At 43.3% G+C, this 48,319-nt stretch carries 44 protein-coding genes, 1 tRNA gene, 2 pseudogenes and 1 riboswitch (1 of these 48 only partly in view); of the genes and pseudogenes, 36 read left to right on the top strand and 11 right to left on the bottom strand.

What is annotated here, in order from left to right; genetic code table 11:
• The 24 genes and pseudogenes from RDW05_RS01890 to RDW05_RS01775 all read left to right on the top strand — a co-directional run.
• A partial coding sequence (locus RDW05_RS01890; RefSeq protein ID WP_307977640.1) for an RNA-guided endonuclease TnpB family protein occupies window positions 1-581 on the top strand: 581 nt, incomplete at its 5' end.
• A 166-nt stretch (window positions 582-747) separates the two neighbouring features.
• On the top strand, window positions 748-1,182 hold the full coding sequence (locus tag RDW05_RS01885; protein ID WP_307977639.1) for a WYL domain-containing protein: 435 nt from the start codon (window positions 748-750) through the stop codon (window positions 1,180-1,182).
• Between the two features lie 103 nt (window positions 1,183-1,285).
• Entirely contained in the window at window positions 1,286-1,477 is a 192-nt protein-coding gene (locus RDW05_RS01880; protein WP_307977638.1) for a hypothetical protein, read from the top strand.
• A 14-nt stretch (window positions 1,478-1,491) separates the two neighbouring features.
• A complete protein-coding gene (locus RDW05_RS01875) occupies window positions 1,492-2,040 on the top strand; it encodes an RNA 2'-phosphotransferase (protein WP_307977637.1) in 549 nt (182 codons plus the stop codon).
• 3 nt (window positions 2,041-2,043) lie between these two features.
• Window positions 2,044-2,808, top strand: a complete 765-nt coding sequence (locus tag RDW05_RS01870; RefSeq protein WP_307977636.1) for a tRNA(His) guanylyltransferase Thg1 family protein — start codon at window positions 2,044-2,046, stop codon at window positions 2,806-2,808.
• A gap of 18 nt (window positions 2,809-2,826) precedes the next feature.
• Entirely contained in the window at window positions 2,827-4,008 is a 1,182-nt protein-coding gene (locus RDW05_RS01865) for an AAA family ATPase (RefSeq protein WP_307977635.1), read from the top strand.
• Window positions 4,009-4,581: 573 nt separating this feature from the next.
• Window positions 4,582-6,699: a TonB-dependent receptor gene (locus tag RDW05_RS01860; protein WP_307977634.1), complete on the top strand. Its 2,118-nt coding sequence runs from the start codon at window positions 4,582-4,584 to the stop codon at window positions 6,697-6,699.
• A 27-nt stretch (window positions 6,700-6,726) separates the two neighbouring features.
• The gene (locus tag RDW05_RS01855; protein WP_307977633.1) at window positions 6,727-10,149 is read left to right on the top strand and encodes a cobaltochelatase subunit CobN; all 3,423 of its coding nucleotides are present in this window, start codon (window positions 6,727-6,729) and stop codon (window positions 10,147-10,149) included.
• A complete protein-coding gene (locus RDW05_RS01850) occupies window positions 10,142-11,137 on the top strand; it encodes an ABC transporter substrate-binding protein (RefSeq protein WP_307977632.1) in 996 nt (331 codons plus the stop codon). Before RDW05_RS01855 ends, RDW05_RS01850 begins: the two co-directional genes overlap by 8 nt.
• Before the next feature lie 11 nt (window positions 11,138-11,148).
• The gene (locus RDW05_RS01845; protein ID WP_307977631.1) at window positions 11,149-11,988 is read left to right on the top strand and encodes a MerR family transcriptional regulator; all 840 of its coding nucleotides are present in this window, start codon (window positions 11,149-11,151) and stop codon (window positions 11,986-11,988) included.
• A 501-nt stretch (window positions 11,989-12,489) separates the two neighbouring features.
• The gene (locus tag RDW05_RS01840; protein ID WP_307977630.1) at window positions 12,490-14,973 is read left to right on the top strand and encodes an excinuclease ABC subunit UvrA; all 2,484 of its coding nucleotides are present in this window, start codon (window positions 12,490-12,492) and stop codon (window positions 14,971-14,973) included.
• 245 nt (window positions 14,974-15,218) lie between these two features.
• A complete protein-coding gene (locus RDW05_RS01835) occupies window positions 15,219-16,304 on the top strand; it encodes a Coenzyme F420 hydrogenase/dehydrogenase, beta subunit C-terminal domain (protein WP_307977629.1) in 1,086 nt (361 codons plus the stop codon).
• Window positions 16,305-16,326: 22 nt separating this feature from the next.
• Complete coding sequence (locus RDW05_RS01830; RefSeq protein WP_307977628.1) at window positions 16,327-17,862, top strand: RNA-binding domain-containing protein; 1,536 nt, start codon at window positions 16,327-16,329, stop codon at window positions 17,860-17,862.
• Window positions 17,863-18,006: 144 nt separating this feature from the next.
• Entirely contained in the window at window positions 18,007-18,525 is a 519-nt protein-coding gene (locus RDW05_RS01825) for a DUF6125 family protein (protein WP_307977627.1), read from the top strand.
• A 103-nt stretch (window positions 18,526-18,628) separates the two neighbouring features.
• A complete protein-coding gene (locus RDW05_RS01820) occupies window positions 18,629-19,393 on the top strand; it encodes a DUF134 domain-containing protein (RefSeq protein WP_307977626.1) in 765 nt (254 codons plus the stop codon).
• Window positions 19,394-19,440: 47 nt separating this feature from the next.
• The gene (locus RDW05_RS01815) at window positions 19,441-20,703 is read left to right on the top strand and encodes an FAD-dependent oxidoreductase (RefSeq protein ID WP_307977625.1); all 1,263 of its coding nucleotides are present in this window, start codon (window positions 19,441-19,443) and stop codon (window positions 20,701-20,703) included.
• A gap of 15 nt (window positions 20,704-20,718) precedes the next feature.
• Window positions 20,719-20,910 carry a 4Fe-4S binding protein gene (locus RDW05_RS01810; RefSeq protein WP_293696053.1) on the top strand — a complete coding sequence of 64 codons (192 nt, stop codon included), beginning with the start codon at window positions 20,719-20,721 and terminating at the stop codon, window positions 20,908-20,910.
• On the top strand, window positions 20,903-21,478 hold the full coding sequence (locus RDW05_RS01805) for a 4Fe-4S binding protein (protein ID WP_307977624.1): 576 nt from the start codon (window positions 20,903-20,905) through the stop codon (window positions 21,476-21,478). The genes RDW05_RS01810 and RDW05_RS01805 overlap by 8 nt, the downstream gene beginning before the upstream one ends.
• Before the next feature lie 337 nt (window positions 21,479-21,815).
• A complete protein-coding gene (locus tag RDW05_RS01800; RefSeq protein ID WP_307977623.1) occupies window positions 21,816-22,604 on the top strand; it encodes a hypothetical protein in 789 nt (262 codons plus the stop codon).
• Between the two features lie 416 nt (window positions 22,605-23,020).
• The gene (locus RDW05_RS01795; RefSeq protein WP_307977622.1) at window positions 23,021-23,428 is read left to right on the top strand and encodes a hypothetical protein; all 408 of its coding nucleotides are present in this window, start codon (window positions 23,021-23,023) and stop codon (window positions 23,426-23,428) included.
• A 62-nt stretch (window positions 23,429-23,490) separates the two neighbouring features.
• Window positions 23,491-23,901, top strand: a complete 411-nt coding sequence (locus RDW05_RS01790; RefSeq protein ID WP_307977621.1) for a hypothetical protein — start codon at window positions 23,491-23,493, stop codon at window positions 23,899-23,901.
• Window positions 23,902-23,950: 49 nt separating this feature from the next.
• Window positions 23,951-24,061, top strand: a pseudogene (locus RDW05_RS01785) (4Fe-4S binding protein); the annotation flags it as partial.
• Window positions 24,062-24,347: 286 nt separating this feature from the next.
• Window positions 24,348-25,151: a hypothetical protein gene (locus tag RDW05_RS01780; protein WP_307977619.1), complete on the top strand. Its 804-nt coding sequence runs from the start codon at window positions 24,348-24,350 to the stop codon at window positions 25,149-25,151.
• Between the two features lie 144 nt (window positions 25,152-25,295).
• A complete protein-coding gene (locus RDW05_RS01775; RefSeq protein WP_304260323.1) occupies window positions 25,296-25,775 on the top strand; it encodes a hypothetical protein in 480 nt (159 codons plus the stop codon).
• Window positions 25,776-26,121: 346 nt separating this feature from the next.
• On the opposite strand, the gene RDW05_RS01770 is transcribed toward RDW05_RS01775, so the two are convergent.
• From RDW05_RS01770 to mscL, 5 genes are all read right to left on the bottom strand, one after another.
• The gene (locus RDW05_RS01770; protein ID WP_293725239.1) at window positions 26,122-26,601 is read right to left on the bottom strand and encodes a YbaK/EbsC family protein; all 480 of its coding nucleotides are present in this window, start codon (window positions 26,599-26,601) and stop codon (window positions 26,122-26,124) included.
• Window positions 26,602-26,625: 24 nt separating this feature from the next.
• Window positions 26,626-27,489 carry an Mrp/NBP35 family ATP-binding protein gene (locus RDW05_RS01765; RefSeq protein ID WP_307977618.1) on the bottom strand — a complete coding sequence of 288 codons (864 nt, stop codon included), beginning with the start codon at window positions 27,487-27,489 and terminating at the stop codon, window positions 26,626-26,628.
• 40 nt (window positions 27,490-27,529) lie between these two features.
• Window positions 27,530-28,855, bottom strand: coding sequence for a branched-chain amino acid transport system II carrier protein (gene brnQ, locus RDW05_RS01760; RefSeq protein ID WP_307977617.1), 1,326 nt, complete (start codon window positions 28,853-28,855; stop codon window positions 27,530-27,532).
• A gap of 105 nt (window positions 28,856-28,960) precedes the next feature.
• On the bottom strand, window positions 28,961-30,184 hold the full coding sequence (gene tyrS / locus RDW05_RS01755; protein ID WP_307977616.1) for a tyrosine--tRNA ligase: 1,224 nt from the start codon (window positions 30,182-30,184) through the stop codon (window positions 28,961-28,963).
• A 166-nt stretch (window positions 30,185-30,350) separates the two neighbouring features.
• The gene (gene mscL, locus RDW05_RS01750) at window positions 30,351-30,779 is read right to left on the bottom strand and encodes a large conductance mechanosensitive channel protein MscL (protein ID WP_040564500.1); all 429 of its coding nucleotides are present in this window, start codon (window positions 30,777-30,779) and stop codon (window positions 30,351-30,353) included.
• 165 nt (window positions 30,780-30,944) lie between these two features.
• On the opposite strand from mscL, the gene RDW05_RS01745 reads away from it, so the two are divergent.
• Entirely contained in the window at window positions 30,945-31,280 is a 336-nt protein-coding gene (locus tag RDW05_RS01745; RefSeq protein WP_021719333.1) for a hypothetical protein, read from the top strand.
• An 82-nt stretch (window positions 31,281-31,362) separates the two neighbouring features.
• Window positions 31,363-31,439 (top strand) — tRNA-Pro (locus tag RDW05_RS01740).
• Between the two features lie 182 nt (window positions 31,440-31,621).
• On the opposite strand, the pseudogene RDW05_RS11645 reads toward RDW05_RS01740, so the two are convergent.
• Window positions 31,622-31,705, bottom strand: a pseudogene (locus RDW05_RS11645) (virulence protein); the annotation flags it as partial.
• A gap of 299 nt (window positions 31,706-32,004) precedes the next feature.
• On the opposite strand from RDW05_RS11645, the gene RDW05_RS01735 reads away from it, so the two are divergent.
• On the top strand, window positions 32,005-32,274 hold the full coding sequence (locus tag RDW05_RS01735; protein ID WP_307977615.1) for a hypothetical protein: 270 nt from the start codon (window positions 32,005-32,007) through the stop codon (window positions 32,272-32,274).
• Window positions 32,275-32,731: 457 nt separating this feature from the next.
• Here the strand turns inward: RDW05_RS01735 and RDW05_RS01730 are convergent, their stop codons facing one another.
• The gene (locus RDW05_RS01730; protein ID WP_307977614.1) at window positions 32,732-33,664 is read right to left on the bottom strand and encodes a virulence protein RhuM/Fic/DOC family protein; all 933 of its coding nucleotides are present in this window, start codon (window positions 33,662-33,664) and stop codon (window positions 32,732-32,734) included.
• Between the two features lie 409 nt (window positions 33,665-34,073).
• On the opposite strand from RDW05_RS01730, the gene RDW05_RS01725 reads away from it, so the two are divergent.
• Window positions 34,074-35,681, top strand: coding sequence for an MBL fold metallo-hydrolase (locus RDW05_RS01725; RefSeq protein ID WP_307977613.1), 1,608 nt, complete (start codon window positions 34,074-34,076; stop codon window positions 35,679-35,681).
• Window positions 35,682-35,772: 91 nt separating this feature from the next.
• Here the strand turns inward: RDW05_RS01725 and fba are convergent, their stop codons facing one another.
• The 3 genes from fba to RDW05_RS01710 form a co-directional block, all read right to left on the bottom strand.
• Window positions 35,773-36,702 (bottom strand): class II fructose-1,6-bisphosphate aldolase, encoded by a 930-nt coding sequence (gene fba / locus RDW05_RS01720; RefSeq protein WP_021719683.1) that lies wholly within the window; start codon window positions 36,700-36,702, stop codon window positions 35,773-35,775.
• Window positions 36,703-36,787: 85 nt separating this feature from the next.
• Window positions 36,788-37,441: an RNA pseudouridine synthase gene (locus tag RDW05_RS01715; RefSeq protein WP_307977612.1), complete on the bottom strand. Its 654-nt coding sequence runs from the start codon at window positions 37,439-37,441 to the stop codon at window positions 36,788-36,790.
• A complete protein-coding gene (locus tag RDW05_RS01710; RefSeq protein WP_210684222.1) occupies window positions 37,441-37,638 on the bottom strand; it encodes a DUF896 domain-containing protein in 198 nt (65 codons plus the stop codon). The genes RDW05_RS01715 and RDW05_RS01710 overlap by 1 nt, the downstream gene beginning before the upstream one ends.
• 198 nt (window positions 37,639-37,836) lie before the next feature.
• Between RDW05_RS01710 and RDW05_RS01705 the strand changes: the two genes are divergently transcribed.
• The 6 genes from RDW05_RS01705 to RDW05_RS01680 all read left to right on the top strand — a co-directional run bounded on the left by RDW05_RS01705 (window position 37,837) and on the right by RDW05_RS01680 (window position 45,759).
• Complete coding sequence (locus RDW05_RS01705; protein ID WP_307977611.1) at window positions 37,837-38,787, top strand: ABC transporter substrate-binding protein; 951 nt, start codon at window positions 37,837-37,839, stop codon at window positions 38,785-38,787.
• Window positions 38,777-39,799 (top strand): iron ABC transporter permease, encoded by a 1,023-nt coding sequence (locus RDW05_RS01700; RefSeq protein ID WP_293725080.1) that lies wholly within the window; start codon window positions 38,777-38,779, stop codon window positions 39,797-39,799. Before RDW05_RS01705 ends, RDW05_RS01700 begins: the two co-directional genes overlap by 11 nt.
• Window positions 39,799-40,608 (top strand): ABC transporter ATP-binding protein, encoded by an 810-nt coding sequence (locus tag RDW05_RS01695; protein ID WP_021719679.1) that lies wholly within the window; start codon window positions 39,799-39,801, stop codon window positions 40,606-40,608. Before RDW05_RS01700 ends, RDW05_RS01695 begins: the two co-directional genes overlap by 1 nt.
• 211 nt (window positions 40,609-40,819) lie before the next feature.
• Window positions 40,820-40,992: riboswitch (cobalamin riboswitch) on the top strand.
• A 204-nt stretch (window positions 40,993-41,196) separates the two neighbouring features.
• Window positions 41,197-42,153, top strand: coding sequence for a TIM barrel protein (locus tag RDW05_RS01690; protein WP_307977610.1), 957 nt, complete (start codon window positions 41,197-41,199; stop codon window positions 42,151-42,153).
• A gap of 167 nt (window positions 42,154-42,320) precedes the next feature.
• Window positions 42,321-44,597, top strand: a complete 2,277-nt coding sequence (gene priA, locus RDW05_RS01685) for a primosomal protein N' (RefSeq protein WP_307977609.1) — start codon at window positions 42,321-42,323, stop codon at window positions 44,595-44,597.
• A gap of 127 nt (window positions 44,598-44,724) precedes the next feature.
• Window positions 44,725-45,759 carry a 3-deoxy-7-phosphoheptulonate synthase gene (locus RDW05_RS01680; protein ID WP_307977608.1) on the top strand — a complete coding sequence of 345 codons (1,035 nt, stop codon included), beginning with the start codon at window positions 44,725-44,727 and terminating at the stop codon, window positions 45,757-45,759.
• 99 nt (window positions 45,760-45,858) lie between these two features.
• Here RDW05_RS01680 and RDW05_RS01675 read toward each other — a convergent pair whose 3' ends face one another.
• A complete protein-coding gene (locus tag RDW05_RS01675) occupies window positions 45,859-46,269 on the bottom strand; it encodes an ACT domain protein (protein WP_021719676.1) in 411 nt (136 codons plus the stop codon).
• A 395-nt stretch (window positions 46,270-46,664) separates the two neighbouring features.
• Here RDW05_RS01675 and RDW05_RS01670 point away from each other — a divergent pair, with 395 nt between their 5' ends.
• On the top strand, window positions 46,665-47,696 hold the full coding sequence (locus tag RDW05_RS01670; protein ID WP_307977607.1) for a substrate-binding domain-containing protein: 1,032 nt from the start codon (window positions 46,665-46,667) through the stop codon (window positions 47,694-47,696).
• 169 nt (window positions 47,697-47,865) lie between these two features.
• Window positions 47,866-48,319: the 5' portion of a peptide deformylase gene (gene def / locus RDW05_RS01665; protein ID WP_021719674.1), read on the top strand. Its footprint extends 29 nt past the window's final position; the window shows 454 of its 483 coding nt (coding positions 1-454); the start codon lies at window positions 47,866-47,868; its stop codon lies off the right edge, out of view.

The raw sequence follows: 48,319 nt of genomic DNA, 5'->3' as shown, positions 1-48,319 counted from the left end.
GTATTAAAGATATGGCTATTCTTTCTACTGGAGAAAAAATTGAAAATCTTAAATTTAGAAAACAATTAGAAGATAAACTAAAAAGAGAACAGAGAAAATTATCTAAAAGATTTTTAGTTGCTAAAAAATCAAATAAGAACTTAAGTGAGTCTAAAAATTATCAAAAACAAAGAATTAAAGTAGCTAAGATACATGAAAAAATTATGAATATGAGAACAGATTTCTTAAATAAGTTAAGTATGGATATTATCAAAAACCACGATATTATCTGTATTGAAGACTTAAATACAAAAGGATTGCTTCATAATCATAAATTAGCAAAATCTATTGCAGATGTATCTTGGGCTAGTTTTATAAATAAACTTGAGTATAAAGCGAAATGGTATGGTAAAGAAATAATAAAAGTTGATAGATTATATCCATCAAGTCAAATATGCTCTGTATGTGGCTATAAAGATGGCAAGAAAACTCTTGATATAAGAGAGTGGACTTGTCCAATTTGTCATACTCATCACGATAGAGATATAAATGCAAGTAAAAATATATTGGCTGAAGGTCTAAGAATCAGACAAGCAGTCTAAAAATAAAAAGAACCGTAGGAACTACGGGGATAGCTTGGTAAATATAGTTGGCTAATAAAAGCAACTACTTCCCAAGAAAAAGCTCCCACTTCAAAAATTACAAAGTAATTTTAAGTGGGAGAGGTTCACTGAGTTAATAAAAAGCTTTGATAATATACGGCAGCTGATGCGTGATTTTTATGTCTTTGGCTTTAAGAGCAGAGCTGATTTTGCGGATAAAAGCGCTCGCAGTTATGACAACGAGCGCCGACGCATTGAAAGCTGGCTGGGGGAGTATATGTATTTCCACCATAATGCCGGCGGTAAGAACTGCTTTATTTCCGTGGACATCAGAAAAATCCGGCATAATCCTTTTTATAAAGCATTAAAAGCCAAGAGCTTTACGGCTAATGATATCATGTTGCATTTTTTCCTGCTGGATATTTTGCAGCCTGGTGAAAAAATGACTCTGACAGTGCAATATGATAAGGGCGATGAAACCGAAATGCTTTTCCGTGTGCTGAGCTTCGGACCGACGGTTAAGGTGCGTGAGCCGGAGAACTTTAAGGAGCTTATCAGGAAAAAGCTAAGAGAGCAAATGCAATGCAGCGCAGAATTTTAAGTGCGCATGTTTTTTTCCATGATTATAGCTTGCTGCTGTGTTAAGATTAACATAGCAACAAGCTATTTTTATAAAACAGAACAGATAATGGAGGAATAAGCATATGGAAAGATTTGTAAGCTATGAGAAAATGTCGAAAAAACAGCAAAAGATAGTCAACGCCTCCAAACGAGGCAACTGGGGAAATGTGAAGCCGATTACGAAGGTCAAGGCTTCGGCAAAAATTTATGATCGTAAGAAGAAGCAGAACTCCGGGGACTATGGCTATAGTTTCGGGAGTTCTGCTTTTTTATAAGGCGGGGAAATGCTATGAGCAAAAGCTTAAACGAATGGGGAAGATTTTTAGCGCTGGTGCTGCGACATAAACCGCAAGCAGTCGACATTGAGCTGGATGTGCATGGTTGGGCGCAGGTGGAAGCGCTGCTGGCTGCCTTTAACCGGATAGAAGCATTTAATATGCTTATGCTGGAGCATATTGTTGCTGAAGATGATAAGCAGCGTTTCACATTCAGCGAGGATAAGAAGAGAATCAGAGCAAATCAAGGGCATTCCGTGAAGGTTGATGTGGAGCTTCGGGAGGCTGTGCCGCCGGAGCTTTTATATCACGGGACTGGCGTTAAATATGTTGCGAGCATCAACAGACAGGGACTTATTGCCAAGCAAAGACTGTATGTGCATTTATCGTCAAATGTTAAAACAGCGCATAATGTAGGCAAAAGACATGGAGAGCCGTTTATCTACGAAGTCCTTGCAGGCGATATGGCGAGAGCGGGCTATAAGTTTTACCTTTCGATAAACGGTGTGTGGTTAACAGAATGCGTACCAAGAAAATTTTTACGCGAATGGAAGGAGCTTTAGATAATGAAATTTGATGATTTTGATAAACGGATGCGAGTGTATGAACAGAGCATTGATCAATATATAGTTCCGGGAATGTATATAGTAGCGAGGCTGGACGGACGCAGTTTTACTAAATTAACGCGTGAAATATGCAAATTTGAGGCACCCTTTGACTCACGCTTTCGTAATTTGATGGTTGATACAACTAAGCATATTATGAATTGCGGTTTCAAGGTTTTGTACGGTTATACAGAAAGTGATGAAATATCCTTGCTGTTTAGTCCCGATAATAGCGCTTTTGCTAACAAAGTACGCAAAATAAACACTATATTAGCAGGTGAGGCTAGCGGTTACTTTTCCTTGGCACTTGGTAAGGCAGTGTGCTTTGATTGCAGGGTTGTGCCTTTGCCTAACATTGAACTCGTGAAGGATTATTTTTTGTGGCGGCAAGAGGACGCAAATCGCAATGCGCTGAACTCCTGGTGTTATTGGACGTTGCGTAAGGAAGGCTTGTCGAAAAATGAGGCTACGCAGTATTTGCGGGCTAAAAGTACTGCCTTCAAAAATGAGCTTCTTTTTGCGAGGAATATAAACTACAACGACGTGCCGCAATGGCAGAAAAGAGGCGTTGGAATATACAGCAAGGAGTATGTTCGTCAAGGTTACAATCCAATTTCAAAAAAAGCAGTATCCGTAAAAAGAAAGAGCTTTGAGGCAGATTATGAATTGCCGATAGCTGAAAAATATTCTGCATTTATAGGCAGTTTTTTAGCTGCAAAGTATTAGTTAAGTAAGGTGATTGATATGAGAATTTTATTATTGATGCGTGGTGTGCCGGGCTCCGGCAAGAGCACGTTTATAAAGGAGCAGGGGCTGGAGCCTTATACATTGAGCGCGGATGCGTTACGTCTTCTATATGCTTCGCCGATGCTGGATAATGCAGGCAGATGGTGCATCAGCCAGCATTTTGACAAGCAGATGTGGCCATTTTTGCTGCAGACACTGGAGGAGCGCATGAAGCGTGGCTGCTTTACGGTTGTGGATGCTACCAACATCCGCGGCAGAGATATGACTGCGTATAAAAAGCTCGCCAATGAGTATAAATATCGCATTTATGTGGTTGATTTTACTGATATTACATTGGAAGAAGCAAAGAAAAGGAATATGCTGCGTGAGGAATACAAACAGGTTCCGGAAAATGTTATTGAAAGAATGTATGCTCAGCTGACGGATAATAAGGTTCCGTCCGGCATTACCGTAATTAAACCGGAGGAGCTTTCGCAAATTTGGTACAAGCCACGCGATTTATCTGCCTATAAAAAGGTAATTCATATCGGTGATATTCATGGCTGTTATAAGCCGCTGAAGGAATATCTTGAGGAAATAAATCCGCAGAACTACTATATTTTCCTTGGCGATTACATCGACAGAGGCAGCGAGAATGCCGAGGTTCTGCAATTACTGCTGCAGCTTGCCGCATTAGATAACGTTACGTTGCTGGAAGGTAACCATGAAGCTCATTTGCGTGATTACGGCTTGGTAGATGGCGTTGCTTCGAAGGAGTTCCGCATGCAGACGGCACCGGAGATGGCGCAAGCAGGCCTGAGCAGGAAGGCTGTATATAATTTTTACAGGAAATTATCGCAGTGCTTCTGCTATATATATCAGGGGAAAAAGGTTTTGGTCAGTCATGGCGGCTTGGCGCGGATGCCGGAGAATTTATCCTTGGTGGCAACAGCGGAGCTGATTTACGGCACTGGCGTGTATGAGGATGCTTTGGATGTTGATATGTCCTTTGCCAAGCACGCAGCTGCAAATGAGTATCAGGTTCACGGACACCGTAATTATGAGGGCGTGCCGGCGGAGGTTAACGAGCATTGCTTTAATCTGGACGGAGCGGTGGAAATGGGCGGTCAGCTGCGGGCGCTGGAGCTTAGCGAGGATGGCTTTGTGACGAAGATGATTGCTTCGAGCAAACTGCTATGAATATCAAAAGCTGAATTTGAAGCGAGCCTGGAAAATCAGATTTTTGGCATCACGAAGGCATGCGTGTTATTGAAGCTATGTATCACCCGGAAAAATGTGTGGCAGATTTTTTTGGCTTTAATATAGAGTAATATAAAAAAGGACCTAATAATATTAGTTGATAGCTAATTTTATCAGGTCTTTTTGATTGCGCACATTTTCTAAAGTAACGTTTAAGCAAATGCATTACATAGACAATGGCTTATATACTATACGCTTCCGTATTTATATTTCTATAGCAGAGTAAATGAGTATCTGATTTATAGTAATTACGCCAAAGTACATAGTAAGTAGTTGGTTTTAGTATGCGCCTTTTATAGTACATATCAAAATAAAATTTATTTTGATTAATAAGAACAATAGTTATTGAAACTGAATTTATTATAAAGCCTATTAAGACTGTAATTGCAGTAGATAAAAAAACAGTTGACTGCCATGCTGCTATTTGGTTTATAATACTGTCAACGATATAATATATCGTTAGTATTGTTACGAATAGAAAAGTAGTATTTGATATCAGAAAGGAGCTGTAGTATGAGTACTAAGCGAGTAAGTAGTACATTAATGATGTTAGTTGTTTTAGGCAGTTCTATGAATGCTTTTGCACAGAATAATGATGTACTTGATGAAAATTTTGTTTTAGATGAAATGGTGGTGTCGGCTACACGTAGTGAAAAGAAATTATTAGATACTGCTGCCAGTGTCAGTGTTATTACTGATAAAGATTTAAATAAGATGCATATCAATAATTTGGATGAAGCATTTGTCAAGATTCCGGGAGTGTATGTAGGTCGTTTAAGCGGGATTGGTTCAACTACTTCTCAGACAGTAATGAGAGGTGTTAATGCAGCGAATTCTGTAGCAGTATTGGTCGATGGTGTTCAGGTAAATGATTCTTATAATGGTTCTGTAACATGGTCTGCTATTCCTGTAGATATGGTAAAAAGGGTAGAAGTACTTCGTGGACCTGCATCTGTTCTTTATGGTGGTAACGCACTTGCCGGTGTAATTAATATTATCACTAAAGATGTGGATAAAACATCCGTCAATTTAAAATTGTCATATGGATCTAATAATACTCAAAATCATAGCTTATATGTTGCCGGAAAAGCCAGTGATAAATTAGATTTTAATGTTAATTACGAAAAGAAAAAAACAGACGGTTATATTACCGATCCGGTTTTGAGCTCTAAAGCTGTTATTGGAGCTGAAACTACTACTACTAACACCGGAGCGAAGAGATGGATAATCGGCAATAAGGGTAAAAGACAATGGGATGAAAACACTGTTGGAGTTGGGTTCAAATACCATTTCGATGAATCTAAATCTTTAGCTTTAGATTTTACTAAAAATGAATATGAGTATTCTTATTCTGCGCCCACAAGTTATTTTGGTGATGATATTATAAAGAAGGCAGGAACATATTTTTCTACTCCGGGTGAAAAAGCGTCTAATAAATATAACATGACCTATAATGATAGCGAAAATGGCTGGAAAGCTGTAGTAGGTTATAGTGATCAATACAAGCAGCATGATACAAGTATTTCTAAAGCAACTGATTCATCTAAACCAAATACCAGATTTTCTTTTGATTTACAAAAAAACCAAACAATTTCTGCTAATAACAATGCAGTATTTGGCTTAAACTACAGAAAAGATAAGATGGATGCTACTGTCTATAAGTTGGCAGATAAGTTTAACAGTGACAGTAAGATAGCAGTGGATTCTATGGCTAGCGGAACTAATAAATCTTTCTCTGCTTATGTTATGGATGAGCATAAATTTTCTGACAGATGGACAGCTACAGCAGGCTTACGCTATGATAAATGGTCTACAGACGGAAGAATTCTGTTACCTAATAAAACTGAAGCCATTAATTATGACGAGTCTACTTATGATAATTGGAGTCCTAGCTTAAGCGTTATGTATAAACCGGAAGCTGACAGCAGTGTATATTTGTCATGGGGTAAAGCTTTTGAAGCTCCGTCATTATATAGAATGTATTCTTCCAGTTATAGCTCCAATGTCTATAATATTGCAAATCCTAATCTTAAACCACAAAAGGCTGAGACTTTTGAATTGGGCTATAAGAAAGATTTAAACAATAAGTCTGCAATAGGTGTATCTGTTTATGATACAAAGTATAAAGGCTTGCTGTATAAAAACTCTTTAGGCGTGGTAGATGGTATGAATGCTACATGCTACCAAAACGCTGGTGAAGCAGAAGCGAAAGGCTTTGAACTGGAATTAAATCATAATTTTGATGATAAATGGAGTGCCTTTTTAAATTATACCTATCAAAATCCTGTAATAAAAAAAGCTTTAAAGGCGACTGAGAAGGATAAATATGTTACGGCTATTCCTAAAGAAGTATTTCGTGCAGGTGTTACCTATAGTGATGATAAATGGAGCGGCATGCTAACAGGAGAATACATCAGCAAACGATTCAGCAAAACAGATAACAGTGATACAGTTAATGGAGTTTATGGTTCATACGATCCATACTTTATTATGAATATGGATATTAGTTATTCATTTAACAAGAACTATACTTTAACTGCATCGGTAAATAATATTTTAGATAGAGATTTCTTTAATTATTATTATCAACCTGGACGTACATATTCTGTAGAACTTAATTACAGGTTCTAATTTAATTATTATGCGTATGGAGGACTTATGAATTATATTTTGTTCGTATCTAATAAAGAAAGTGTTAATCCGTATTATATTGCTGCCTGGAAAAATGTTGCTGCAAGCAATGAACTAAATGAAAGTAATATAAAATTTAAGTTATTTAGCGGGACAGAAAAAACATATATAGATAGCAATGATATAAACAAAGATTGTAAGGGTATACTTATCAATTGGATGGGACAAAACGATGACAAGAGAGTCCTCCATATGCTTAGAATTGCTCAAGAGAAAGGTATTCCGTTAGTAGCAAATTTTACTTATGGTAACAATAAGATAATAAATTTACTAAACAATGAGATAGCTAACCAAGTAGCTTCGTATATGAATAATGGTGGCATGTACAATATAAAAAATTTATACTTGTATTTGCTCAATAATCTTCTAAATATCAATGTGATTTACAAAAATCCTAAAGAATTGGCTTGGTCTGGAATTTACATACCGGAAGCGGATAATGTTTTGACGAAAGAAGCTTTTTATGAGAAGTATTATAATCCTTCTTTGCCCACTGTAGCGATTAACTTTCCTAGGGAACATTGGGCTTGGGGACATACTTCATACATAGATAGCTTGATTAATGAATTACGACAATTGGACTGTAATGTGTTGCCTATTTTTTCTCATTGGAATCGTGATAGAGAGAGAAATATACCAGGTTTTGAAAATAATTTTTTAGAATTAGCCTGTTTAAAAGGTGCATTTATACCACAAGTATTAATAAATTGCTTATGGTTTTCTCTGACAGTTGGCAGAGATATTGAAGATAAAGATTTATTGAAGAAACTAAATATACCGATACTTCAAGGTGAAATACTTTTGCAAGATGTAGAAAGCTGGGAAGCGTCTAGTTATGGTTTAAATGAAAACGAGCTTCAAGCAAATATTATTATGCCGGAATTCGATGGAGTTGTACATGGTGTACCATTAGCTGGACAAAAAAAAGATGGTACTCTGGTAACTATGGTGCCAATTTATGATAATATAAAACTAATGGCAAAAAGAGCTTATTGTTGGGCACAGTTGAAACTCAAGCAAAATAAAGATAAAAGGATAGCTCTTATTTTTCATAATTATCCTGCAGGAAATGCTACAATCGGAACTGCTATGGGTTTGGATTCTCTTCGCAGCGGAGAAGTGATTTTAGAAAACCTTCAAAAAGCTGGCTATAAAACTGATGAATTACCTAAGGAATCAGGATGGCTTGCCGAAAAACTGCTTTCTAGTTTTACTAATGAGGTTGAATTTTTTAAATCAGATCTTGAGCCATGTGGTAAATATCCTGTTGGTAGTTATAAACAATGGTATGAAAATTTAGGCGTGGACACTAGAAACCATATAAAAAATAATTGGGGTGAAATGCCCGGAAATTCGTTTCTTACTGATACAGAAGAAGAATTTAAAATTGCAGGGTTTAAACAAGGAAATATATTCATAGGAGTCCAACCGCCAAGAATTGCTTTTGGTGATATTCAAAAAAGTTTTCACAATGGAGATATACCGCCTACACATTACTATTTGGCTTTTTATAGATGGTTGGTGGAAGTATTTAAAGCTGATGCAGTAATACATCTTGGTACTCATGGTAGTCTTGAATGGTTACCTGGTAAAAGCACTGGCTTATGCAGAGCTAGTTATCCTTATTTGGCTATAGATAGTCTTCCTAATATATATCCGTATTTAATTTCTATTACATGCGAAGGACTGCAGGCGAAAAGGCGTGGCGCTGCAGTATTAGTTGATCATTTACCGGCTCCTTGTGAAGAAGCCGGATTATATGGTGAAATGCGGGAACTATATGATTTGGTAGAGCAGTATTTAGAAGCCTATAGATTACAAAGTTCTACAGTTTCGCAATTAGAGCAAGTAATATCTGAATTACTGCTTAAGGAAGATATGAAATGTTTTTGTAATAAGGAAAATGAAATTGATTTTTGTGAGCAGATGGAGAATTTACATGCTTATCTTGAGAAAATATCTTCAAATCAATGTAGAACAGGTTTGCATATATTAGGTGATTTAGGTTCTGAAGCGGATTTAAGAAATCTGATTAATAGTTTTACTCAGGGTAACAATGAACTTAAAGAAATTGTTCTGGATAAGTTGAGCCATACTGATGAAGAAATAACAAATATACTTAAAGGTTTAGATGGTTGCTATATTGAAAGTGGCTTATCCGGTGCCCCTTCAACAGGTATGCTGGATTGTCTTCCAAGTGGTAAAAATTTTTATGGTGTGGATCCAAGGTTACTACCTTCCAAGTCAGCATGGATTATTGGCCAGGAATTAGCAAATCAGGTTATACAACAGTATATTGAGGAAGAAGGAAGATATCCCGAACGTATTGCTATGATATTTTGGTCAGGCACCAATATGCGTACCAAAGGCTGCGATATAGCTCAGGCAATGGCGCTTTTAGGTGTTTCGCCAGAATGGAATACTAATGGGAGAATAAGTGGTTTTAAGGTTATCCCGTTAGACGTTTTGAAAAGACCACGTATAGATGTTATAGCGCGAATAAGCGGTATGTATAGAGATTCGTTGTATCCTACTGTAGAATACTTGGATGAATGTATTAAATGTATTATGAAATTAGATGAGGATGGTGATGTTAATTACCCGCGTAAGCATATAATGGAGGACTCAAATGAATTAGAAATGACAAACTACGATAATTTGCAATGCAGGATTTTTGGTAGTGCACCTGGAACTTATGGTGCTGGTGTTAATTTGGCAATAGAAAGCAGAAACTGGCAAAGTATTGATGATTTAAGAGAGATATATGTATCTTGGGGAAGTTATGCTTATGGTAAGAACATTAAAGGTCAATTTCTGCCGGAAGTTTTCTCTAAACAGCTCAGCAAAGTTGATTTAACGCTAAAAAATGAAGATCATTACGAGACAACAATGTTAGAATCAGATGATTATAATGCGTTTCATGGTGGCATGATTGCTGCAGTACGTAGTTTATCAGGAAAAGTTCCAAAGTCATTTTGTGGGAATTTGTCTAAAAAGGATGCTGTTAGTGTTCAAAGTTTATCAGAGGAAATGAAACAGTTATACTTATCTCAAGTACTGAATCCTAAATTTATTCAGGGAATGAAGAAACATGGATATAAGGGTGCAGCTGATTTATGTAATATTGTAAGTCATAGCTTTGCTTGGGATGCAACCAGCAATGTTATTGAGGATTGGATGTATAATGATTTGACTAAAATGTATGTCCTTTCAAAAGATGTCAATGCATGGTTAAAAAAAGTAAACCCATGGGCTTTAAGAAAAATGTGTACTGTTTTGTTAGAAGCAAAACAAAGAGGTTTATGGAATACGCCTAAAGAAATTGAGAGTGCTCTACTACAAGAGTTTTTAGAAATTGAGGGTGATTTAGAGGAATTGAGCGATGAATAGTGATAATAAAATATATAGAATATTTTTCGCCATTGTTATACTAGTTTTGAGTTGCTTAATCATTGTAAGTTTCGTAGGTATTAATCAGACGAACAGACAAGATAGTTATTTCGTTATTGATAATTTAGGATATAAAACTATTTTCGATGCTAAGCCTACGAGAGTTTTGTGTTATAATCTTACGTATGACACTATTCTTTTAGGAATTGCGCCTGCCGATTATTTAGTAGCTAAAAATTACCTTGACAAGGATTCAGCAATTTCGTATATTGCTGAGGAAACAAAGAATATAAAGACAGAATATAGGTTATTTAAGCAACTCGGTGAAGAGTCAATTATGGCGATGAATCCTCAGGTTATCTTTGTACCTGATACTTTAGATAAAAATGTTATTGAATCTTATAGAGCAATGGGTATAAAGACAGTTGTCTGTAGAGGTCCCAATAGCATTGATGATATCAGGTATAACATAAGACTAATGTCTCAGGCTATGGGTAAGGAAGAAAACGGTGATAAATTAATACGTGAAATGGATAGACAGCTAGCAGAAGTTCGTGATAAAATTCAATTAAAACAAGCTGAACAGCCGGTTGTTATGTTAGCATCCAGAATGAGACAGTATGGAGGAATAGGCTGTGTCTATGATGATATTTGTAAGCATGCCGGAATAAGAAATGCAATTAGCATGCAGGGAATACATTATGGCGAAACCGTAACCAAAGAATCTATCATAGCCTCAAATCCTGATGTTTTTCTTGTTTCTGCAGGTAGAGAATATGAAGAACCCAAAGATGTTCAGTTTAGAAAAGAATTTTTAGAAGATCCTGCTTTTCAACATCTGAAAGGAATGAAAAGAGTAATAGCGATACCTGATAGGTATATTTATTCAAATTCGCAGAACTGTGTTTATGCTATCAAGGGATTGTATAATAGTATTTATGGACCTACTTTTGATATGAAGGAAGAAAAATTGTTAAAGGGTTATTAAGAAGGGGTACCATGGTAAAATCAATTAGAAATACATTTACATCTGGCGAAATTGCAAAGCTTGCTAATATTTCTAAGCAAACATTGAGTTACTATGAAAAAGAAAAGCTGTTAAAGCCTGCTAAAAGAAACCAAGATAATAATTATGCGTATTATTCTTTAGCGGAACATCATGTGTTAGAAATGATTGTTTGCATGAGACGATTAGGTTTTTCTATAAAGGATATACGTGAGTTTTTGCATTACCGTGATGAAAACATCGTAAGTAATCTTTTGAGGAAAAAAGAAGAAGAATTAATCCTTGAACAGAAAGAACTTATGGCAAAAATGCTAAGTGTGCAAACTATTCTTAGGAAAACGGACCACATAAGAAATCTGATATTGGATAGAGTTTTATTGGAACAACTGCCTGAATATGAAATGTATGTTTCTCAAAATCTATCTTCGATGGATGGGGATAAAAATAACCTTATTATAAGGTTAAATTTCCTGAAAAATCTTTTTAGGCTTAATAACTGTGATTTGACTACAGGTTGGTTTTTGAGTCAGGATAACACCAAAAAGTTTCAATGTAGTCCTGTAAGCAGGTTCTTTGCTATGGATAATTATAATTGTATTGATGATTTTCGAAAACTGGTTAATCATAAGACAAAAAATCAATGCTATGTTTCGATATATGGAAAGGGTAACTATCATCATTGTTGTGAAGCATGGATAAAAAAGTGTTTTCAATTTATTGAACGTAATGAACTTGAGATAAATGGTGATACAATAGTTTCTTTTGAAAAGGACTATTGGATTACTAATGACAAGAATGAATATGTTTTTAAATTATCAATACCTGTAAAATGATTTGTGAACTAGCAAAATAATACAATATATAAATATTTCTAAGTGTATGAGTTGGTTTTATTTACGGTATCTATGAGATAAGCGGTTTCTCGGGCATAAGGGAGGCCGCTTTTAACTATGTGGTATTGTATTCGTAATTTTCGTAAGCGGTTAATACAGTCAGCTACGTATTTAGATACTGGTAATCTTTTTCTTGGTTCCGAAAAGCTATTTAAATATAAGTTCTATAAAATACTTAGGCTTTTGCACTTGACGAATTTTGGAAAATGATAAACAATTATATTTAAAGGATTTTGGGAATATAATAGGATATCGAATGATAGAATACTTTTTACAGGATTTGACGATGGGAATGACGGATGTAGTCCTAATGTTATGCAGAATCTTTTTTATGACTAATTCCGCATTGAAGCATACAAGGTTACGTGCCTTGCTTAAGTATGCAAAATGAATAAATTCTTTTTTCTTTAAAAGCGATTTAATTCATACAGGAGCAGAAAAATGATTGATAAAATGCTTATTCGTGGCGCTAAGGTCCACAATCTGAAAAATATTGATATAGATATTCCCTTGGGAAAAATCGTCGGCATTGCGGGTGTATCCGGATCCGGCAAATCATCCCTGGCGCTTGGCGTGCTGTACGCCGAAGGTTCACGCCGCTATCTGGAGGCGCTTTCGACATATACGCGCCGACGCATGACGCAGGCTGCCAAGGCTTCCGTAGATGAAGTGCTGTATGTTCCTGCGGCCTTGGCGCTGCACCAGCGCTCCGGTGTGCCGGGGATTCGCAGTACCTTCGGCACAGGCACGGAATTACTGAGCAGCTTGCGTCTTATGTATTCGCGTCTTGCCAGCCATCGCTGTCCCAACGGACATTATTTGGAGCCGACGCTTTTGGTTGCTGCAGGCAAGAAGCTGACCTGCCCGGAGTGCGGCGCGCAGTTTTATGCGCCGTCTGCCGAGGAACTGGCCTTCAATTCGCAGGGGGCCTGCAAAACCTGCGGCGGTACCGGCAGCGTCCGCACGGTAGATTTAAGCACGCTGGTGCCTGATGAATCGCTTACAATCGAACAAGGTGCAGTTGCGCCGTGGAACAGCCTGATGTGGTCGCTGATGACTGATGTCTGCAAGGAGATGGGCGTGCGCATAGATGTACCGTTTTGCGAGCTGACGGAGCAGGAGAAGGATATCGTTTATCACGGTCCTGCGGAAAAGAAGCATATTCTCTACCATCCCAAGAAAAGCAATTCCAACGATTTTGCCGAGCTTGATTTTACCTACTTCAACGCTGTTTATACAGTCGAAAATGCGTTGTCTAAGGTAAAAGATGAAAAGGGCATGAAGCGCGTAGAAAAGTTTTTGAAGGAAGATATCTGCCCCGACTGCCACGGTACGCGTCTTTCCGCAGCTGCGCGTGCGCCGAAGCTGTTGGGGATTTCGCTGGCTGAGGCCTGTCAAATGACACTGGTGCAGCTGGTATCATGGGTGCAGCGTGTTCCGCCAAGCTTGCCGGAGGCAATGCGCCCGATGGCGGAACGCATCTGTGAAGCATTTACCGGCACTGCAAAACGTCTGCTGGACTTGGGACTCGGTTATCTTACGCTTGACCGCTCCGCTGCTACGCTCTCCACCGGAGAGCGGCAGCGGATGCAGCTGGCGCGTGCTGTCCGCAACCGTACTACCGGAGTTCTTTATGTTTTGGATGAGCCGTCCATCGGTCTGCATCCGTCAAATATTGTGGGCCTTACCGGTGTGATGCATGACCTGGTGGTAGACGGCAACTCTGTAATCCTTGTGGACCATGATACGCAGATTTTGCAGGAGGCAGACTGGCTCGTGGAAATGGGACCGCAGGCAGGCTCCGGCGGCGGCCATGTAATTGCGCAGGGAACGATAGCGGAGATAGAAGCAAATCCTGCTTCGCAAATCGGTCCGTTCCTTGCCGGAAAGGCAGCGGCAAAACGGAAAAGCTGCGCTCAGAAGCAGGAGCTGTTTGCTGACGGCACCATTCATCTTGCTACCGCGCAAATTCATACCGTTAAACCATTGGAGATAGATATTCCGAAGGGCAGGCTGACGGTTGTTACCGGTGTATCGGGTTCCGGTAAAACCACAATGGTTTTGGAAAGCCTTGTTCCTGCGCTGGCTGCGGCGATTGACGGCAAGGCGCTGCCGGAGCATATCCGTGCCGTTAACGCTGAGGGGATTGAGCACGTTAAGCTAATTGATGCTACGCCTATCGGAATTAATGTTCGTTCTACTGTGGCTACCTATGCAGGCATTCATGATGATTTGCGTAAGCTCTACGCCAAATTGCCAGAAGCTAAAGCGCATGAATATAAGGCAGGTGCTTTTTCGTATAATACAGGCTCGCTTCGTTGCCCTGGCTGTGATGGAACAGGCATTGTCAGTTTAGACGTACAGTTTTTACCTGACGTGGATATACCCTGCCCGGACTGCCGCGGTTCGCGGTACGCGAAGGCGGCCTACGATATCAGGCTGACGAACGAGGCGGGGGAGAGTGCTTCGCTGCCGGAGCTGATGGCGATGGACGTAAACACTGCCATAGGTTTTTGCAAAAACATGAAAGGCATCAGTCAAAAGCTGAACGTTCTGCGTCAGCTGGGCCTTGGTTATTTAACGCTGGGCGAGGAAACTCCGGGATTGTCGGGCGGTGAGGCGCAGCGCTTAAAGCTGGCCAGCGAAATCGGCAGGACGCAGCATGATTCCGTCTTTGTCTTTGATGAGCCTTCGATTGGTCTGCATCCTCTGGATGTGCAGGTGCTGCTGGAGGTTTTTCAGGCACTTTTGGATAATGGGGCAACGGTTATCGTCATTGAGCATGATCTGGACGTTATCCGTAACGCTGACTATATTATTGACATGGGACCCGGCGGCGGTGATGCAGGCGGACGCATTGTGGCCTGCGGAACGCCGGCGGAGATTAAGGCAAACGCAAACAGCATTACCGGCAGATTTTTGTGATTGCGCTTGTAGTGACAAGAGAATAGTAAAAAATAAGAGCTGACTTTGGCGAATTGCAAAAGTCAGCTCTGTTTTTGTGCGCTAGAAATTGCGCTGTCAAGCAGTGTCGGCGCCTGCTGATAAACTCGCAGATAGTGTAAGCAAGAAAGCCTATTTGTGATATAATAAAAGAAAAATCACTTAAGCAGAGTATTATACTGAAATATAAGCTGCAACAAGGCTATGGCAACAGGGAGGTTAAACACATGATTGAGCTGAGCAGTAAACAAAACTGTACAGGCTGCAGTGCCTGCGCTAATATTTGCCCGCGTGGCTGTATAAAAATGACTGCGGACGAGGAAGGCTTTTTGTATCCCAAAATCAACGAAGAAATGTGCATGGATTGCGGTTTATGTGAAAATGTCTGCCCTATGCTGCACAAACCTCAGCAGCATGAGCTGCTTGCTGTGTATGGCGCAAAGAATAACGATGATGCAGTGCGCTTTACCAGCTCCAGCGGAGGAATGTTTACGCTTTTTGCCGAAGAAATCCTGCAGCAGGGAGGCGTTGTGGTCGGCGCGGCGCTGGATGAGCAGCTGAATGTGCAGCATGTGCTGGTGGATAACCTTGCCGAGTTGCCTAAGCTGCGCGGCTCGAAGTATGTGCAGAGCAAAATTGGCAGGATTTACAGCGAGGTACGGCAAATTTTGCGTGCAGGCAGAAAAGTTCTGTTCAGCGGTACGCCTTGCCAGATTGCCGGTTTGAAGCGGTATCTGGTGAAGCCGTCTGTAAATCTCTTTACGGTTGATGTTATCTGTCATGGTGTGCCGAGTCCCAAGGTTTACCAAAAGCATTTGCAGGAGCTGGCGCAGGAGGCAGGCGAGCCTGTTGTGCAGGTAAAGTTTCGCGATAAGGCGAAGGGATGGAAGCAGGGAGAGACCTTGTTCTTTACCGAGCATCAGCGCTTCGGGGCGAGCAAGAGGCAGGAAACTTATATGCGCCTGTTCCTGAATAATATCAGCATACGTCCGTCCTGCGGTGAGTGCGCGTTTAATAACAAGCGCAGTCTGGCAGATATCACGATTGCCGATTATTGGGGAATAGATAAGCAGTACCCGGAATTTGATGATGATAAGGGCGTTACGCTGGTGCTGGTGAACAGTGAAGCCGGAGCGGAATTGCTGGCGCAGGTTAAGGACAAGGCGGAGCTTTTGGCAACGGACTTTGCCAAAGGCGCAGAGTATAATGTGGCGGTGAGCCAGTCGCTGCCTTTGCATCCTAAGCGGGCATTCTTCTTTGAGCATCTTGATGAGTATACGCTGAAAGAGATGGTGGAGAGGTGCTTGGAGTGAGTGGGGTTAGGATGGTGAGAGAATGAAAATAGATGAAATTCTTGCAGGTGAATCTAAAAACGTAGAGTTTAAAGAAAGTCTGCCGGTTAAAAGCAGTAAATACATGAAAACAATAGTTGCTTTTGCGAATGGTCAGGGTGGCAAGCTTATTATCGGTGTTGAAGATGATACGAGAAAAATTGTCGGCATTGACAAGAACGAGGCGTTCCAAATTATGGATGCCGTAGCTAACGCTATTTCGGATAGCTGCAAGCCTGCGATTATTCCTGATATTTATATGCAGACAATTGATGGCGCAACTATTATTATTGTGGATATTGAAGCTGGTCGCCAAAGACCGTATTATATTGCTGCTGAAGGGTTACAGCATGGTGTTTATGTGCGTGTTGCAGGAACTACCAGATTAGCGGATGAAGCAATGGTAAAGGAATTGCTGTTTGAAGGAAATAATCGCTTTTTTGATAAAACTGTTTGTCTTGGTTTGCAGACAAGCGATGCTGATATAGAAAAGCTTTGCCGACAAATGAAACAGGTAGCTTTGCGCAATTGCCACAGCGATGAGGAAAAGGCTTTGGTGAAGGACGTTACAGCAAAGCAGCTTGTGTCTTGGGGTATTTTGGTTGAGCATGAAGGAAAGCTTGTGCCGACAAATGCTTACGCTATACTTACCGGTGCAGATATTTTGCATTGTACTTTCCAATGTGCTGTGTTTAAAGATAATAGGCGTATTGTTTTTGTAGATAGGCGTGAATTTACAGGACCGGTGCAGGATATTATTGAAGATACTTATCATTTTGTACTGCGTAACATTCATCTTGGCGCTGTAATTGAAGGCTTGTATAGACAGGATGTTTATGAAATTCCTCCTGCTGCTATACGAGAGCTTATTATCAACGCAGCAGTGCATCGCAGCTATCTTGATAATGGAAATATTCAGGTGGCGATTTTTGATAATCGTTTAGAGATTACTTCACCGGGTAAGCTGCCTGTTGGTCAGACCATCGAAAAGATGCGAGAAGGTTATTCCAAAGTGCGTAATGAGGCATTGGCAATGGCGTTTAGCTATATGCATTTGATTGAGCGTTGGGGTACGGGAATGCTGCGCATTGCAGAGATGATTCGAGAAGCAGGCTTGGGTGACTTGGAAATTATTGATGGCGGAACAGAGCTGCGCTTTAATATTTACAGGAAGCATAATGCGGGACAAACTACTAAAGCAGAGCAAGTGTCGGGACAAAGTGCGGGACAAACTCCTGGAACAGAACAGATATCGGGACAAAACGCGGGACAAACTCCTGAAGCAGAGCAAGTGTCGGGACAAAGTGCGGGACAAACTCCTGAAGAAAATATGCAGGAAGAACTTTTAAAGTTGTCATTGGATGAAAAAACTGTATTAAAAGTTTTGCAAACCAGTCCTCAAATTATTGTTAGAGATATAGCACAGCAACTTGATTTTAGTCGATCTGCTGTATCTAGATTAATGCGAAAACTAAAGGATAAGGGCATTATAGAAAGAATTGGCTCTAATCGTAAAGGTTATTGGAAAATTAATCTTTAAGAAAATGGAGTGTGAATAGAAGAAAAAACATTGATTAGAATATAATCAAAAGAATTTACTGTCTTTGAAGCTTGGTGTTGATGGCAGTAAGTTTTGTGCATTTCTTTTATCATCAATTCCCCCCCACAAAGGAGGTTATGCATCATGTACAACAAATATCTTGCGGAGCTGAGCAAAGAACAGCTTTTGGAGCTGATAGAGCTTTATGCGAAAAACTGGCTGGCGCATGACGGCGTCTGGTTTCAGTCGATTGAAGGCAAATTCGGCATGGCGGAGGCCATGTACCATGATGAGGAGGCGTGGAAGCGCTTTACCGTTATCGAAGCCAAGCGCATCAAGGAGTTTTTGCAGCTGCCGGAAAATCCTGGACTTGAGGGATTAGAGCAGGCGCTGCATTATCGCTTTTATGGTAATCTGAATGAGCATGAATGTATTCACGACGGCAACAGGCTCGTTTATCGCAATCATGATTGCCGTGTGCAGACGGCACGCATCCGCAAGGGAATGCCGTATCACCCTTGCAAGTCGGTAGGCATTTATGAGTACAGCGGTTTTGCAGCTACGATTGACGCGCGCATTAAATGCCGTTGCCTGAGCTGCTTCCCTGATTGTACGGAAAGTCCTGACGGCTGTGCGTGGGAATTTTATCTGGAAGAAAAATAGAATATTTGCTGGTGTAAAATTTAAATGGGCATATGTCAAAAAAATATATAATTGACATATGCCCGTTTCACTTATATAATGGATTTAGAGAGGGGGAAATCAGATGCCTAGGAAAGTGAAATGCAGAAAGGTTTGCCATTATCCGCAAATGCTGGAGTTTTTGCCGCAAAATAATAATGCGCAAGAGCAGGAACCGATTGTTCTGACTGTTGACGAATACGAAGCGATACGCCTGATTGACAGGCGCGGTATGAGTCAGGAGCAGTGTGCGGCCTTTATGCAGATTGCGCGGACTACGGTGCAGCGCATTTACGAAACAGCGCGCAAGAAGCTGGCAGATTTTGTTGTGGAAGGACGGCCGCTGCGTATCGAAGGCGGCGATTTCCGTCTCTGTAACGGCAGCACTACAGGCTGTGGCTGCGTGGATTGCTTTAAGCAAAAATTATATGAAAAATACAAGGAAAAGGGAGAAGATATTATGAGAATTGCAGTAACCTACGCTAACGGAGAGATTTTTCAACATTTCGGACATACTGAGGAGTTTAAGGTTTATGACGTGCAGGACGGCAAAGTTGTTGCGTCCGAGGTTGTGGATACCAACGGCCAAGGTCATGGTGCTTTGGCAGGTGTTTTGACCGCGCTGAATGCAGACGTTCTGATTTGCGGCGGTATCGGCGGCGGTGCGCAGATGGCTTTGGCTGCTGCAGGCATTAAGCTGTATGGTGGCGTAAGCGGCAGCGCAGACGCAGCGGTAGAGGCTTTGCTGGCAGGCAATTTGGACTACAACCCCGCTGTTAAATGCAATCACCACGGTGAGCACGGCGAAGGTCACACCTGTGGCGAGCATGGCTGCGGCGGACATCACTGATATAAGATTAACTACAAATACTTCATTGCAAAGGAGGCCTGATGTAAATGGCGATTATTGTAAACCCGACGGCTGCAGAGTTCAAGCAGATGCTGGCCGAAAAGAAAACCTTTCTGGCAGATTTTTATGCGACCTGGTGCGGTCCTTGTAAGATGCTCAGCTATGTGCTGGAGGATATTGACAAGGAGATGGGCGAGCGCATAGACATCGTCAAGATTGATATAGACAAGGAGCCTGAGCTGACGGAGGAGATGGATATAACCATTATTCCCGGTCTGTTCTTTATCAAAAACGGCGAGGTTGCTTCGCGCTATGCCGGCTTTCTGCCGAAGGAGCGCCTGCAGGCAAGACTGGAAAAGCTGTTGGGCAACGAGCCGCCGGTGGAGCAGGCTCCCGATAAAAGCTATGACCTGATTATTATCGGCGGCGGTGCTGCCGGTCTGACGGCAGCCGTTTATGCGCGTCGTGCTGGCTTGAAGACTTTGGTGCTGGAATCCTTTGCTCCCGGCGGTAAGCTGATAAAAACCTTTGAGATTGAAAACTGGCCCGGCATCAAGAACGTCAACGGCTCCCAGCTGGCCTACGATATTTATGAGCAGGCGATGGCCTTAGGCACGTCCTATCTTTATGAGAAGGTTGCAGCGCTGGAGGTTGACGGTGTGGAGCGACGTGTGCGCTGCGAAAGCGGGGCGGAGTTTACGGCGCCTGCTGTGATTATCGCCACCGGTACTGTAGAGCGCTTGCTGAATATTCCGGGCGAGCAGGAGATGATCGGCCGCGGCATCAGCTTCTGTGCTGTCTGCGATGCGGCGTTCTACCGCAATAAGCCGGTAATTATTGTGGGTGCAGGCAATGCTGCCTTTGAGGAATCGCTGTATCTTGCGGAATTTGCGTCGAAGGTTACGATTCTGGCGCGTCGTGATGTTATCAGCGCTGAGCAGATTACGCAGGAAAAGGTGGCTGCTAATCCGAAGATTGAGGTGCTGACATGGCGTGTACCGCAGGAGGTTATTATCGAAAATAATCGCGTTGCGGGCCTCATGGTGCTCAACAAACAAACGGGAGCAACGGAAATGATGCTCGCAAAAGGCGTATTCCCGTATATCGGTGCGGACCCTGTTACAGAGTTCTGCCGTGATTTGGGTATTACCAATGACAAGGGTTATCTTGTTGTGAAAAGTGATATGTCGACTGCGGTTGCTGGTGTGTATGGCGCCGGTGACGTGTGCGACAAGGTGCTGCGTCAGGTTGTGACGGCTACTAATGACGGCGCTATTGCGGCTCAGAGCGCGCTTGCGTATTTGCGTTAAAGGACTTGTGGCGTTATGAAAAGATTTGCGGTGGTAAACGAGGACAGATGCGTTTCCTGCGGTGCCTGCACGCATGTGTGCCCGCGTCAGGCAATCAGTGTATATAAGGGGTGCTTTGCAAGAGTGGATAGGGAACGCTGCGTCGGCTGCGGTCTCTGCGCCAAGACCTGTCCTGCAGGCAGCATCAGGGTGGCAACAGATGGCTAAGAAAGTGCAGCATTGGTATGATTATCTTTGGCTATGGCCGATAATTTATTTTGTCCTGGGCTTTTTCAATATCCTTTTTGCCTGGCTGGGAATGATTGATTTTATGGTGCCTGCTTTGTTGGCACTGTTTGGCGGCAACAAGCTGTTCTGCAACCGTTACTGCGGACGCGGTTTGCTTTTGGCAAAGCTGGGCGGCGAGTGGAAGTGGTCGCGTAACCGTGTTACTCCGGAGCTTTTAGTTGCCAAATACTTCCGCTTCGGCTTTTTGGCCTTCTTTATGGCGATGTTCGGTAACATGCTGTGGCAGACATATCTTGTAGCAACGCAGGCGCAGTCCCTGCGTGAGGTTGTGACGCTGCTTTGGACGTTTAAGCTTCCCTGGGCGTGGGCCTATACCGCAGGCAGCTCTCCGGCGTGGGTTGCGCAGTATGCCTTTGGCTTTTACAGCGTAATGCTCACCTCTATGCTGCTTGGCTTGGTGGTAATGGCGCTGTTCAAGCCGAGAACCTGGTGTACCTTTTGCCCGATGGGGACTATGACGCAGATGATTTGCAAAATGAAGCAGTAGAGGGTTGGGCACAAGGCCTACGAAAAATTTTTATAGTGTGTGTATAAATGAACCTCCTGTATGCAGAAGAAAAGCTGCTTGCAGGAGGTCTTTTTAGATTTAAAATGTAATTGGAATTATAGCAGGAAAAAAGTTTGCAGAAGCGAATTTAATAAAGTAAAAGTGCAGATTTTGCGGTACCGGAAAGCAGGAGCTTAGTGTATGAATAACGTAGGTTGGTGAAATTTTGGTGGTGGTGAAAAGGTCTGCATGGAGGTATAAGATACGTTAATGTTAAAAACTTGGCTTAAAATTTTACCATGTTTTGGAGAAAGGCTAATTGAGTGGTGACTTTAAAATGAGCAGATTATATATTGGCGATGTTTTAGAAGTTGTTATAGACAAGTATCAGAATAAGGGGTATTTAATTTATTTGGCGAAGCATATACCCATAGGATTTAAAATGTTTGGACTTTATGCTATACATCCAACTATATATGGATGTAATATTAACGAAATAAAGAATAAAAAGATAATATCTACTATAATGATATTTGAGGATGAAAATTGGCAAAAAATTGGCAAACTGAAGTTGGAGAATTTTATTTGGCCAGATCAATATGAAAGAGATTTAAATGATAATAATAAATACATTATTTATCATTGGGGGGATGGCGAAGAAAAAAGAGTAATTAATGTGGTAACAAAAGAGTCGGATTTGGGCTTAGCACAGAAAGGTTCTACTTTTTTCCCCGCTGGAGCATTAAGATTCTATAGAAATAAATTAAGAGAATTAGGATTGTATAATCTTCCTGAAGAATGCATGGAAGTTATTGATAAAGTGGAAGATATTAATGGATTGTATGGTGATGTATATTATAGTACCAAAAATAAGCTAATTAAAACAAAAACGAATATTTTAATCAGTATGAAGAATGAATATCAATCAGAATTACTCTTCCCGGACACAGCTTTACAGTTTTATATGGGAGTACTGAAAGCGCAACTAGAGGAGCACTGTGTTGATAACGAAGTAGTTAGAAGTTATCAGCAGCTTGTAAATCAAGAGAAGGACTATTTGAACAAAGAAGAGTGGCTGAGTGAGCAAGTACAAAAGCTTAACAACGAGCTGAAGAAAATCAAATGAAGGATTGCGATAAAATGAAGATTTTGGCTTTTGTAATTATTGGTATGTTTTTTAAAGCGGTTTTAAGTGTAAACAGAACAAGAAAACTATCTTTACAAGAAAAAGTAAGCTGCTCAATTCTTTTATCATCATGCCGATTGTTGCAGCAAGTATCTTTAATGAAGATATAAGAGTTCTGTTGAAAAGCAATATAAAATTATGGCATTCTTATATTGTTGTACTACTCATAGTATTGTATGTATTGGTTTAAAAAAAGCTCAAACTTTAGAGTACGGAAAAAAGAAATGATGTGTATAAAGGGATGCTCATATTTACTGTTGGATTACTTATATTTTGTTTGAGTAAACCTTGAAAAGGATCAAAGCGTGACTTTTTTGTAAAAATAGTATACAAGATTAAAATTTGGAGTTGATAGGATGATTGCTTGCGGAAGGAACGTTAGAACAGGTATTTTTGTAGGTAGCTTTTTTAGCATAACTATATTTTGTATAGTAGTTTGGAAAATTATTTTCGGATGCAATATTACAAATAACGCTGATTTAAGTATATATAAGACATTTTTGTGCATACGGGATCCTGAAAATAGTGAATGGATAGATTTTTACATAAAAAAAGAAGTCTTGGGAAAGCGTACTGTAGTGCTAAAGAAAAATTTAAGGATTGAAGGAATGAATAATGATGAGATAATTGATTATTATCATAAAGAATTTCCTGAGAGCTTGTCGACTCAAAATAGCAATACTATTAGCTATAAAGACGGAAGCAACCACTGCATAATAAGTAACAAAGATAATAGTTTGGAAGTATCTGTAATCAGAAGATAGGAGAAAGCGTGTTTAGGTCTTTTTTTACTAAGGAAACGATAATTATAACATTAGCAATGATAATGATAACTATAATTTCTATAGGAATGTTTTTTGCACCTTTGCTTCGTTATAGATGTTTAGGTGATAATAAAAGATATACTAAAGATTTATATTATACATGGCATAATATTTATGTAAATGAACCGTGTGAATTGGTGATGTTTTCAGAACCTAGTTTAGCTAATTGGTCGGTTACGGCGATTTACAAATATGGTAGTGATAATTTAGATGTAAAACAGAAATACATTAAGCTTTTACAAGATAATGATTGGAAATTGGAGAGGGTTGAAAGTAGTAAACAAATATTTTCAAAAAATAACTTACTATATTACTTGGAAGAAGAGGGAAACGGAGTGATAAAAATAAGTGTAAAACTTAAAGGGTATGATGATACTAGCTTATTAAACAAAATAATATATGGAGTGAATTAAAATGATTAGTGTGGATGTTTGCTAAAAGTTTTTACATAATAAAAGCCAATCCTCTATGCTGCTTGGCTTGGTGGTAATGGCGCTGTTCAAGCCGAGAACCTGGTGTACCTTTTGCCCGATGGGGACTATGACGCAGATGATTTGCAAAATGAAGCAGTAGAGGGTTGGGCACAAGGCCTACGAAAAATTTTTATAGTGTGTGTATAAATGAACCTCCTGTATGCAGAAGAAAAGCTGCTTGCAGGAGGTCTTTTTAGATTTAAAATGTAATTGGAATTATAGCAGGAAAAAAGTTTGCAGAAGCGAATTTAATAAAGTAAAAGTGCAGATTTTGCGGTACCGAAAAGCAGGAGCTTGGTGGATTAAATCGTGATGTGTTTAATAGCAACATAAAAAGAAAGGAAAGTATGAGTTTAGCTTATATGAATATCATACAAGGAAGTAAGATGGCTAGATTGAAACAAGGGGATGTACTAGAGGTTTTGTTAGATAATAATCAAAATAAGGGATATATAGTATATTTAGCAAAATCGAATCCCTTTAATTATAAACTATTTGGATTATGTGCTGTTATTCCGAGTGTTGCAGGATATGGTGTAGAAGAAATAGCTAAGAAAATATGGTTGTCAACAATCATGATTTTTGAAGATAACAAATGGAAAAAAATAGGAAACATTAAGATTGATTCTAATTTTAAGTGGCCAGATTTTTATGAGAGCGTAATAGATACTGAAAATAAATTTAGAATATATCATTGGGGCGATGGAAATAAGGAGAAAGTAATAAGAATCGTTGAAGGTAAAGATGAATTAGGCAATGCTCAACCAGGAAGTGTTTTTTATCCTGAAGCTGCGTTAATATACTATAGAGAAAAACTCAGGGAAGCTTCTTTATATAAGATGCATGAGAATGCTTCTGATATAACAAAAGAAATGGCAAAAGAAATGGGCTTTTCTGGGCTATATGGAGAAGTTTACTCGTACACAAAAGATTTGATAAAAGTGAATAAAGATGAAATTGTTAAAAAAGTTAAATGTGTTTATCAATCAGAATTACTTTTCCCGGACACAGCTTTACAGTTTTATATGGGAGTGCTGAAAGCGCAACTAGAGGAGCACTGTGTTGATAACGAAGTAGTTAGAAGTTATCAGCAGCTTGTAAATCAAGAGAAGGACTATTTGAACAAAGAAGAGTGGCTGAGTGAGCAAGTACAAAAGCTTAACAACGAGCTTAAGAAATTCAACAGATAAATTTTAATGAGGTTTTTATACAATAGTAGCAGTAATAAGCAGAAAGCTATCTGCTGAGAATGTGTCTATGAAAAGCCACTAATAAAACTATGCGTGACTTTGTTGAATTTTAAATTAACATAAACTATATGGGAGATGTATGAGGTGAAATTAAAGACAATAGTTTCAATTTATGATTATCTGCTTAGCTTACCTATGGATTATAAGCATGATCATCCGATATATGAATTATTAGCGCCTTTAGAGGATGAATTACATATGAAAGTAAATGTTGCTACAGAAGTATCAATTGACGATTTGGCAATTCTAATCTCAAAAAATTGGCTACTTAATTTTGAGGATGAAAAATTTGCTTGGAGCATTTATATGTTATATATAAAAAAGTACTCTAAAGATATAGACGCATATAGAAAAATATCTTATTTTTTGATGCTGTATGGTTGGAAATTGGAACATGAGATTTTAGAAATGTTCATTGATGAAGATTATGATTTCAATACAATGTATATCTATTGCATTAATTTACAGCTGTATAATCAAAATGGAATTCATGAAATGGGAGAGAAAGAAATGTCTGAGTATCTTGGCAGAATATGTAAGTCTAAAATTTGTCACAACGAGTAGATAAATAGGATAATACAGATGTATTGTTCGAAGTTATCAGAAGTAAACTATTTTATAAAAACGTATTTAGTGAAAGTAGTATAGAAGATTAAAAATTGGAGTTGATAGAATGATTGCGTGCGGAAGGGAAGTTAAAACAGGTATTTTGCCAGGTAGCTTCTTTAGCATAATTATATTTTGCAAAATGAAAAAATAGCTTGTGAAAAATTTACAAGCATATGAAAAATGACCTCCTGTAATCAGTTGAAAAAATCTGCTTACGGGAGGTCTTTTTATGCGTAAAAAAACACAGCAGACACTGAATCTGCTGCGTATTAAAGATTGAATTTGATGTTGTTACAGAAGCTTATTCCTGCCAGCCCTTGCACAAATCTACCCAGCCTTGGCAGTTGGCGCTGTACTGCTCCAATTCGTTCGGAGTAAGCTCAATAGCGCTGTTGTGGCTGCCGCAGGCAGGGAAGAAGGTTACAAAGCGTTTGAGGGAAACGTCAAGATAAACCTTAACGCCGTCGTTGATGCCGAAGGGGCAGACACCGCCGATAGCGTGGCCGATATCAGGCTCTACTTCGTCAGCAGTCAGCATCTTGGCTTTGCAGCCGAAGAAATGCTTGTACTTGGCGTTATCTACCTTGGCATCGCCTGCTGTGACGATGAGGATAACGCTGTCATCATGCAGCTTAAAGGAAAGGGTTTTGGCAATGCGCGCAGGCTCACAGCCTGCTGCCTGTGCTGCCAGCTCTACAGTAGCGCTGGAGGTTGCAAACTCTATGATACGATTATCTGCATTAAATTGTTTCAAATATGTACGAACCTTTTCTATAGACATGACAAAAGCCTCCCTTAAAAATGCTTACTGAAAATTATCAGCTAAAAAATCACAGCAATCGTCCAGCTCTGCTACATGGCAGTCCGCCAGCTTGCCTGCGTCGCAGGCTGCTGCCAGGGACGGGTTAATAGGCAGGCGGGCGAGTACCTTCAAGCCGTAGGCATCGGCAGTTTCTGCCAGATGGCTGGGGCCGAAGATTTCGTAATCTTTGTCGTTATCGGGACAATGGAAGTAAGCGTAGTTTTCAATTAGACCGAGAATCGGAATGTTCATCATACGCGCCATTTTTACTGCCTTGGCAACAATCATGGACACAAGCTCCTGCGGAGAGGTTACGATGATGATGCCGTCAACAGGCAGGGATTGGAAGACGGTCAGTGGTACGTCACCGGTTCCCGGCGGCATATCAACAAACATAAAGTCTATATCTGTCCAGATGGCATCTCTCCAAAATTGCTTTACCATACCGGCGAGCAGAGGCCCGCGCCAAACAACAGGGTCAGAATCATTCTTTAAAAACATATTGGCAGAAAGCACCTCCAGACCGCAGGGAGCAGTCAGAGGCAGAATACCGATTTCGTTGGCTTTGGCCTTGCCGTTTACGCCCAGGTTATGTCCCATGGACGGACCGGTGATATCAGCATCCAAAACAGCACAGCGCTTACCGCGGCGCTGCATACTGCTTGCTAAAAGACCGGTGATGAGGGACTTGCCTACACCGCCCTTGCCGCTGACTACGGCGATAACCTTTTTGACGCTGCTCATCGGATTGAGCTGCGCACGGAAATCAGTTGCCTGTGTTTTTTCAGCAGCTGCTGCGGAAGGACAGCCTTCACAGCTGCTGCGGCCGCAGGAAGATGCCTTGCTGCATTGTTGTTCGTTAGACATAAATTACACCTTACTCTCTAATTGATTATGAATAAAATTATTAGTTAGCTTTTCTTACAGCCTTCAGCAGCAGGCCTACAGCGATACCGCCGAAGCAGGGAACAACCCAGCCGAAGCCGATGTAAAACAGCGGCAGATTCTGCGCCAAGAAGTTATCCAAGGCCATGAAGCGGATGTTGGCAACGCGCAGACCGTCGAAAACAGCGAAAATAGTTGTCAGTATCAGGCAGATGCGGAAGGTCAGCTGATCATCATGGATAATTGCACGACCGATGTTGAGAATTACCAGAGCGATAATAATCGGATAGAGCATGCAGATAACAGGAATGGAGAACTTGATGATGTTTTCCAGACCGAAGTTTGCTACTACCAGGCTGAAAGCAGAGATGAAGAATACCAGTCGCTCGTATTGTATACGATTATTGCTAAGCTCGGAGAAATAACCGGAGATAGCAGTTGTCAGACCGATGCTGGTGGTGAGGCAGGCGAAGAAGATAATCAAGGCCAATACAACCTGACCGCCGAAGCCCATGTAGTAGGTGCAGATTTTGCTGAGCAGAGTAGCGCCGTTAGGAATAACACCGAAAACATTGATGCTCAGTGCGCCGGTGTAAGCCAGTGCTGCATAGATGATAGCGAGGAAGAAGGCTGCAATCAGGCCGGCGTAGGAGCAGAGCTTGGTCAGAACCTTTTTATCGGTAATGCCCTGAGCCTCAATAGCCTTGATGGTAATGGAGCCGAACAGGATTGCTGCCAGAAGGTCCATGGTGTTGTAGCCTTCCTGGAAGCCGCGGAAGAACGGAGATGCAGCAAAATCCGGATTAGGCATTTTCAGGCTGCCAGTAGGATTTACGAAAACGCAGACCACGAGAACTGCCAGACAAATCAAAAGCATGGGGGACAAAAATTTACCGATATGACCGATAATTTTTGACGGATTAATAGAAAAGAAATAGGTCAGAACGAAAAAGAACACGGTGTATACCGGCAGGCCGATAGCTTCGCAGGAAGCAGGCAGCAGGCTGTGAATACCGGTGTCAAAGGAAACGGCAGCGGTACGCGGAATAGCGAACAGCGGGCCGATAGCCAACGCGCAGAGAATGGTAACAGCGCGGGCATACAGGGGATGCATAGGCATAGCAATGGAGTCCGGGTTATCGCTTTGCTTCATAGCCATAGCGAGTACGCCCAAAAGCGGGAAGCCAACGCCGCTCAGGCAGAAGCCGAGCATGCCCCAGCCAATGGTGTCGCCTGCCATTTGTCCCAGAACAGGCGGGAAAATTAAGTTACCGGCACCGAAGAAAAAGGAAAATAGCATCAGGCCGATGGGGATGATTAATGAAAGATTGATTTTATTGTTTTGCATTAAGTGCTCCTTTTTTTTACTACCTTAATTAAAAGAGTAGTCTGTATTTTGTAATCATAGAAAAAGCCACCTAGTCCGTCAGGAGCATAGATGGCTTTAAAAGGCTTATTTTACCAGCAGACGGAAATATTTCTTTTTACCCTTACGGATTAACAGGCTCTTATCTGCATCAAACATGTCTGCGCTCAAGCATGCTTCTGCATCCTGCAGGACGGTGTCTGCTACAGTCAGGCCGCCTTGGGCGATTAACTGACGAGCTTCGCGTTTGCTGCTGAAAACCTTAGCGGCAGTCAGTACATCGATAATCTTGGCAGTCATATCCTCCGGGGTAATTTCGATTGCAGGTACGTTGCTCATGTCTTTGGCATTGCCGCCGAAGAGTGCTTCGGTAGCCTCCTGCGCCTGACGCGCTGCTTCTTCGCCATGAACAAGCTTGGTAACCTCATAGGCCAGTACTTTTTTAGCTTCGTTGATAGCTGCATCCTTCAGTGCGCTCAGACGGCGAACCTCATCCATCGGCAGGAATGTCAGCAGGCACAGGCAGTTTTCTACGTCGCTGTCTGCAACATTGCGCCAGTATTGATAGAAATCATACGGAGAAGTTTTTTCCGGGTCAAGCCACAGAGCACCCTTTTCGGTTTTGCCCATTTTGCGGCCATCGCTGGTGGTCAAAAGCTTGCAGGTCATGCAGTATGCAGGCTTTTGATCCTTGCGACGGATTAATTCTACGCCGGCAAGCATGTTGGACCATTGGTCGTCGCCACCCAGCTCCATAATGCAGTTATGGTCATGGTGCAGCTTCCAGAAGTCGTAGCCCTGCATAATCATATAGTTGAACTCAAAGAAGGTCAGGCCTTTTTCCCAACGTTTTTTGAAGCATTCGGCAGCCAGCATACGGTTAACGGTAAAGTGTACGCCAACCTCGCGCAGCAGCTGAACATAGTTAAGGTCTAACAGCCAATCGGCATTGTTTACAATGATAGCCTTGTCTTCACCGAAATCAATGAAACGGCTCATCTGCTTTTTGAAGCAGGCGATGTTGTGGGCAATGAATTCCGGAGTGAGCATTTTGCGCATCTCGTCCTTGCCGCTCGGGTCGCCGACCATGCCGGTGCCGCCGCCCAAAAGTACGATAGGACGATGGCCTGCGCGTTGCATATGGCTCATCATCATCAGGGCGATGAAATGGCCTACATGCAGGCTGTCCGCGGTGGGGTCAAAACCGATATAAAAGGTGATTTTTTCCTTCTCTAATAATTCTTTAATCTCGTCTTCATGGGACATTTGCTTAATAAAGCCACGTTCCATAAGCACGTCATAAACAGACATCAGATAACCTCCTTAAAATTTAAGCTGTGAAAAACAGCCTAGGCGATATATATAATCTACATTATACAATATAAGCTTGTTTTTAGCAAATGAAAAAGACTTTATAAAAGTGAAAATGGCTGATATGCAGGAAAAAATCCCGAATGTCAGCCGAAAGTGTAAACTATTATTCCAAATGAGATGTGCAGTGCGGGCAACGTGTTGCGTCGTCGGCAATCTCGGATTTGCAGTAAGGGCACAGACGTGGTTCTGGTGCAGGCTCCGGTTCCGGAGTGAGCTTGTTGATCTGGCGAATCATCATAAAGATGACAAAAGCGAGAATCAGAAAATCCAGTACGGAATTAATGAAGCTGCCGTAAGCGAGCACCGGTGCACCAGCCTTTTTTGCTGCCTCCAGTGTAGCATATTCCTTGCCGTTGAGGCTGATAAACAGATTGGAAAAATCCATCTTGCCAAGCGCCATACCTAAAGGCGGCATAACGACATCGTTTACCAGCGAGCTGACGATTTTGCCGAAAGCACCGCCGATAATAACGCCGACGGCCATATCCATAACATTACCGCGCATAGCAAATTTTTTAAAATCTTCTTTCATAGACATATATGAACACCCCTCGTCAAATGTATTGTTTATAGTATTCTCGTTTAATGCTAAATTTCCTGCTGCTTGACGAAAAAGTGCTTGTGACATATAATAAAAGGGAATAAATTCTGCGTTATGCAGGTTCATTTAGTTAGATATAGAGATGGAGGAAGAATTATGCGTGACGATTTAGTAGTACCTGGCGAAGGCGAGGAGAATTATGTCCTGGCCCGTGATGCCAGAGTTGTGACTGTACCGTTCTCTCCCTTGGAAGAACGTATGCAGAAGGAAAAACCGGAGGTTTTTGCACGTCTGCAAAAGCTGAAGGAGATTATCGGTGAGGAAACCTTCAAGCGCCTGGTAAGCAAGGTGCACAACATCAACTATGCTGATACCCGTATCATGCTTGTTGCTGAAAACGAGCTGCACCGTACCAACATTGAAAGAGAGATTTTGCCGGCTATTGCTGAGGCTTTTGAGGTTACCAGCATCCGCGTTGTTACCCAAGGATAAAATTTTTCAAAAAAAGTGTTGACAAAAGCTTAAAGATGCTTTATAATTACATTCGTTGCTGATGAACAGCAACAACAAATGTCGGGGCGTGGCGCAGTTTGGTAGCGCGCTTGTTTCGGGTACAAGAGGCCGTGAGTTCGAATCTCGCCGCCCCGACCAAATTTAAAACTTAGGAACCGCATGAGAATGCGGTTCTTTTTGTTTTTGCGATTAAAGTGCGACGATTTTTACCGTTTTGAGTTGGCATTGCTGCATAGGGACAATTTGTCCCTATGTAAGTCCCAAGCTCGGTATCAGTTTTGCGTATTTTTTTAGGAAGTTTGTTGGTAGGTGATACTAAAGGTATTCTTAGCCCCATGACGGAACTGTGTGTCGCGAGATGAACGGACGCGGAAACCAACAGCAAGAATAACTCCAAGGCTATAAAGACTATAGGGTTGTTTGAATTTAATTATCCAGTGTAGATAAATTGATTACAAGCAGGTATAATAATAGATGAAATTGGCAGGAGGGATAATAAATGCATATAAAAATGACTCCTAGAATTCGTGAATTAGTAGATATTTTATCTCATTATGAAAAGGAACATGGGGAAATAGATGAAAATGCACCAAAATGCGTTTAGATTTAAAGCATTGTGATTTTGCTTTATCAATTATATTCATAGATGTGTTCCCTAATACTGGGGGCGGAAAATATAAGTAAATTTATAGGAGAATATCGAATGATTACAAAAGAGGATAGGGAAAGGCAAAAGGCTGAGGATGCTGCATATGTAGCTAAGTTGGCGGATGCGGAAGCTAGACAGCTAGTCGCAGAACATCTTCGCAGACGAATGGAGATTTTCGAAAAATACGACCCATACCGAGACACTTTTCCTACGGGTTTAGATGGAGGCTCGCCGGACGAAAATAGGGAGTTGCGAGAAGAAGCAAAACGATTTACCAAGGCATGCAAACCTTACTTTGAAAGAAGAAAGGGAAAAGGAAAGTGACCTTATAAAAATTACATGATTTATTAAGCAGATTTTGAATTCTTAACTCAAAGTCTGGCTTTTAGTGATTGCAAAGTTAGAAATCATATATTACATTAATTTTTAACATCATTAATCAAGCACGTATAACGGTGTGCTTTTTGGTAATGGCTAAAGGGGGGATGGGCGAAAGAAAAATGGGTGAAATACTGCTTTGTCTAATATTTGCTCAAACTGCCTATTTAGTGTTATTTAGAATGAATTAGAAAAAGCCTGCAATTTCGTTTGATGAAATTGCAGGCTTTGCTTTTTTCGCATAAGCTTACAAAAGAATATTTTTAATATATACACGGAAGATGTGAAGAATATCGTATTTTAAGTTGACTTCAGGCTGTGCGGTCAGCCTTCCGGTAGTATCTTTTTTATTATCTTTAGCTCTCCGTGTATTCTTCCGCTTTGCGTTGTGTTTTAGTCAGCTTCATTGCCAATGCAGGAAATTTATAATAACCTGAATCATAATTTCTTTTTCTTCTGGGCGAGATTCTGCAATCATAAGGGTGATGGCAACAAGAGCACTGTCGCTGATAATTTTATTACCATCGTTATATAGTGCGTTATTTTGGTTGAGGAAATATAAGAACAGAGCTGCTGCGATACGCTTGCAGCCATCATTAAATGGATGATCCTTAACTAAGAAGTAGAGCAGATTGGCTGCTTTTTCTTCTAGTGATGGATATGCATCTTGACCAAAGGCACTTTGATAGATAGCGGATAAAATACCTTCTAATTTGCCAGGTTCTTTTTCCACGCCAAACACATCAGATGTCTGGCTAAATTCCATATTTTTTATAAGCTTTATGCATTCGTCATGCTTAAGCATATAAGAGCATTTAGAACCTTCCGGTATAGCAACACATTGATGATCATAGGCATCAAGCAGTTCTAAAGAACGTGAATACTCCTGAACCACTTTCAAAACATCTTCTGCATCAATACCAACAAGTCCACCTATAATATTAGACTGTATTTGCACTGTTTTATTCAACACAGCTAATCGTTTTTCATTAATTGCAAATCCTGCTGTTAAATATTGCTTAAGGATATTGGTTGCCCACTTGCGGAAAAGAACGCCGCGAGGAGATTTTACACGGTAGCCAACGGAGATAATGACATCTAAAGAATACATTTTTACAGGTTTGTCTGAATTTGCAATATGCAAAAAATGCATATTGCTTTTTTCGTCTAATTCTCTTTCTTTAAAAATATTTCTAATATGTCTTGCGATAACAGATTGGTCACGAGAAAATAAATCAACCATCTGCGCTTGTGTTAACCATACGGTATCTTCTTCAGGTGAAATATTAACTTCCAGTTCTAATTTGTCATCTTTAAAAGTAACTATATTAGTCATTAGTAAAACTCCTTTCCTAATTTCAACTTGTGACAATTTATCATGGTTTCACCGCCGTCAGCCTTGCGCTGGCGGTATTTTTCTTCAGCAATTCCATACCCATCGTCAGACTTCCTTTAAAAAATATATCAATCTACATGTTTTGAATTGCGAAAAAATGTTTATATATTATAGTACCATTATAACTCTGTGTATTGCGTCGTGTCAATGTTAGCATGAAAATATATTTGAGTTTTAAAATTTGTAATAATATAAGATTAGGAACTACGTACTTCACAGATGATACGCTTAATATGCAAGTTCCAGATATCTCATCCCACTAATTTCCGCCATAAAAAGGATTTTCCCTTCGTTTTGTAGAATTATAAAATATAACTGAAAATACTACTTGCAGAATGGAGGCTTTGCGATGAAAATAACTTTTTTAGGTGCAACGCGCACCGTTACCGGTTCCTGCTATCTGCTGGAGGTAGGCGGACACAAGTTTTTGGTAGACTGCGGCATGTTCCAAGGCTCCAAGCTGATAAAAGCGCTGAATGAAAAGGAATTTTTGTTTCATCCGGGAGAGATTGAGGCTGTTGTATTGACGCACGCCCATGTTGACCACAGCGGTCTGTTGCCGAAGCTGGTCAAGGAAGGCTTCCGCGGCCCCATCTATTGCACTAAATCGACAGAGGAGCTGTGCTCGATTCTGCTGCCGGACAGCGCGCACATTCAGGAGGGTGAGGCGGAATACGCCAACCGCAAAGGCATGCGTGCCGGCAAAAAGATTGTTGAGCCGCTGTTTACGGTTGATGATGCTGCCAGAGCCTTGCATTTGTTCAAGCTGCGCAGCTTTGGCGAAGCGTTTAATGTTGTTCCCGGCGTTACCGTAACCTTCCGCGTTGCGGGACACATTCTTGGTTCTGCTTTCGTAGAAATGTCTGTTAACGAAGGCGATAAAAAGACGCGCTTGATTTTTACCGGCGATATCGGTCAGCCAAATCAGCCGATTATTGAAGACCCGGCGGCAGCAGGCGGTGCGGATTTTATTATTACAGAATCCACCTATGGCAACCGCATCCATGAAGCCTACGATAAGGAGGGCGAGCTGGCGAATATTATCAACGATACTGTCGAGCGTGGCGGTAACGTTATTATTCCTGCGTTTGCTGTAGGGCGTACGCAGGTACTGCTGTACTATTTCCAAAAGCTGCAGGCGGAAGGCAAAATTCCGGAGATTCCGATTTATGTAGATAGTCCTATGGCCAACAGAGCTACGCAGATTACTATGACGAATCCCGAGGAATATGATGAGGAAGCGCGGGCGCTTTACGCAATGCAGGGACGCAGGCTGGTGTCTATGCATAATTTGCGCTTTACTGCCACGGTGCAGGAATCCATGGCGATTAACGAAATTCCGGGCAGCAAGATTGTTATTTCGGCCAGTGGCATGGCAGACGCCGGTCGTATTCTGCATCACCTGAAGCATAATCTGTGGCGTGAGGACAGCAGTGTAGTTTTTGCCGGCTATCAGGCGGAGGGTACTATCGGACGCAGGCTGATAGAAGGTATTAAACGCATTAAGATTATGGGCGAGGACATCAGAGTCAACGCCAAAATTTACAATATGAAGGGCTTTTCTGCCCATGCGGATAAGCAGCAGCTTTTAGCCTGGTACAGCAGCATGAAGGAGGTGCCTAAGGCCTTTTTCGTTACGCATGGCGAGCTTGATGCAGCTATGGAGCTGGCAGATTCTTTGGGACGCAATCTGGGAACGGCAACCTACATCCCGCACTTTGGTGACTGCGCCGAAATCCATGGTACCGAGTGGCAGATGCATGAATCCGAAATGGTTCAGGTTGAGCCTGCTGCTATCGACCTGCGTGCTTACATGCGTGGCATGGAACACGATTATCTGCTGCAGCGCAGCAAAATTGAGCAGATTGTGGCGCGTAACCCGGACAAGGCGGTTATGGTACGCAAGAAGCTGGAAAAGCTGCATAAGTACATGGATGATATCCTGAAGGATTTGTAAGAAAAAATGATATACGCTTTGCATAAATAAAAAAATGCACCATTCCTTGACAGTAGAGAATGGTGCATTTTAGTTTTTAAATCGTTATAGCTTACAGTCTGTTGCTGCTGTTGAGTACGTCACGCATTTTGTGAGCTACCATGTCCTGGATAGCCTGACGTGCGGGTTTCAGGTATTGGCGAGGATCGAAGTCGCCGGGGTTTTCTACCAGGTGCTTACGGATGGAAGCGGTCATTGCCAGGCGCAGGTCGGTATCGATGTTGATTTTGCAAACGCCGAATTTGCCTGCTTGCAGCAGCATGTCTTCAGGTACGCCTTGAGCGCCGTCCAACTTGCCGCCGTATTTGTTGCATTCTTCAACAAAGGACGGGATAACGGTGGAAGCACCATGCAGAACCAGCGGATAACCAGGCAGCAAGTTGGTGATTTTTTCCAGACGTGCGAAGTCCAGTTCCGGTTTGCCTTTGAATTTGTAAGCGCCGTGGCTGGTGCCGATAGCGATAGCCAAGCTGTCGCAGCCGGTGCGTTCAACGAATTCTACAGCCTGATCGGGATCGGTGTAGGTAGCGTCCTTGGTGTTAACCTTAACAGCGTCTTCAACGCCTGCCAGTCGGCCAAGCTCTGCCTCAACTACAACGCCTCTTTCGTGTGCATATTCAACAACACGACGAGTCATTTCGATGTTTTCTTCAAAAGGATGCTTGCTGCCGTCAATCATAACGGAGGTGAAGCCGCCGTCGACGCAGGCTTTGCAGATGTCAAAATCTTCGCCGTGGTCCAGATGCAGGCAGATAGGCAGACCGGTGTCTTCGATTGCTGCTTCAACCAGCTTCATCAGGTAGATGTGGTTAGCGTATTTGCGGGCGCCGGCACTTACCTGCAGAATCAGCGGGGATTTTTCCTGTTGTGCTGCAGCAACGATACCTTGGATGATTTCCATGTTGTTGACGTTGAAGGCACCAACAGCATAGTGACCTTCGTAAGCTTTTTTGAACATTTCAGTAGATGTAACTAAGGGCATTTGTCTATTCCTCCTTATTCAGGGTAGCCTTACAGCTACTCTGTCTTTACATTAGTATACACTAATTATATCATGGTCTGCTTATTTAGTACAGAAGTTTCTGTAAATCCTCCGGCAAAGCGCGGGTAATTTCTAAAAATACATCGCTTACCGGATGCTTGAAGGCCAGACGGTAGGCATGCAGCGCATGGCGCGCTTGGGGGCCGGGAGTGCCGTAAAGATTGTCGTTTACGAGCGGATGCCCGATGGAAGCAAGGTGAACACGTATCTGGTGCGTGCGTCCGGTAAAAAGACGAACCTTGAGCAGCGTGCAGCTGCTGTAGGCTGCTAAAACCTCATAGGCTGTTTTGGCGTATTTGCCGCGTTCGTAATCAACGCAGCGTTCGATGATACTGCCGTCCTTGCGGGCAATAGGTGCTTCGATAATACCTTCGCTGCAGTCAAAGCGTCCGCAGGCCAGTGCCAGATATTCTTTTTCAACCTGCTGCTGGCTCAGCCAGTGCTGTACAACAGGCTCCTTGGCGAAAATAACCAGGCCGGAGGTGTTGCGGTCTAAGCGTGATACTGGATGAATACCGGCGGTAATACCGTTGGCTTCATAATATGCCTTTACATAATCGTAGAGCGTTGTGCCTCGCTCGCTGACGGTGGGGTGTACCAGCATGCCTGCAGGCTTATCGATAATCAGCAGAAAATCGTCCTCGTAGGCCAGCATGGATGGCGACAGGATAGCAGCCATCAGTGCAGCTGTTTTTTATCCGGCAGCTCGTCGACTACCTCGATGTTATCGAGCTGTGCCTTCAGCTGGCTGCGGATGTTGGACAGATATTCCTTGTACAGCTCCTTTTGCTCTGCCAGTTCCTCCGGGGTCAGGCCGGAGGTTTTTTTCTTTTTGGCTAATGCATTTATGCGGTTAATCATTGCATTGATTTCCATAATATTTCTACTCCTTTGTTATAACAAGCTTATTATTTTATTATACTATTATGAGCGCTTCTTAGCAACTTTCATTGACTACACTTCTGATTTGTGCTATTATGAGGGCGATATTATTAAGCTTTTTTTATCAGAGAGTTATATATATTGCCAAAGCCTTGGGCTTGGGTAATGTAAGATGAGTATGAGGTGATTAACATGATCTTGAAAAAAATTGCTTGTGGTCTATTATGTGCGGCTATGCTGCTTGCTGCCGGTTGCGGCGGTGTAGGAACGCAGACTGGCGGTGACAAGGCTTATCTGCAGCTTACCGATGCTGCAGGCAGACAGGTTTCGCTTGCCAAAAAGCCTGAAAGAGTGGTAAGCCTCAGCCCTTCATATTTGAGTATGATTGAGGCTGTCGGCGGCACCGTAGTCGGTCGCGCCAGCTCCAAGGTAGGCAAAATTCCGGAATCTATGAAGTCTGTGCCGGAGGTGGGCATGGTCTACAATATTAATATGGAAGCGCTTGTCGGCCTGAAGCCTGATCTGGTTCTGGCCAGCAAAAATCAGCATGATAAATTTATTCCCATGCTGCAATCCAACAAAATCAACGTAGTGGAGTTTGATACCCAAACCTTTGAGGATGTAAAGGGTACAATCAAAACCTTGGGCGATATTTATGGTACGCAGGATAAGGCCCAAAAGGAAAATGATCTGCTTGATAAACAGGTTGCCGCCGTTACCAGTAAGATTCCTAAGGAAAAGAAACGCATCGTTATTATGCATGCAACAGCCAGCGCCGTTACGGTAGAAGGCTCGCACAGCATTGCCGGCTGTGTAAGCGATATCCTGGACTTTGAAAACGTTGCTGCTGCAGCGCTCAAGGGAAAATCCAATAAAACTCCTTACAGCATGGAAACACTGGTTGAGCAGAACCCGGAAATTATCTTTATTACCTCTATGGGTAAGCCTGAGGAAATTGAAAACCGTCTGCGCACCGACTTTAAAAATAACCCCGCATGGAACAGTCTGCCGGCTGTAAAAGCAGGCAGAGTATATGTGCTGCCGGAAAAGCTGTTTTTGATTAACCCCGGCCTGCGCTATCCTGAGGCTGTAAAGTTTATGGCACAGCAGGTTTATCCGGAGGTCTTTACTAATGGAAAATAAGCAGTCTGCAGAGCAGACGGAGCATTTTGGTATCGGCCGTACTAAATGGCGTATTACTATTCTTGTGATATTTTTGTTCTTGGCACTATTGGGCAGCTTTTTGAGCTTAACAAAAGGCTCCAGCATTATCAGCATTAAGGAGATTACCGATATTCTGCTTAATCCCGGTGATGATCCGCGCAGTCAGATTATTTGGAACATCCGTATGCCGCGCACCATCGTCGGTGCCTTGGTCGGCATCAACCTGTCGCTTTCCGGTGCGATTCTGCAGGCGATTATGCGTAATCCGTTGGCAGACCCGCATATTATCGGCATCAGCTCCGGCGCAGGACTGGCAGGTGTTGTGATTATGATTTTGTTCCCGGCGATGGAATATCTGATTACGCCTGTTGCCTTCATCGGTGCGATGCTGGCTGCTGTCTGCATTTATATTCTGGCGTGGAAAAACGGCATCAAGCCGGTGCGTATTATTTTGGCCGGTGTTGCGGTATCTGCCTTTTTGGGTGCAGGCATCAGCGGCCTGATGATTTTTTACAGTGACAGAGTGCATGGCGCTTTAATGTGGATGGTAGGCGGTCTTGCCGCACGCAGCTGGCCGCATGTAAATATTATTTTGCCGTATGCTGTTATCGGCCTGATTCTGGCGCTTGCCAGTGCCGCTTATTTGAATATCCTGCAGCTGGGTGATGAGATGGCGCGCGGTCTTGGTGTCAATGTTGAGGTAACGCGCATTATCCTTACGGCTATTGCAGCTTTGCTCGCAGCCAGCGCTGTCAGCGTTGTTGGCCTGCTGGGCTTTGTCGGCCTTGTGGTGCCGCATGCGGCGCGACTGCTGATAGGCAGCGACTACCGCTTTCTGCTGCCTGCCTCCGCACTTTTGGGCATTGCCATTGTTACGCTCAGTGATACCTTTGCGCGTGTAATTTTTGCGCCGATTGAACTGCCTGTTGGTATTATTATGGCCTTTTTGGGCGCGCCCTTCTTCTTATTCCTGTTAAGGAGGGAAATCTGATGACACAAAATAATGCAGCGCCCTTTAAAGCTGTTTTAGAGGCAACGCATATTGATATAGCAATTAACAAAAAAACAATCATCCATGATTTGTCGCTGGCAATTCCTGAGGGTAAGATTACCGCTATTATCGGCCCCAACGGCTGCGGCAAAAGCACAACGCTGAAGGCGATTGCCCGCATTCTGCCGTGCGCCAAGGGCAGCATTAGCTTTTTGGGCAAGGATATTCATAGCCTGTCGCACCGTGAATTTGCCCGCTGCCTGGCGATTTTGACGCAGTCACCGGTTGCGCCTACGGATTTGACGGTGCAGGATTTGGTTGAAATGGGACGCTTCCCGCATCGTAGCTTCTTAGGGCGCGGTGATAAGGATGATGCACAGCACGTTGCCTGGGCACTGGAGCAGACCAATATGACGTCGATGAGCCACCGCCTTCTGCACACGTTGAGCGGCGGCGAGCGTCAGCGCGCATGGATAGCAATGGCGCTGGCACAAAGACCGCAGGTGCTGCTGCTCGATGAGCCCACGACATATCTTGATATCTGTCACCAGCTGGAGGTTATGCAGCTGCTTGATAAGCTCAACAAGGAGCTGGGACTTACTGTTGTTATGGTTATCCATGATTTGAACCATGCCATTCAGTACGCCGATTACGTTGCCGTTATCAAGGCGGGACGCTTAGTAGTCAGCGGTGAGCCTAAGGAAATTGTTACGTCCAAGCTGCTGGCGGACGTGTTCCGCGTGCAGGCAGATGAGTTTGCGTGCAGTAATGGGCTTCCCGCCCTTGTACCAATTACAGTCTGTCGCTAAAGTCCTGTTTTATTAAAACTGTCGCTAAACCATTGTCTGCGTTATGGTGCATATTCAAATGCAAACTCCCGAAAGCATCGTGCTTGCGGGAGTTTATTATTCTGCAGTATGGATACGGAAAAATTTTCATATCTCTCTTGCCAAAATTTTTGATTGATGATATACTAATTATACTATAAATAGTAGATATTACTATTACACAGCTTTCGTCAGATAAAGAAAGCAAGACAATAAAAACTTAATATGTTTTGAGCAGAAGGGAAACCAGTGTGAACCTGGTACTGTACCGCAACTGTAATGTGAGCTTGGCAGCGCATATCCTCACAAGATGCTGCCCTGGCGATGAGCTTAGTCAGAGTGCCTATGCCCAAAAGTTTTTTCCGCAAGCTTGCGATGTACAGGTGAAAGGAAGGATGGTAAAACCATCTTTAGTATTCGAGTAGTGCTGCTTGTGTGAGCTAAATTATGACTGCAGCGTTACCGCCGCAGTTTTTTTATGAACCAAGGATTCCAAGCTATTTGCCGGTAGCACAGGTGAAGCAAGGTTTACGTTAAGAGCGTGCAGTATGTAGCAAAGAAGGGTGAGAAATGACTAAGCATCTTATTAACTATTGTCCGATTGATTGGTATGAAGATGAGCTGAAGCGTAAGGGGATGACCTTGGCTGATTTAGTGCAGCAGCTGGGGGTCGACGGTATTGAACAGTTTGTTTACAGAGAGCCGGGAGCTTTCCCTGATTACAAGGATTTAACCTTTGGCGCACATTTGAATTATTGGCCGTACTGGATGGACTTCTGGCTGCGAAAGGCTAAACGCCTGCAGCAGCAGTTCCGCAGTATTCACGAACGCCAGACATATTTTAAGACAGCCATGAGCTGTGATGAATGGCTGGCGGTTATCCGCCGCAATATCTGCGCTGCTATTTCGCAGAAGCCGGAGTATTTGGTATGGCATGTAGCAGAGGCTGATACAGAAACAATCTTTACCTTTGATTTCCATTATGATGACCGTGAGGTATTGGCTGCTTCGGCAGATGTTTTCAATGCAGTGGCGGATGAGATTCCTGCCAATGTAACGGTGCTGTTTGAGAATTTGTGGTGGCCCGGTCTGCGCCTGACGGATGCGCGCAAGGTGAAGTTTTTCTTTGAGCGCATTGAGCGCAAAAACGTCGGCATTATGCTTGATACCGGTCATCTGATGAATACGAATCCGCGTCTGCGCACAGAGGCGGAGGCAGCGGATTTTGTCTGCCGCACGGTGGACAAGCTCGGTCCGTATGCTGAGCTGATTAAGGGCGTGCATCTTTCCTGCTCGCTTTCCGGCAAGTATTTGCGCAGCTTTGAACGCAAGGTGCCGGCTGATTCAAGTGCGGAAGTTATTTGGCGTCATATTGCGGCGATTGACCAGCATAAGCCTTTTACTACCACGGCAGCTAAGCAGATTCTGCAGTGCGTTCAGCCGCAGTATGTAAATCATGAGCTGGCATATGAAACTATCGAGGAAATGATTCCGCTGATGCAGCAGCAGCTTTCTGTTGCCAGATAAATAAATATGAATTTTTCGCAGCGTCCCGATGGCTATCGGGGCGCTGTTTTGCGCTTTTGAGTATGGTTTGAATTTGCTTATGCTTGCGCTTGTGGAGGCTTTGACGTTTTATCTTCTCTTTGATTTATGTTATAATAAGCTACAAGTATGTTTGCAGGAGGTTGGCCATGTTTGCTGTTAATGTTGCGATAAATTTACCGGTAAAAAATCTATTTCGTCAGTTTACCTACAGTGTGCCGGAAGCGCTGCAGTTTATAGACAGCGGCTGGCGTGTAGTTGTTCCCTTCAGTGGCCAGAAGGTGGAGGGCTTTGTGGTGGAGCGTGTGCCATTGCCTGCTGACCTGAAGCTACGCGGTAAGCTGAAGCCTGTGGAGGCAGCCTTGGGCGATACTCCCTGGTTTGATAAGGAAATGCTTGCTACTGCCAAATGGATGGCAGATTATTATATGTGCTCGCTGGCAGAGGCGATGCGCCTTTTTGTGCCGGGAAAATCGAGCATTAAGCGGCGTGCCGTGCGTGATGCGCAGGGACGTTTGCTTTATTATGTTTATAATGAGCGCTTGCAGGAAAAAACTGTGTTGGCTTACCGCATCAATGTAGCAGGAAGGCAGGCGTTGGTTGATGGAACATTAGCAAGGCGTGCCAAAGGCCAGCATGCTGCCCTAGGCGTGCTGGCGCAGGCTGCGGGAGCGCTGAGCGTAAGCGAGCTGGCGCAGCAGGGAGTGAGCGCTGCGGTGGCGCGCGCATTAGCGCAGAACGGTTTGGCAGATGCTGTGCAGAAGCGTGTGCTGCGCAACAGCTACAATACGGTGCAGGAGCGTGGTGAAAGCCTGCAGCTGACGGCGGAGCAGCAGGATGCTGCGGCAAAGATTAATCAGGCGATAGATGCACAGCGTGCGCAGTCGTTCTTGTTGCAGGGAATTACCGGCAGCGGCAAGACGGAGGTTTATCTGCGCGCGGCGGCTCATGCTGTGGATGCAGGCTGGCAGGTGCTGATGCTGGTGCCGGAAATTGCGCTCACAGCACAGCTGGTGAAGCGCTTTCAGGCGTGGTTCGGCAGCGAAATTGCTGTAGCGCACAGTAAGCTTTCACAAAACGAAAGAGGCGACGTGTGGTACCGCATGCGCACAGGCAAGGCAAGGGTGCTGATTGGCGTGCGCAGTGCCGTGTTCGCTCCGTTTGAAAAGCTGGGCCTGGTGATTGTCGACGAGGAGCACGAGGGCAGCTATAAGGAGGAGGACCACCGCCCGCATTACAATGCGCGTGATGTTGCCCGCACCCGCTGCCGCCTGACCGGCGCAGCTTTGGTGCTTGGCAGTGCTACGCCTGATTTATGCACGTATTATAAGGCACTGCAGGGCGAATGTACACATTTGCATCTTACGTCACGTCCTAATGGTGCTGCTTTGCCAAAGGTTGAGATCGTGGATATGCGTAAGGAGCTGGAGGCACGAAATTTCAGCGTGCTGTCGCGCGCGCTGCAGCAGGCGCTGGTGATGACGGCGGCGGCGGGGGAGCAGGCGATTGTCCTCTTGAACCGCCGTGGCTATTCTACCTTTGTGATGTGCCGTGACTGCGGCCAGACGATTACCTGTCCGCATTGCGCCGTAGCAATGGTTTACCATAAGAAAAACGAGGATTTGCGCTGCCATTACTGCGGTAACACGATGCCGCTGCCGCAGGAATGCCCAAACTGCCACAGCCGTCGCATCAAATATTTCGGCAGCGGTACGCAGAAGGCGGAAGAACAGCTGCAGCAGCTGCCGGAGGTGCGTGTGCTGCGCATGGATCAGGATTCGACTGTGGCGAAGTTTGCGCATGCCGATATTTTGCGGCGTTTTGCAGGTGGCGCGGCCAATGTTTTGATAGGTACGCAGATGGTGGCGAAGGGGCATGATATTCCAACTGTAACGCTGGTGGGAGTACTGGCGGCGGACAGCACACTGCATCTACCGGATTACAGAGCGTCGGAACGCGCCTTTTCGTTGCTGACGCAGGCAGCGGGGCGTGCGGGACGCGGTGACAGGCCGGGACATGTAATCTTCCAGACCTATGATCCGGATAACCCGATTCTGCAGCTGGCGGTGACGCAGGATTACGACACCTTTGCCAAGCGTGAGCTGCAGGAGCGCCAAAATTATTTTTATCCGCCGTTCGCCCAGATGCTTAAGCTGCAGGTGGTGGATAAGGATGAGGGCGCAGGCCTGGCATTGGCGCAGCAGGTTGTCTTTTATCTGCAGAGCTTGAAGCTGCAAGGCAAACTGGAGGATTTGCTGATTGCAGGACCGTTTCCCTCACTGGTGGCGAAGGCCTATGACCTGTATCGCTTCAATGTGCTGTTGAAGGCGCGGGATTTGAGGGAAACAAAGGAAGTATTGTTGAACAGTGAATTCAAGGAAAAGCCTAATCTTTACTTTAATGTTGATCCTGTAAGTGTAATTTAACATTGTAAATGATTGTATAAAAACAGAGTTTGTGTTACAATATAGGAAATTTAACACTGCTAATACCGGTAGAATGTTGCAGAAAATCTGCCGGTGTCAGCAAATTGATTAATGGGAGTAATTGTTTATGAGCATGCAGATGGAATTTATCAAGGTGCTGCCGTCGCCGCAGGCCTTAATGGAGGATTATCCGGTAAGTAAGGCTTCTAAGCTGCTGAAACTGCAGCGTGACGAGGCTATAAAGAATATTTTTACAGGCAAGGATGACCGCTTTTTGCTGGTTATCGGGCCTTGCTCCAGCGATAACGAGGACGCTGTGTTGGACTATGTTTATCGTCTGGCCAGGCTGCAGGAAAAGGTACAGGATAAAATTTTTATCGTACCGCGTCTGTACACCAACAAGCCGCGTACTATCGGCGTAGGCTACAAGGGGATGCTGCACCAGCCTTCTCCCGAGGGTGAGGAGGATATGCTGGGCGGTATTATCGCTATCCGTAAAATGAACGTGCGCGTGGTAGAAGAAACAGGCCTGACCGGCGCCGAGGAAATTCTCTATCCCGAGGTTTTCCGCTATCTGTCGGATTTGCTGAGCTATGCCGCAGTCGGCGCACGCTCCAGTGAGGACCAGCTCCACCGTATGATTGCCAGCGGCGTAGGCATTCCCGTTGGCATGAAGAATCCTACCAGCGGCGATTTGTCTGTTATGCTCAACAGTGTGGCGGCAGCGCAGCATGAGCAGGAATTCCTTTTCCGTGGCTGGGAGGTGCGCACCAAGGGCAATCCGCTGGCGCATTCTATTCTGCGCGGTTATGTTGATCCCATTGGCAACAGCTTCCCCAACTACCATTATGAGGTGCTGAAAATCGTTATTGATATGTACGCAGAACGTCAGCTGCAGAATCCGGCAATTATTGTGGATACCAACCACGCTAACTCCGGCAAAAAATATCTGGAGCAAATCCGCATTGCCAAGGATATCGTGCATTCCCGTAAGCTGAACGCGGACATCAACAGAATCGTCAAGGGCCTGATGATTGAAAGCTATATCGAGGACGGTGCTCAGGGCGTGCATGACGGCGTTTACGGCAAATCTATTACCGACCCCTGCCTGGGCTGGGAAAAAACGGAAAGATTGCTGCTTGACCTGGCGGAAGAACTGTAAACTGATAAGTATGAGCTGCTGCAGCGAAGACTGCGGCAGCTTTTTTGCATGCAAAAAGACCGCCTGCTTCAGCGGGCGGCCTCTAAACATTCTCAGCTATTAAAATGTTTCCAGCAGCTTGTAGCCACGACCGATGAGGAAGGTGGCAGTTTCCGGCTCGTTGGTTTTGAAAACTACTACTGGCTTAACATTATCACGGTTAAAGGAAATATACAGATAGGAAATGTCGATGTTGGCACCGTGGATAGCGGAAAGAATTCCGTCCAGATAACCCGGAGTATCGTTCATCTCTACGGCAATAACCTTGTCCTGACGGCATTGGTAGCCTTCTGCCTTCAGCACCTCGATAGCAGTTTCTGCCTTGTCCACAATCAGGCGCACAATGCCGAATTCCGCGCTGTCATTGGCCAGCATGGTGTAAATATTGATATTGGCTTTAGCGAGAATGGTAGTGATTTTGAACAAACCACCCTCGTTGTTTTCGGTGAATAAAGAAACCTGGTTCAGCATATGTAAAAATCCTCCCTCAATTATCATAATCATAAAGCATACTGTACAGTTGTTAGCTTTTGTTTGCTTGATAATAGATTATAGCACAAATTTCGGTGACAAGAAAGATGTTTTTGTAAAGTTATCCTAGTGTAACGCATGCTATTGTGAATTGAATGAGGACAAAAATAATATTTGTTTTTGTTTTGAAAGAAGCAAATAACAGGTTTTTGGGTTAAGGCTGATGCTTGCTAACCATTTTAATCTTTAGCGTAAATGTTTCAGTAGACTTCTAGTTGAAACGAATAAAGATTTCAAATTACTTGATTTTTCGTATGAAAGTGCTATAATAATTCTTAAAATATATGAACAAACATCGAAGTGTTTGCAAGAAGGCGGAGGTTGATAGTATGGGTATGAAGAAATTATTAGCAGTTTTATTCTCGGCTTTACTGCTTGTAGGCGTTGCCGGCTGCGGCGGCAACAATGCGCAACAGGGCGCGGTGACACAAAAGGTTATGAACGCCAAAACTAAGCAGGATTTTGAGCCTGTAACAGAAATTAAGGAAGGACGCAAAAACGTTTATGCCGTACTTAAGGTTATGAAGGGCAACTATTGGGAAGAGGTTATCCGCGGCATTAAAGACGGAGCAGCTAAGGCTGACGTTAACGTTTATGTAGGCGGCGTTATGAAGGACGGCGACTGGGAGCTGCAACGCGATATGGTCAAAGAGCTTCCCGGCAAAAATGCGGACGCAGTAATTCTTGCTCCGGCGGACAGCTCCAATATGACGGCAAGTGCGAAAACTCTGCGCGAGCAGAAGCTGCCGGTATTTTTGGTTGATACCGCATTGAGCAGCAATGATTACGATGCAGCTTTCCTTACCAACAACCTGGAGGCAGGTGCCGAGGTTTGCCAACAGATGGTAGAGCAGATGAAGGCTAACGGCGTTAAGGAATCCGAGGAGGCAACAGTTTTGGTACATGTCAGCACCTTGGCCAGCACTACGATTGCCGACCGTCTGAACAGCATTATGGCAAACTGGGGTAAATTTGCTCCTGCAAGCTGGAAAATCGAACATGATTATATTATTAACTACGGTGATGAAGCGGGCGCAGTTAAGCTGGTTACCGAAAAAATCAAAAATACTCATAATGTTAAAGGCATTATCGCCTGCAACAACGGCTCCACCAATGCGACCGTGGAGGCTGTAATGGCTGCAGGCCGTAAGGATATTGCCGTTACCGGTTTTGACCTTGGCAAAAAGACTTTACTGGGCCTGGAGGACAAGAACTATAGTATTGCCGTTGCCGTACAGAATCAGTACAAAATGGGCTACGAGGCTGTGATGGCTGCCGCTGCTGCAGCAAAAGATGGCAGCAAGCCTGCACAGAAGCTGGTAAATACCGGTATCCGTATGGCAGATAAAAATAATTATAAAAAATAGATAACAAAAAAGCTTAAGAGCCTTCTGCTTCTGACGGGAAATCCGCCTGATCCAGAAGGCTTTTGCAGTATTTGCTTAAATATATGAGGAAGCCTGTGCAGAGAATTTGTTTTTTCCTGTAGTAATGTGTTATAATGAACTATTGGAATAGCTACAAGGAGGAACAAAAATGGCTAAGTTAAAAATAGTGATTGCCGGCGCTCCGGTGCTGCGTGAGGTGGCTCAACCGGTAGAGCGTATAGATAAAAAATTGCAGCGTCTGCTGCGCGATATGGCAGAAACAATGTATGCGGCCGACGGCGTGGGGCTGGCTGCACCGCAGGTGGGTGTAAGCAAGCGCGTTGTAGTTATCGACGTAGGCGAGGGTCTGTATGAGCTGATTAACCCTGAAATTGTTAAACGCGAGGGCAAGGTGCTGGGCAGCGAGGGCTGTCTATCCGTGCCTGATTACGAAGGCGAGGTAGAACGCTCCGAATATGTGGAATGCGAATTCACCGACAAAACCGGTCAACGCATGCTGCTTTCCGCAAGTGGTCTTTTGGCTATCTGCATTCAGCATGAGCTGGACCATTTGGACGGCATTCTGTTCATCGACAAGGCTAAAACCATTTCGCCTAAGCAGA

It is taken from the genome of uncultured Phascolarctobacterium sp. (assembly GCF_902463975.1).
Lineage (GTDB): Bacteria > Bacillota > Negativicutes > Acidaminococcales > Acidaminococcaceae > Phascolarctobacterium_A.
This window is presented reverse-complemented; position numbering and strand designations above follow the sequence as displayed.

Coding starts and splice junctions, on each gene's coding strand:
- RDW05_RS01700 (WP_293725080.1), top strand. CDS start 38,777: ATGGAAAATAAGCAGTCTGCAGAGCAGACGGAGCATTTTGGTATCGGC.
- RDW05_RS01830 (WP_307977628.1), top strand. CDS start 16,327: ATGAAAATAGATGAAATTCTTGCAGGTGAATCTAAAAACGTAGAGTTT.
- RDW05_RS01735 (WP_307977615.1), top strand. CDS start 32,005: ATGATTACAAAAGAGGATAGGGAAAGGCAAAAGGCTGAGGATGCTGCA.
- RDW05_RS01795 (WP_307977622.1), top strand. CDS start 23,021: ATGATTGCTTGCGGAAGGAACGTTAGAACAGGTATTTTTGTAGGTAGC.
- RDW05_RS01810 (WP_293696053.1), top strand. CDS start 20,719: ATGAAAAGATTTGCGGTGGTAAACGAGGACAGATGCGTTTCCTGCGGT.
- RDW05_RS01855 (WP_307977633.1), top strand. CDS start 6,727: ATGAATTATATTTTGTTCGTATCTAATAAAGAAAGTGTTAATCCGTAT.
- RDW05_RS01865 (WP_307977635.1), top strand. CDS start 2,827: ATGAGAATTTTATTATTGATGCGTGGTGTGCCGGGCTCCGGCAAGAGC.
- RDW05_RS01705 (WP_307977611.1), top strand. CDS start 37,837: ATGATCTTGAAAAAAATTGCTTGTGGTCTATTATGTGCGGCTATGCTG.
- RDW05_RS01820 (WP_307977626.1), top strand. CDS start 18,629: ATGCCTAGGAAAGTGAAATGCAGAAAGGTTTGCCATTATCCGCAAATG.
- RDW05_RS01835 (WP_307977629.1), top strand. CDS start 15,219: ATGATTGAGCTGAGCAGTAAACAAAACTGTACAGGCTGCAGTGCCTGC.
- RDW05_RS01670 (WP_307977607.1), top strand. CDS start 46,665: ATGAAGAAATTATTAGCAGTTTTATTCTCGGCTTTACTGCTTGTAGGC.
- RDW05_RS01675 (WP_021719676.1), bottom strand. CDS start 46,269: ATGCTGAACCAGGTTTCTTTATTCACCGAAAACAACGAGGGTGGTTTG.
- RDW05_RS01690 (WP_307977610.1), top strand. CDS start 41,197: ATGACTAAGCATCTTATTAACTATTGTCCGATTGATTGGTATGAAGAT.
- RDW05_RS01850 (WP_307977632.1), top strand. CDS start 10,142: ATGAATAGTGATAATAAAATATATAGAATATTTTTCGCCATTGTTATA.
- RDW05_RS01695 (WP_021719679.1), top strand. CDS start 39,799: ATGACACAAAATAATGCAGCGCCCTTTAAAGCTGTTTTAGAGGCAACG.
- RDW05_RS01815 (WP_307977625.1), top strand. CDS start 19,441: ATGGCGATTATTGTAAACCCGACGGCTGCAGAGTTCAAGCAGATGCTG.
- RDW05_RS01845 (WP_307977631.1), top strand. CDS start 11,149: ATGGTAAAATCAATTAGAAATACATTTACATCTGGCGAAATTGCAAAG.
- RDW05_RS01780 (WP_307977619.1), top strand. CDS start 24,348: ATGGCTAGATTGAAACAAGGGGATGTACTAGAGGTTTTGTTAGATAAT.
- RDW05_RS01880 (WP_307977638.1), top strand. CDS start 1,286: ATGGAAAGATTTGTAAGCTATGAGAAAATGTCGAAAAAACAGCAAAAG.
- RDW05_RS01730 (WP_307977614.1), bottom strand. CDS start 33,664: ATGACTAATATAGTTACTTTTAAAGATGACAAATTAGAACTGGAAGTT.
- RDW05_RS01745 (WP_021719333.1), top strand. CDS start 30,945: ATGCGTGACGATTTAGTAGTACCTGGCGAAGGCGAGGAGAATTATGTC.
- RDW05_RS01800 (WP_307977623.1), top strand. CDS start 21,816: ATGAGCAGATTATATATTGGCGATGTTTTAGAAGTTGTTATAGACAAG.
- RDW05_RS01770 (WP_293725239.1), bottom strand. CDS start 26,601: ATGTCTATAGAAAAGGTTCGTACATATTTGAAACAATTTAATGCAGAT.
- priA (WP_307977609.1), top strand. CDS start 42,321: ATGTTTGCTGTTAATGTTGCGATAAATTTACCGGTAAAAAATCTATTT.
- brnQ (WP_307977617.1), bottom strand. CDS start 28,855: ATGCAAAACAATAAAATCAATCTTTCATTAATCATCCCCATCGGCCTG.
- RDW05_RS01790 (WP_307977621.1), top strand. CDS start 23,491: ATGATAACTATAATTTCTATAGGAATGTTTTTTGCACCTTTGCTTCGT.
- RDW05_RS01805 (WP_307977624.1), top strand. CDS start 20,903: ATGGCTAAGAAAGTGCAGCATTGGTATGATTATCTTTGGCTATGGCCG.
- RDW05_RS01710 (WP_210684222.1), bottom strand. CDS start 37,638: ATGGAAATCAATGCAATGATTAACCGCATAAATGCATTAGCCAAAAAG.
- RDW05_RS01680 (WP_307977608.1), top strand. CDS start 44,725: ATGAGCATGCAGATGGAATTTATCAAGGTGCTGCCGTCGCCGCAGGCC.
- RDW05_RS01875 (WP_307977637.1), top strand. CDS start 1,492: ATGAGCAAAAGCTTAAACGAATGGGGAAGATTTTTAGCGCTGGTGCTG.
- mscL (WP_040564500.1), bottom strand. CDS start 30,779: ATGAAAGAAGATTTTAAAAAATTTGCTATGCGCGGTAATGTTATGGAT.
- RDW05_RS01715 (WP_307977612.1), bottom strand. CDS start 37,441: ATGGCTGCTATCCTGTCGCCATCCATGCTGGCCTACGAGGACGATTTT.
- RDW05_RS01885 (WP_307977639.1), top strand. CDS start 748: ATGCGTGATTTTTATGTCTTTGGCTTTAAGAGCAGAGCTGATTTTGCG.
- tyrS (WP_307977616.1), bottom strand. CDS start 30,184: ATGTCTGTTTATGACGTGCTTATGGAACGTGGCTTTATTAAGCAAATG.
- RDW05_RS01870 (WP_307977636.1), top strand. CDS start 2,044: ATGAAATTTGATGATTTTGATAAACGGATGCGAGTGTATGAACAGAGC.
- RDW05_RS01840 (WP_307977630.1), top strand. CDS start 12,490: ATGATTGATAAAATGCTTATTCGTGGCGCTAAGGTCCACAATCTGAAA.
- RDW05_RS01825 (WP_307977627.1), top strand. CDS start 18,007: ATGTACAACAAATATCTTGCGGAGCTGAGCAAAGAACAGCTTTTGGAG.
- RDW05_RS01725 (WP_307977613.1), top strand. CDS start 34,074: ATGAAAATAACTTTTTTAGGTGCAACGCGCACCGTTACCGGTTCCTGC.
- fba (WP_021719683.1), bottom strand. CDS start 36,702: ATGCCCTTAGTTACATCTACTGAAATGTTCAAAAAAGCTTACGAAGGT.
- RDW05_RS01765 (WP_307977618.1), bottom strand. CDS start 27,489: ATGTCTAACGAACAACAATGCAGCAAGGCATCTTCCTGCGGCCGCAGC.
- RDW05_RS01860 (WP_307977634.1), top strand. CDS start 4,582: ATGAGTACTAAGCGAGTAAGTAGTACATTAATGATGTTAGTTGTTTTA.